Origin of the sequence: Rivularia sp. UHCC 0363, from assembly GCF_034931125.1 — a bacterium.
Classification (GTDB): Bacteria; Cyanobacteriota; Cyanobacteriia; order Cyanobacteriales; family Nostocaceae; genus Rivularia.
This window is the reverse complement of sequence record NZ_JAYGHM010000001.1, coordinates 218,801-271,268: the sequence shown is the minus strand read 5'-3', so window position 1 is coordinate 271,268 and position 52,468 is coordinate 218,801. Positions and strand designations below refer to the sequence as shown.

Below are 52,468 nucleotides of genomic sequence, written 5' to 3'. Positions count from 1 at the left end.
AACTCCTAACTCCTAACCGATCCGAATCAACTTTATACTTGATAGGGTTAAAAAGGGGCAAGTAAGATTACTAATACCTGCCCCAAGTTATTTAAACATATGAACTTTACTAAGCTAGATATCGCTCTTATATTGGCACTCAAACAAATTAAAGACCCATCAGAACCTTATTTAGTAATTTTTATTCATACTGAATCGGTTCTAGATTCTACCGCAACTGCTCTCTTAGAAAGTTTTGGTGTCAACGGGATCACAGTTGGAAGAGATGTGTATACGGCAACATTATCGCCAAACGCGATTTCTGTGCTTTCGGAGCAGCCTTGGGTGCAGTATCTAAAGCTTTCTCAAGAATTACGTTTAGTTAGCGGAGGTTAATTTTGAAGGTCAACATTAATTGATACCTGAAAATTTGCTTCTTAACTACAACCATAGTAAATGTAGTATCTTGATTAACTTGACTTAATCTTTAATTTTCCCTGTGCGAGCTGCCACACAGAGTCATAAACTGATTAGTGAGAGCAGATTGGCAGTTTGGAGAAATGTAAATGAAAAAAGTTTTAGGTATTATTCTTGGTGGTGGTGCGGGTACCCGTCTTTATCCGTTAACTAAGTTCCGTGCAAAACCAGCAGTACCATTGGCTGGGAAGTATCGCTTGATAGATATTCCGGTCAGCAACTGTATAAATTCCGAAATATTTAAAATTTATGTGTTGACGCAGTTCAACTCGGCTTCTCTAAACCGTCACCTGGCCCGTGCTTACAGTTTTGCTGGTTTTACCGAGGGATTTGTAGAAGTCCTTGCTCCCCAGAAAACCCAAAACAGTTCGAGCTGGTTCCAAGGTACTGCCGATGCGGTGCGTCAGTATCAGTGGCTTTTTGAAGAATGGGATATCGATGAGTATCTAATTCTCAGCGGCGATCACCTTTATCGTATGGACTACCGTCAGTTTGTCGAACGTCATCGAGAAACTGGGGCTGATGTGACTTTATCGGTGGTGCCGATGGAGGAACGTGGTGCTTCCGAGTTTGGCTTAATAAAAATTGACGATAATGGTAAGGTCTTAAGCTTCAGCGAAAAACCTAAAGGTGAAGCTCTGAAGAAAATGGCTGTTGATACAACCGTACTTGGGTTGGATGCAGATCAAGCCAAAGAAAAGCCGTACATTGCTTCGATGGGGATTTACGTCTTTAAGAAACACGTATTGCTCAACTTGCTCAAACAATCAAAAGACCAAACCGATTTCGGTAAGGAAATTCTTCCTAGTGCATTGGATAGTTACAACGTTCAAGCTTACTTGTTCGATGACTACTGGGAAGATATTGGGACAATTGAAGCCTTTTATAATTCAAACCTGGCATTAACTCAGCAGCCCAAACCACCCTTTAGCTTTTACGATGAAGAAGCGCCGATCTACACCCGCTCTCGTTATCTACCTCCTACCAAATTATTAAATTGTCAGGTATCACAATCGATGATTGGTGAGGGGTGTATACTCAAAGATTGCCGGATTATAAACTCGGTTTTAGGAGTGCGATCACGTATTGAATCTGGATGCCATATCGAAGATACCTTGATTATGGGGTCGGATTTTTACGAGCCTTATGCCGAACGTCAGTCCGACTGTAGCGACGGTCCTGTTAGTTTAGGTATCGGAGCGAATACCACAATCCGCCGTGCCATTATTGACAAAAATGCCCACATAGGATGCGACGTGCAAATTATCAACAAAGACAATGTAGAAGAAGCCGATCGCGAAGACCAAGGTTTTTACATCCGCAGCAAGATTGTAGTGGTACTGAAAAATGCGGTGATTGCCGACAACACAGTCATTTAATTAATCATCGAAAATAAGTAGTTAGTAAAAAATATCACAACTGACTGCTATCAAATAACCAGGACTTACCCATCTTGTAATTTTTTCAAGTATGTGTAAGTTCTGTTATTTAATTCTTGTTTTTTTCCTCTCCTGGTTGCGCGGATAAGTTAAATCATATTTAAATTTTTATTTTCAATTCTTCTTCGTTGTAGTACGGCAATTTCCCCGCTTCCCAGAGGAAGAACCACACTTGGCAATTATTTCATATTTGTTAATTTAAAGTCAGGTCATAATGTCCGCAATTATAGTTGGTGCGGTGTGTTGACTAAATTAATACATAGGCAAAATATTAAGTAAATACTATCTTAGGAGGCTTTTAATGGCTGCAACCGACTTCAAAGATTATTATCGAATTTTAGGAGTGAATAAAAGTGCTACTCAAGAAGAGATTAAAAAAGCTTTTCGTAAATCAGCCCGTAAATATCATCCTGATGTGAATCAAGGTAATAAGGATGCTGAGGAGCGTTTTAAAGAAGTAAATGAAGCATACGAAGTATTATCAGACCCCGAAAAGCGTCAAAAGTACGACCAGTTTGGTCAATATTGGAAGCAAGCTGGACAGGGCTTTCCTGGTGGTGGTGCCGGTGTCGATATGAATGGCTTTGATTTTGGTCAATATGGTAGCTTTGATGATTTTATTAACGAATTATTAGGACGTTTTGCTGGTGGGAACCGTGGAGGACAAAGCTATTCTTACCGGACTTCTCCTGGTGGATTTAATGACTTTGGTGGTTTTCCAGATGTAGGTAGTGGTTCGGCTCAAGACAGCGAAGCCACAATTACTTTAACTTATGCTGAAGCTTTCAATGGTGTACAAAAGCGGTTTAACTTGGGTGCTGAAACTATTGACGTTCGCATACCCCCTGGAGCAAAACCCGGTAGTCGCTTACGAGTACGAGGTAAAGGTCCGGTTAGTTTGAACCAAAGACGTGGCGATTTATATTTAGTAGTTGAGCTTAGAAATCATCCCTTTTTTAAATTTGATGGTGACAACTTGGTATGTGAAGTACCGATCGCTCCTGATGAAGCTGTATTAGGGGCAACAATCGAAGTCCCGACACCTGACGGTATGGTTGATGTCAAACTTCCACCTGGAGTGCGTGCGGGTCAATCCTTACGCTTACGCAATAAAGGTTGGCGCAATCGTAACGGCGATCGCAGCGACCAATTAGTCAAGATTGCGATCGCGACACCTAAAGATATCAGTCCGCAAGAACGGGAATATTATGAAAAAATCCGAGATATCCGTACTTTTAATCCCCGCAGCAATTTACAACAGTTCAAGTTATAGCTGTTATTTAACGGCAATGAGAGTGGATATTACTCACTCTCCAAATATTAAAAATAAGCAATCATATTAATTTTTACTGCTAATTTATTTGCGATCAAAAAAAAACGCCCGGTTACTTTGAAAAACCGGGCTTTTACACATTATTAATTATGAATTAAACTATAATCTGATAATTAATCTACATTTTATTGAATGCAAGAAAGCAATGTTTCGATACTGGCATTGTGATCTAAAAAGGAAAATAAATGTTTGTAAATTAGTTTTCCTTGTTTATCTAAAATAAATTGTCCGGGCAAAGGCGCACCTAACGCTTGTCCAACCTCATAATTACGAAATACTTTACAGCTAGGGTCGCTCAGCAACGGCATTTTCATATTCAAATCTTTGACAACTATTTGACTTTGCCGCTCGTCAGTACTGGTAATCATTAAAACTTCTATACCCCGATTTTTAAATTGCTCGTAATTCTCATTCAAAGCTTTGATATGAGGAAAACAAAAGGGACAATATTGTTTTTCCGTGAAAATTCGAGTCAACGCCAAAAGTACTGGTTGCTTGTCTCTATAATCGCATAATTTTACTAAAGTTCCATTAGTAATATCCGGAAGTTGAAATTGAGGGGTTAACTGTCCCAATTGCAGGCTATTGGCTGCGGGAACTGGTAAAAAGTTTTGCAAGAAGCGCTCGTTAAATAAGCCGCTAAAATCCGTTGAAGTTAGCATATTTAATACCTGTAGTAAAAAACACAGATAGACGCGGAAGCTAATTTTATTTAACTACTATCCGCATTCGTCTGTGTATATCTTTAGTTTAATTATTATTCATCTGAATTACTGATTTTTTGATCCCACTAATTAATTAAAGTGTGATTAATTGCAATCAATTTACTATCAAGCACACTTTAATTAAACGATGGAATTTAAACCGCCGAGAAATACACTTTGGACTTCACTGGGTCGGGGTTCATGGTTTGATCGCCAGGTTGCCAACCCGCAGGACAAACTTCATCCGGGTGAGACTGGACGTATTGAATTGCCTGCAATGTCCGCAATGTTTCATCTACGCTGCGACCAAAGGACAAGTTGTTGATAGTAGCGTGCTGAATTACACCATCTTTATCTACAATAAACAAACCGCGCAAAGCAACTCCTGCTTCTGGGTCTAGCACGTTGTAAGCAGCACTAACTTCTTTTTTGATATCCGATACCAATGGATAATTCAGGTCGCCCACTCCACCAGCCTTACGGTCGGTTTGAATCCATGCTAAGTGGGAAAATTCGCTATCGACTGAAACACCGAGTATCTCAGTGTTAAGCTGTTTAAATGCTTCGTAACGATCGCTAAATGCGGTTATCTCTGTGGGACAAACAAAGGTAAAGTCTAAAGGATAGAAAAATAAAACAATATACTTCCCGCGATAGTCGGAGAGTTTTACTGTTTTAAATTCTTGATCTACTACCGCTGTAGCTGTAAAATCCGGAGCCTGCTGACCTACACGGAGGCATCCTTCTGATGAATAAGTAAGGGGCATTATACTAATTCTCCTTGGAGCTATACTTTTTAAGCATGGTATTATCAGTGTTTTTCACTAATCCACGCTTTGATTATTTAATTACGAACTGTTACAAATAATATCATACTCATAACGATTTTGAGTAGGAAATGGGAGATTTGGATATTCGAGAATGGTTGTTAACTAATGGCTTGGGAAGCTTTGCAAGTGGCACAGTTTCCGATGTCCGCACTCGCGCTTACCACGGCTGGTTGTTTGCTGCAACAAGTCCACCTTCTGGGCGGACTTTACTCATGTCACATCTGGAAGCCAGCTTAGAACTACCTGATGGAGTGATGGCATTAGGAACTAATTTTTGGGCTAATGGTGAAATAGAGCCACAGGGCTACAAGTTGCTGCGCCATTTTGATATTAATTCAGTTCCCAGATGGATTTGGGGTGAAGAAAACTGGCAGTTGAGCAGACAAATCGTAATGCCCTACGGATTGAGCTTGAAATCCGAAGACGAGAATGTATTGGCAGCGGACCCGCTACAAGCAGCCGATCAAAGCCGATTTTCTCATCGTGTATTGATTCAATATTGCTATCAAGGTAAAGATGCCGCAGTTTTGAGATTGCGGTTGCTAATTGGCGATCGCGATTTTCATCATCAGCAAAAATATTGTTCTGAGTTACAGTTTTCGCAATTGCTGCAAAAAGAACAACTTTGTTTACAAGCGAAAAAAGCCTCTGAACTCGGTACACCTTGGTATATAAGATGGAGTAAAGGTACTTATCAATCGAGCGGAACTTGGTATTGGAATTATGGTTTACCAGAAGAAACTCGCCGGGGATTGGGAGATAAAGAAGACCTTTACAGTCCGGGTTATTTAAGCATTGTCCTGGAACCGGGAGATACGGTGACAGTAGAGGCTTGTTTAGGTGTTCCGGATGAATCAAATATTGTTCTAAACTGCGAAACTTTTAACCGAGAAGTATTAGCAGAGGAAAAAAGGTTATCAAAAATTTTTGGATGGAAAGAGGAAGAAGAAAAGAAAGACAAAGTACAAAATTCTACTTCCTCTCCCCCCATCTCCCTATCTCCCCATCCCCCCATTTCTTCTTCCCCCCTTCCTCCAAAATCTGTAATCTGGCAAAAATTACTACGAGCAAGCGACCAGTTCATCGTTTATCGAGCTTCAATTGCCGGTCCAACTGCGATCGCGGGGTACCACTGGTTCAACGACTGGGGACGGGATACTTTGATTGCTTTACCGGGTTTGGCAATAGTGCCGCAGCGCTTTGAAATAGCGAAAGGACTTTTACGAACTTTTGGAAGTTATTGTCATCAAGGCTTGATTCCTAATGCCTTTCCCGATGCAGATGGAGAACCATCTTACAACAGCATAGACGCAACATTGTGGTGGATTGAAACTTTAGGAATTTACTTAGAAGCTACACAAGACTGGCAATTCTTAGCGGAACAGTATCCTGTTGTCAGGCAAATTTATAAAGCCTTTATGGGTGGTAGTATTTACAATATTCATGTGGATTCCACTGATAATTTATTAAGTTGGGACGCTCCTGGAGTAGCTCTTACTTGGATGGATGCGGTGGTAGAAGGGGTACCAGTTACTCCGAGACGCGGTAAGCCGGTGGAAATAAATGCTTTATGGTATTCCGCTTTATGTTGGGCTTCACGATGGGCAGAAATTTTAAGCGAGCAACACCTTGCACAAGATGGAATGCGTTTAGCCAATCAAGCGCGGAGATATACCCAGCAAGCACAACAGGTAAAAAAGTCCCTGCAAAAATTCTGGAATCCTAAAGCTGGCTATTTGTATGACACCATTGAACCAGATGATCGTCGCAATTCTCAAATTAGACCAAATGCAGTTTTAGCGCTTTCACTGCGTCATTGTGGTTTTTCTGCCCAACAAGGATATCTTGTACTCGAACGAGCAACTTCAAGCTTACTAACTCCCTACGGTTTGCGTTCTCTCGAACCTTCAGATCCTGAATATATCGGCAAATATATGGGTAACTCAGTTATGCGCGATCGCGCTTATCATCAAGGAACAGTTTGGAGTTGGTTGATTGGTCCTTTTATTCGTGCAAGGAAGCGTTTTCACAAAAATGAAGCGTTACCCTTTGATTGGGAACCTCTAATGCAGCATTTTTTATCAGATGCTTGTCTGGGTTCAATTTCAGAAATTTTTGATGGCGATCAACCCCACGACCCCAAAGGAGCTATTGCTCAAGCTTGGTCAGTTGCCGAAGTAATTCGCCATTACAAAAATTAAGTTTAAATTAACAGATCAAATAAATTAGGACTTACGCAAAGCCTCCTAATAGGTTGAGGTATGTAACCTGTATCGATTTATCGATTGGGTTATGATTTTACCACAAGCCTTGGAAGCAGAATTTTGGGAAGAGTTTAAGGAGTTTGAACAGGAGCGTACTATGAGCTACATTACAACGGGCGAGCGCATTGGTTACGAGCGGGGGAAAGAAGAAGGAAGACAAGAAGGTGAGCAAACCCTCGTTCTAAAACTACTAAAAAGACGGGTTGGAGAATTGCCACAAGAGGTTAATGAAGAAATTCAAACTCTTTCGCTAGAGAGTTAGAAGCTCTTGGTGAAACTTTGTTAGATTTTACAACTATCCAAGAGTTAATTAACTGGTTGGAAAGTAATCAAACAGTGTAATTTCTATAATTTCGTCAATGCGGTATAGCTATGCTTACTGCATTAAGAGTTTATTTTTGCCATCTTTGAGCAGCTAGAGCAATCCTTTCACCATACCTTTGTGCGGTGAGGCGATCGCCACTTTCAATTTCTGCTGGTTTACCGCTCATATCGAGTGCAGATTGTCCCATTACTCCCATAAATCCACCCAAGCGGTTAACACCATCATCTTTACCCTGATAACTACTTGGTAAATCGCCAACATTTACCCAAATCATACTTTGCTGTGCTGCGTGAGTTGCTAAATAAAGCAAAGTTCCCTGCTTATCACCGCTAGGGGAACTTGAATGAGTGAAACCCCCCGCAATTTTATCTTTCCACTTCTGCTCAAACCAAACCCCCGCACCATCAATAAAACATTTAAACTGTCCTGCAACACCACCCATATAGGTAGGTGAACCAAACACAATAGCATCAGCTTGATTGAGATTTTCGATCATTGCATCGTCTTTCCAACGACCATCGGTAATTTGCTCACCAGTGATACGTAATAAATCCACTGTAGATGTTACCTTCTTGGCACCAGCAGCAACAGCTTCAGCCATCAAATGGGTATGTCCCATCCCAGAGAAATAAACAATCGCAATTTTAGACATCAGTATTTTTTATTATTGTTAGACAAGCGTTTACACTGAATGACTTTAATAAAATTGTTTACCAAAGTAAAGTAGTTACTTAAAAGTAAGTAAGAGGTAACAATAAAAATTAACTCCTAACTCCTAACCTACCACTTTTCCCCAAAAGGTCGTAAATCCAATTCAAACGTCCAAGCCGAATCCGGTTGTTGAGTCAAAAAGAATACCGATTGTGCAATATCATCGGACTTTATAAAATAATTTTCCGACTTTCCCGACATCATTTTACGAGTACGTTCCGAACCAATTACACCGTCCACAATAATATAAGAAACGTGAATCTTTTCTGGGTCTAAATATCTTGCCATCGATGAACAGGAATGGCCGCAATTGTCACAAAACCCCGGTTGGTGCGTGACACTAAAACCTTATTATTACGTTAATAATCAAACATAGTGTCACAGCACCCTACGAGCAGAATATGCCTTTTTGCTAAGTCCTAAAGAAGCATTGGAATTATTACGAAACCGGGAGATTAAAGAAGCATACAGACAAGCATCGAATGAAGTTGATTCTGCTTGGGATGTAGTGATTGCGGACGGTTTAACCGATGAAAAGTGGTAAAGATTTAATATTCCACATCTGCAAAAAACTGCACGTTCTTACACTTGCTGCATTTACGAGCGCGAAGTTTTTCACCATCTCCCCACATACCTCCCTCTGCACGAAAATATAGCCAGTCATACTCATTACTCACGCTACGTCCCCAGATAAACTCTTGCGAACCACAGATATGACAGGGGTTTTGTTTAAGATTGCTATTTTTCGGTTGTTCGTTCATTTGATTTCGGTTTAAGGTTATTTGATAACTATAGGAATCCTACTTGAATCTTGCTAAGTATACTTAGAATAAAAGCTTTATATAGCAGGCTTAGAGCTAAATTATTTGTTCAAAAATCAAATAGGAGTCCTATATTTATTCAATTTATTCATTAGATAAGACCTGTATTTCGCAGTTTTGTAACTGAATTTCAAAATGGAACGAGCAAGATTGTAAATTTATAGATATTCTAAGAAAATATTTATTTTTGTATTTTAAAATCCCATGAGTACAGACCAAACGATTCCTTTGCTCTATAGCGGTCAAACTGGAAATTACTTCGGTACAGACTATGAAAGCTTGCCAGAAGTGCATTCGAGCATTCAAGAAGTCGGACAACTGCTTGCGAATCAAGGTATGGTCTATCTAGGAAAACTCACTTGCTCGCAATTTCCCCAAATCGAAATTTATGCATATGTCAGTCCAGATCGACGTATCGCTATTTCTGTGATGTCGCAAGAATCTGGCTTACAGGGAATCGATTGCGTTTGTAGATTTGCCGATAATAGCTATTTAACAACCACTACAGTAAAAGTTATCCAAAATGCTTATGAAGAGCAGGGCTTATTTCGCGTTTCTTTACCAGGTTTGAATGTTGCAGATCTAATATCACAACATCTAGCTTATGTCAAAGATTTTGAACAACGTTGTGGTGAAGCGCAAGCGATGTTTGATGATTTATTGGCGATCGCACAAATGGTAGATGAATACTCAATCAGACAGGAATCTAATTTCGGACATGGCTTAGTGCAATTTACCAGTGGACTTGCTTCGCTTGGTATGACTCAGATGATGTCGGATGATGCTGAGGAAGATGACGATAACAAGGATGATACAGAAAAACTCGGTGATGCTGCGATGTACTGTAAGTTAGCTAAAGTTGAGCAATTACTTGCAGCAGGTGCAGACGCAAATGCAATTACCGAATGCGGTAAAAGTGCGCTGATGTTAGCCGCAATGTACGGTCACAAAAGCGTCATGGAAGCATTGCTGGATGCAGGAGCCGATCCAAATCTTGGTAGCGAGGAAGAGTTTGAAGAAGGTACAACTGCTTTGATGTGCATTGCTAGCAGCTTTTTTGCTTCTAATCGGGCTGAAGTAATTAAGTTGCTGGTTAACCGGGGAGCCGATGTGAATGCACGCAATGATAACGGTGAAACGGCAATGATTGTAGCTTGTAATAACGCTGATTCGGTAAAAGCATTAATCGAAGCGGGTGCGGATGTCAACTTGCAAGACAACGAAGGTAATACAGTGATGATGTTAGCAGATTGGTCAGTACAGCAGTTACTGCGTCAAGCTGGTGCTTCCTAAAGATAGAAATTATCCAGCAATTATCGAAATCAACAGCATTTGATAATTGATAATTGCTCAAATCCACGAACCAAACCACATCCGCAACTTATAACCATCAACAGAAAGAGGTAAACCCAAATATATCGGCATCCAAAAAACGAAAGCAATCACAATCAGAAAAATAACCGTAAGTCCAAAAACACGGAGTTCGATATGATAACTATGCAAGCATTTATCTATCAGCCAAGCTAAAGCCAGAAATGCGAAAACTACAGCAGTCATATAATGGTAGATAAAAACGCAACGATTTACTTTTACCCAAGGTAGTAAATTTGCTGCATAATTTAAAATTAAATATAAAGCAATTCCAGTATCAATAGAAAATGATGGATTAATAGATAACTGCTTTTGTCGAATCGAAGGAATTACTATTTTACTAATTAAAACGGTAACTATTAATAATACGATCGCCGCGAAACTAAACCACCACAAGAATGGATTGCCCAGCGCATGAACATCATATATTACCTTACCAGTATTTGCAGGTAAAGGTGGTCCCGCAATTGGTACGGGTTCGTTTACATTCAATGCTCTTTGATAAAAATAAGCAATTGGTCGAGTTAATAATGGCCATTTATACCAAGCTGCACAGTAAGGATGGACACTACTGGTATTACCACCAAGACGAGCGTGAAAAGCTAAAATTTGTCTGTGGACTTCTATTAATCCGTATTTGGGGTTTTGTAGAAGATGGGGTATCCAAATTAAGCTGTATGTGACCAGCGGGATGATTCCTAAATAGAATGCAACGGTAAAAATTTTCAGTTGACCGATTTTTTGCAGAGGTAATAATAAAGATTTGACTGTATTTTTCTGGGGTATAGCTAATGTAGCGGTATGTCTTAATTTATCTGTAGAAAGATAAGATAAACTATTATCTCCAATATTTACTCTACTAATTACTGTATCCGTCGCTGTAAAACGTTGCTTCAGCCAAGCAAACATCCAGTTTAAATATATGCCGATTAAAAAGAATAAACCATTCCACTTTGTTGCGATCGCAGCACCAAAACTAATCCCAGAAAGTATTAAATAAAGCTGACGTTGTTTTTTACTATGCGCTAAACCAATTAATAACAACCATTGTCCTAACAATCCAAAAATAACTATATATTGATTAATTAAAGCATAACGAGACTCAACTAAAAATATCCCGTCACAAGCTGCAAATAAACCAGCCAAAAAAGCAAAACTACGACGATAACTTAATTGATAGGCAATTCCAGCGATAATTAAAGGAATAAAACTACCAAACAGCGCATTTATCCACCGATAACTCCAAGCAGGACGTGCTACACCTGTTAAAATGTTTACCGTATCTTGCCCAAAAGGAAAATAGGAACTCAGCCACATTCCAATAGCAATGATATATTTTCCTAATGGTGGATGACCGTCAAAAAATGGGGTTTGAGTCAAATAGTTCTGAGCAAATTTCGCGTAGTAAACCTCATCAAACACTAAAGTGTTAAATCGTCCCAAGCCCCAAAATCTCAAGGCAAGTGACAGCAGAAACACGGCTATCATGCCAATCTTAAACCAAGAAAAAGATTGTTTTTGAGTCATCAGTGAATTAGTCTAGCGGGAACAAAATATGATATCGGGACGTGCAGTTACGTCCCTACATTATTGAAGCGCATTTTGGATTTATTTTCTTGCGAATCTAATTTGAATAACAAAAGATTCACACTATCGTAATACCGATTTGTAATTCCTGAAGCTTTCATCCCTAGTCGCTGAGTGACTTTAACTGAAGCCTGATTTTCCGGTTTCACCACTGCATAAATTACTGGTAAGTACTCACGCAAAATAAATTGTGCATTGTCATTGCGAGTGCAGCGAAGCGAAACGTTAGCTGAAAGCTTTCCCGTTCACCGCAAGGTGTCCCGTAGGGAAGGGTAGCAATCGCAGGGGTTTGGGATTGCTTCACTACCCTTCGGGAACATCTATGTCCTTCGGACACGCTGAGCCGCACTTCGTGAACGCTAACGATGAACGTTCGCAATGACACAAATAATTTTGCATACCCACTTAACTGCAAAACATTAAAGCCGTAATTAATTATTTCCCTTGCTGCTTCTGTAGCATAGCCTTTACCCGAAGAAGCTTTCAGATGCCAGCCAACTTCATAATCTTGCGTTCATACAGTTTTTGTGTTGGCTTTTGACGGTCGGCAGAGCCGACTGTCATCGGTTCCCAGGCTCAGCCTGGGAACCAGTTAAAATGCGGACATATTCATAAAAAGCTTGGAGGTTCTAAGCATTTTAAATGTCCTAAGTGTGGGTATGAAATCGACAGAGATTTCAATGGAGCCGTGGGGATTTTCCTCAAGGCAATGTGGGATACCACCTTTATCGATGGCGATAATGTTGTACTAGATGTCTTGAATGTTTGAGATGTCCCGGTTAAAAGTATCAGTCCTATAGTAAGTAGAAAGAGTAATGTTGGGTTACGACACGATAAATGGAACTTCTTATTACAATCAAAATTGGTTTTCGTGTCTAACCCAACCTACAATCTAATTACAAACTCTTCTCAACTTTGGCAATTTCTAACATCGTTTTCAACACCGAATCGGGATTCAAACTAATCGAATCGATTCCTTGCTCAACCAAAAATCGCGCAAATTCTGGATAATCGCTTGGTGCTTGTCCGCAAATACCAATTTTACGATTGTGCTTTTTCACAGCTTGAATAGCTAATTTCACCATTCTTTTCACACCTTCGCTACGTTCATCAAATAAATGGGCTATTAATGACGAATCTCGATCTATACCCAAAGTTAACTGAGTTAAATCGTTGGAACCAATAGAAAAACCATCGAAAATTTCCGCAAATTCCTCAGCCATGATGACGTTATTTGGTAACTCGCACATTACGTAAACCTGTAAACCATTAACACCCTGCTGCAAGCCATTTTTTGCCATTTCTTCTATTACCAAACGTCCTTCATTCGGAGTCCGACAAAAAGGAATCATAGGAATCAAATTAGTTAAACCCATTTCTTCCCGTACCCGCAGCATAGCTTGACACTCCAATGCAAAACCTTCGCGATAACGCTCGTCATAATAACGCGACGCACCCCGCCAACCCAACATCGGATTTTCTTCCTTGGGTTCAAATTGTCTTCCCCCTAACAAATTCGCATATTCATTACTTTTAAAATCCGACATTCTTACTATTACCGGCTTCGGATAAAATGCTGCTGTAATTCTGGCAATACCTTGAGCTAATTTATCGACAAAAAAAGCTGGTTTATATTCATATAATGCGGTTATTTTAGATATTTTTTCTTTGACAAACGCATCTTCCAACTTATCAAAATAAACCAAAGCCATTGGATGAATTTGAATTTGATTAGCAATAATAAATTCAGTCCGTGCTAACCCAACACCATCATTAGGAATTGTCGATAAACGAAATGCTTCTTGAGGATTTCCCACATTCATTAAAATTTGGGTGCGTGTACGGGGTAAATCTTCTAAATGTACCTCTTCCACTTCAAAAGGCAATAATCCTTGATAAACTTTACCCTCTTCTCCTTCCGCACAAGAAACCGTTACCTCTTGGGAAGTTTTCAAAACCTCTGTAGCATTATCGCATCCCACAATCGCAGGTAAACCCAACTCTCGCGCAATTATCGCGCTGTGACAAGTTCTACCCCCCGAATTCGTGACGATCGCACTGGCCTTTTTCATAATCGGTTCCCAATCGGGGTCGGTTCTATCTGTTACCAGTACTTCCCCAGCTTGGAACTGCTCCATGTGATGCACATCCACAATTACTCGCGCTTTTCCCTGGCTGATTGCTTCACCGACAGCACGTCCGGTAGTAAGAGGAGTGGGGGATGGGGGGAGGGGGAGATGGGGAGAGGAATTATCCCCTTGTCTACGGACACTTTCCTCAACGGGGGGAACCCCCGCACGGAAGTGTCCTCCCCTTGTCTCGACAAACTTATAGCTCCGCAGAACATTACCTACTTTCTGCGACTGTACCGTTTCTGGACGCGCTTGGACTATAAATAATTCGTTGGTAATCCCATCTTTAGCCCATTCGATATCCATCGGAGTATATCTACCGCTGCGTCGAGTATAATGCTCTTCTATTACACAAGCCCAACGCGCTAACTGCAAAATATCTGCGTCGTTTAAAGCAAAATTATCTCTTTCAGTGGAAGACACCGGCACATTTTTAACATTTTTTGAGCCGTCATCGTAAATCATTTTGAGTTCTTTACTACCCAATCTTTTATCAATAATTGGGCGAAATCCTGCCATCAATGTTGGTTTAAAAACATGATACTCATCGGGATTTACGGCTCCTTGAACTACGTTTTCCCCTAAACCATAGGCTGCTGTAATCAAAGCTGCATCTTTAAAACCGCTTTCAGTTTCAATAGAAAACATCACACCCGAAGTCGCTAAATCTGAACGCACCATTTTTTGCACTCCCACCGCAAGCGCAACTTCAAAATGGTCAAAACCTTTAGTATGTCGATAAGAAATAGCTCTATCTGTAAATAACGAAGCGAAACAGCGATGAGTAGCCCCTAAAACCTCTTCAACTGTAGTGACATTGAGATAAGTTTCTTGCTGTCCGGCAAAACTAGCATCAGGTAAATCCTCAGCAGTCGCACTAGAGCGCACAGCAACATCTGTATCAGCGTTATACTGCTCGCATAATTTTAAATATGCTGTTGCGATCGCGCTGTTCAATTCATCAGGAAATGGAGTATGTAACAACAATTTCCGCGCTTTTTTTCCCCGACTGCGTAAATTTTGTAAATTATCTACATCTAAATCAGCAAATAGCTTCCGCAGCTTTTGTTCTAACCAGGCTGACTCAATAAAATAGCGATAAGCATAAGCAGTGGTCGCAAAACCATTGGGAACGTTAACACCTTTAGAAGTCAACTGTCCAATCATTTCTCCCAAAGAAGCATTTTTCCCACCGACTATATGAATGTCATCAATACCGACTTGATTAAACCACAATACAAATGCTTGTTCTATCGAATCGCTATTAGTTTCGTGAGCTATTTTATTCATAACTATTCACCTGCTTCCTGTAGATGCTTTAATTAATCCAAGGGTTTTAGTTTCCAAAGATACCCTGTTGCAATACATAAGCTAAAAACCTTTTAATTTGTATATTTAAATTTTATGAAAGTCTTGTAGTGCGGTAGCGCAGCTTGTCCGTAAGGACATGCATCTTGCTCGCTAGAAAAATACAAATTAAATGCGCGACAGCTTAGCCACCTATACTAACACGAAGCAAGTTGCGATCGCCTTAACCACATATCAGAAACCCACACCATATATGATTTGATGTGGGCAGTTCACCTATTTCCGGATTTTCAATATTCCAAGTTTTAATTACTCAACGCTTGAGCGCCACCCACAACTTCTAAAATTTCCTGGGTAATAGCAGCTTGTCGGGCTTTGTTGTAAGACAATGACAGTGTTTTAATCAGGTCGGCTGCGTTGTCGCTAGCGCTACTCATTGCTGTCATCCGTGCTGCTAATTCGCTTGCCGCAGATTCTTGCAATGCTCGTAAAAGTTGGTTGCTTAAATACAGTGGTAGTAAAGAATCCAGAATTTGTACTGGATCTTGTTCAAAAATCATGTCGCGAGGGAAAGCTCGCATTTCGGTATTAATCTTCTCTCTCTCTACTTCAAACTCACCACCACGGCTTGTTAAACGGAAGAATTCGTCATCTGCTGCTAAACCTTTAGGGTCTAGGGGAAGCAGGGTTTGGACTACAGGACGAGAACTAATTAAGGAGACAAATTTGGTGTAAACCAATTCGATTCTGTCTACACCTTCCGATAAAAACAAAGAAAGCAATCCATCGGCGATATTAGAAGCTTCTGCTGCGGTCGGAATTTGTTCTAAGCCGATATATGAATTTTCAATGGGTTGGTCGCGACGTTGAAAATACTGGCTAGATTTACGTCCTACCAGAACAAATTTGTAATCTAAGCCTTCAGACTTTAGTTCCTTAGCGCGATTCTCGGCACGTTTAATGACGTTGGTGTTGTAACCACCGCACAAACCGCGATCGCCAGAAATTACTAATAACCCGACTGATTTGACTTCGCGCTTTTTCATCAGCGGTAAGTCTACATCTTCAAAGGTAAGACGGCTTTGCAAACCAAATAATACCTGTGCCAAGCGATCGGCAAATGGACGGGTAGAAGTTACCTGTTCCTGAGCGCGACGTACTCTTGCTGCTGCTACCAGCCGCATGGCTTCTGTAATTTTCTTGGTATTTTTAACTGAACTAATGCGATCGCGTATTGATTTTAGATTAGCCATAATTTTTAAAAAGTTAGGAGTTAGGAGTTAGGAGTTATGAGTTGTAAGTCATAAGTTATAAGTTAGAAGTTGGTACCACCGGAATTATTAGTCAGAAGTAAATTTTTTATTTCTACTATTTATTCCTTACTGTTAACTCTTCATTCTTTAACTCTTAACTCCTCACTCTTAACTCCTAACTATTTTAAACTGTTGCCATGAAGGTCTTTTTGTATTCGATAATTCCTTCTTTAAGCGCTTTCTCTTCGGCTTCACCAAGCGCTTTCTTTTCTTGAACTCCTTGCTTGAATTCGGTCTTATTATTCTTCAAGTAATCCTGGAATCCGTCTACAAAATCTGTAATTTTATTAACCGGAATATCGCTTAAATATCCGTTAATACCCGCATACAAAATTGCAACTTGCTCGTATACGGAACGTGGCTGATTTTGTGGCTGCTTCAACAGTTCCCGCAAGCGTACACCCTGCGCCAATTGGTCTTGGGTAGCTTTATCTAAGTCGGATGCAAACTGTGAGAATGCTTGTAATTCGTCAAATTGTGCTAATTCTAACTTCAACTTACCGGCAACTTTTTTCATTGCCTTGGTTTGAGCGGCAGAACCCACACGGGATACTGAAATACCTGGGTTAATTGCCGGACGGATACCAGAGTTGAATAAGTCGGAAGATAAGAATATCTGACCGTCGGTAATCGAAATTACGTTAGTAGGAATGTAAGCCGATACGTCACCAGCTTGGGTTTCAATGATTGGTAATGCGGTCATGCTACCCCCACCAAGGTCGTCGCTGAGTTTAGCAGCACGTTCCAATAAGCGGGAGTGGAGATAAAATACATCTCCAGGATATGCTTCGCGACCGGGTGGACGGCGTAGCAATAAGGACATTTGACGGTAAGCTTGGGCTTGCTTGGTCAAATCGTCGTAAATAATTAAGGTAGCTTTACCCTTATACATAAAGTACTCAGCGATCGCAGCACCAGCATAAGGAGCCAACCACTGGAGTGGTGCGGGGTCGGAAGCGTTTGCAGCAACTACGATAGTGTAATCCATCGCACCTGTATCTTGCAGAGTTTGGATTACGTTGGCAACGGTAGAAGCTTTTTGACCGATCGCAACATAAACGCAAATTACGTCTTCTGATTTCTGGTTAATAATCGTGTCGATCGCGATCGCAGTTTTACCAGTTTGTCTGTCACCAATAATCAATTCCCGCTGTCCGCGTCCTACAGGAATCATTGCGTCGATCGCGGTGATTCCGGTTTGCATCGGTTCGTGTACGGAACGACGAGAGATGATACCGGGAGCCATCGATTCAATCAAGCGATATTCTGAAGTCTTGATTTCACCTTTACCATCGATTGGTTGACCCAAAGCGTCAATAACCCGACCGATCATAGCATCGCCGACGGGTATCTGAGCAATTTTACCAGTAGCTGTAACGGTACTACCTTCTTGAATTTGGCGACCGTCACCCATCAATACTGCACCAACGTTGTCTTCTTCTAAGTTAAGAGCAACACCAGCAGTACCATCTTCAAATTCCAACAACTCGCCAGCCATAGCTTTTTCCAAGCCATAGATACGAGCAATACCATCACCTACTGACAACACGGTACCAACATTCTGCACTTTGACCTGCTGGTCGTATTGCTCGATTTGCTGTTGGATAATGTTACTAATTTCGTCCGGTCTAATGCTAATTGCCATTTTTTTATCTTCTTTCTTACGATAGGAAAAGAGGTGATGAGTTATGAGTTATGAGTTATGAGTTATGAGTTATTTTTTTACTTCTAATTAATTCAATTCCTCACTCCTCACTCTTAACTCCTAATTTTATTTAGCCCTTATTCAAGTTTAAAGTTAAGCGGCGTAACTGACCCCGTAAACTAGAGTCAATTACCTGAGAACCAACTTTAATAATTACGCCACCAATAATGTCGCTATCAATCTTAGAATCTAACTCGACTTCGCGAGCATTTGGTTCAATTGATTTGACTTTTTCCTTGATTGTCTGCTTTTGTTCGTCGGTGAGGGGAACGGCAGAAATCACTTCCGCTAATACTATTTGGTTGAATTCTCGCAACTGGGTTAAATATTCCTGGGCTATGTCCTCCAGTAATATTATTCGCCGTCTATCTACTAACAGCATCAAAAAGTTACGGAACATTGAGTTGGTGTCGTCGCTAAGTATCTTGCGAATAACACCCTTTTTATCTTCGGCAGCGATAAACGGATTTGCAAAAAAGTTTCGCAAAGCTTCGCTTTCTTTTAGTAAGTTCAATAAAGAACGTACATCAGAGTCAAACTTATCTGCAACGTTGTTTGACTGTGCTAGAGACATCAGTGCCTCAGCGTAAGGACGGGATATTTCAGCGTTTGCGATATTATTCATGGTTAACTCCCCAGTTGCGCGATACTGCGGTCAACTAATGTATGCTGAGCATCGTCGGCAATTCCACCACGGAGCTGCGACTCTACTTTTTCTAAAGCCTGAGCGACTACGCGCTGTCGCAGTTGGTTAATGGCTTTATCTCTTTCTGTATTTAAGTCTGCTGCTGCTGTTTGCTTCATTCTTTCTACATCAACTGCTGCCTGTGCGAGTATCGCTTCTTTGGCTTTAACAGCATTCTCTTGTGCTGCTTTTTTAATTCTTTCGGCTTCGGCTTGAGCTTGAGCCAACTTTTGCTGTTGATCTGCTAAAGCGCTCGCTGCATCTTGGGTGCGTTTTTCAGCGTTTTTGATCGCAGCTTCAATCTTTTCGCGGCGTTCTTTGAGAGTACTACCTAGAACTTTCCGTCCGAAAACGAATAACACTACAATAATAATCGCTAAGTTAATCAAATTGGTATCAAAGATATTGGTATTAAAACCAAAACCTTCATGACCTGCTTCTTCGATTAACTCACTTCCGACGGCGCTGGCTTCTGCCACTAATATTGAAAAAGTCCCCATTTTATTTCATCCACTATTGCGCTGCCTTCAGCTGAAAAAAATACAATGCCTTATCATTCAAGCATCTATAAATGTAATCTCAATAACCAAATAATTAGCGGTAACTTACAAGTTTTTATAATTCGTAATTAATCAATTTTTATTTTAAGCAAGGCATCGGGTATAATCTAAAATTGCTTCTACTTCTTTCAAGGAAAAACAATCCAAAATTCATTGACGCGGAAGCATCTTCCCCCAGGGTAATCCAAAATTGAACTGACCCTTTACTTGCATATGGGTTAACAATTACGAATTACAAAGTAGCAATCACCTTTCTTATAGCAAGACAAATTTACAAACTTTCTCCGATATCCAGTTACAGTTTGTTAGCGTTGTGCTGCTAAATCCGCTCCTAAAAGCTTCTCTAATATTTGGCGAGAGAGACCATCGACTTCTTTCTCTAAAGAAGCAAAAGCTTGTTGTTTTTGCTGTTCAATTTCTTGAGCCGCTTCTTCTCTTTGTCCTTGCGCTTCTTTTTGGGCTGCTGCTACTTTTTCAGAAGCTGTTTTCTCTGCTTCCTTTTGAGCGTCAGCAATCACTTTTTGTGCTTGTCTTCTTGCACCTGCTAATTCTTCTTCGTACTGAGAAGCTAACTTTTCTGCTTTTGTCAGACGTTCTTTTGCTTCCAATTGATTATTACGGATATAGTCGTTCCGCTCATCAATTGCTTTGCCTAACGGCTTATAAAAAATCGCGTTCAGAATTAAAGCTAAAAGTAGAAACTGAATTGCCATCAAAGGTAGAGTTGCGTCTATATCAAAAAGACCACCTTCTTTGGCAACTTTTTCTACAGCTAATAAAGTCGTCCAGTGAATCATATTGCTTGCTCCAATTATTATTAGTTCTGAGTCTGAAAAAATATTTTAGCTATGAGTTGTGAGTTACGAATTACTACTCCTAACCTTTAACTGTACAGACGTAGCATTGCTACGTCTCTACAACTCTTTTCAGTACTCAGTACTTAAACTATGCGAAGGGGTTAGCAAACAATAGCACCAAGGATACAACTAAACCATAGATGGTTAGCGCTTCCATGAATGCCAAGCTCAACAGCAAGGTACCGCGAATTTTACCTTCTGCTTCTGGCTGACGAGCAATACCTTCTACAGCTTGTCCAGCAGCGTTACCTTGACCGATTCCAGGTCCGATCGCAGCTAAACCAACAGCTAGAGCAGCAGCTAATACGGAAGCAGCAGAAACTAATGGGTCCATGATAATTTTCCTTGGTTTACTTAAATAGAATTGGTTTTCAATTTGAAATTTGTTAGTTATAAGTTTGTTAAAAAGCTAGTTGTGAATCATTCAAACAACTGACTATTAACTACTAAAAACTAACCGATCTGATGAGGTTTAATGTCCCCCATGTTCTTCGCCACCGTGGTGGTCTTCTAATGCTTCACCGATGTAAGCAGCCGCCAAGGTGGCAAAAATTAATGCCTGAATAGCACTGGTAAATAAACCCAAAGCCATTACAGGTAGTGGCACAAATAAAGGTACCAGTAAGACTAATACTCCCACTACCAGTTCATCAGCCAAAATATTACCAAACAAACGGAAGCTCAGGGAAAGAGGCTTTGTGAAGTCTTCAATTATCTTGAAAGGCAACATAAACGAAACCGGCTGGACGTAGTTGCCAAAATACCCTAAACCCTTCTTGCTGAACCCAGCGTAAAAATACGCTAATGATGTCAACAATGCTAAAGCAATAGTTGTGTTGATGTCACTAGTAGGAGCAGTTAACTCACCTTCAGGTAACTCTATTAACTTGAAAGGAATAAGTGCCCCAGACCAATTTGACACAAAAATGAACAAAAACAAAGTGCCTACGAATGGCACCCAAGGGCGATATTCTTTCTCGCCAATCTGGTTTTTAGCCAAATCCCGAATGAATTCGAGGGCATACTCCATCAAGTTCTGTATACCGCTCGGAATCCGCTTAATATTACTGCTTGCTAAGATGGAAACTATCACCAACAAGGCAATTACGAACCAGGAAGTAAGAAAAACCTGTCCGTGTAATTTTAAGTTACCAATTTGCCAATACAGATGTTTTCCTACTTCCAATTCTGCAAGAGTTACAAAATTAAAAGCGTTCAGAAAATCTACCATTTACTTGACCATTACATACGTTTCGACCATATTAACTGGAGAGATCGCTTTTTAAGTTACCCAGTTTCATGCTAGTCAGGATTGAATGCCACGCGAATTACGTAAATTATCAGCGTTGCTTTATAGGTTAAAAAGCCCAAAAATATAGGCAAGATTTGCAATTGATTCCACTTTCCTGCTAGCAAAATCAACAGCACTATTAAAGCCAACCGAGTCTTACTCAGCTGTTGCTTTTCTCTACCTAAGCCTTCAACATCTTTCGCCAACATTCTGAGATAAACTAAACCAGCACATCCTCCAATTAAATAATTTAAAGCAATGTTTAAGGAATAAAATATCCAGACGGACACAAAAACAATTCCCGTCAAAGCAAGAGTTATAACTAACAACTCCTGATAGAGATTGTAGAAATCCTGCATGGGATTTCCTGGTGTGTCCTCAAAACCAGGTTGAGAATTTTCTATTGTCGAAGGCGCGGATTCAATCGTTTTATCTGACAAGCTCACGGGACTTGAAACCAGTACAGAAGTTTGATGTTGACTGCAAATCCAGTCAGTTGAATCATATCATGGTTGGGTAACATTACTTTAGAAAAAAACAATTAACTTCTTGTTACCGGAATAGCATCATTCAACTAAACTGCTACCTTAATTTTTCGACACATTTACAAACATAAACAACATTTACGCAGTAAATTTGCTACTTAAACCGTACTAAATTACGGATGACAAACATAGATAGATGTGTTTCTCAAAGGCTATCTATATTCGACCTTGGAGAGAAGAAGATAGCGGCAGAAAAACTCTTATCCAGGATTTTACCCCTGACTTTACGGGGTTGTCATCAGCGATATTAGCATTTAGTAAAGGTTGAACTGTTATCGGCTAACAGTTGGGAATTGGTAATTGGGCATTGGGAATTGGGAATTAGGAATTGGGAATTAGGAATTGGTAATTAGGAATTGGTAATTAGGAATTGGGAATTGGGAATTGGGAATTGGGTATGGGCATTGGGAATTGGGAATTGGGTATGGGCATTGGGAATTGGGAATTGGGAATTGGGAATTGGGTATGGGCATTGGGTATGGGAATTGGGCATGGGAAGATTGATAGCGAGCGAGACGCTCGCACTCCTAACTCCTAACTAAGCATTATTAGTTGCTGTTTCTGAAGCTCTTTGATTTTTTCTAGGTCTAATTGGACGTTATGCAAGATTTCTCCCACTGTTAAGCTTCCGTCACAAGCTTTCATAAACTCAATCTCACTTTCTGAGAGTCTAATTAGTTGGTAGTCGTAGTTAAATATAGTTGATGCTGGAAATCCATCTATACAGGGATTTAGCTCTGGAGTTGCTCCCAGAAGCTGACGCTCATCTGACCAATCAGCTTTGTTTAATGGTGGACGACTCAGGAAGAATTCGTAATGGCTGACATCTGGGTCTAATAATTCTATTAATCGATAAAGCTCCCGTTCTCCCAAATTTTCGGCTCGTTCGATTAGTTCTGGGGCTTTCGCTAAAAGTCTTGCTAAATTCCAGTAACCGGGATTCGAGAAACCAACAAAATCCAAACCGGAAGCATCAATCAATTCAAACAAAGTTTCAATGTTGTAATCAATTTCTTGAGGATGGACGTACATATCGGCAAAATTTTCATCGCGCTGATTTTCTAAAGCCCAACGCTCTTTTTCTCGCTTGACTATACGGTTATGTTCTGGTAAAGAGTCAAAAAGCTTTCTACCAACACTAACACCATCGCGATAATCGCCGCGTTTGTCACCTTGGAGAAGTGCGATCGCCTTTTGCATTAAGCTGATTTCCCAGCGTCCCAATTCAGCATATACAAAAATGTGCATCAAGCCACCGGAGGCTAATTTTTTCGCTAAAGCTTGAATACCCCTAATCGGTTCTGGTGTATGATGTAAAACGCCGACGCAGTTAATTAAATCAAATTCGCCGGATAGTTCGTCTACATCAAATAAGCTCAGATTATGGAATTCAACACGATTAGCACCAGAGCGTTGACAGCGTTCTTTGGCAACATTCAGCGCTCCTTCGCTTAAATCAATTCCAACTACGGTCGCTTGGGGGTTGAGATGGACTAAATATTCGGTTCCTACACCCGTACCACAACCAGCATCAAGAATGCGAATATCTTGTTTTTGTGGTTTTTGTCCCGTACAAAAATTGTAAGCAGCTAACCAATTCCAGCGCCAGTTGTAACCTGGTGGTGGTTCGTCGAGCAAGGGTTCTGGGGGAAAGGGATAAGTATTGTAAAGGTTGGCTACAGCGTTGCTTATCTGTTGAATGTCAGACATGGGATTTTAGATTTTGGATTGTGGATTAAATTTGTTTTTTATTTAGTGTAGAGACGTAGCAGTGCTACGTCTTCATCTATTTCGATTTGTATCGAGAATTTGGTGAAATAGTATATCAATGTTTCCTATCACGTTTTGCAGGTCTTTGGGAAATGTTGACTTGGATACTTTTGCATTAGTAGGTAATTATAAATCAAACTTGAAGTGCAATTGATTAACTTAGTCTTCTTTTTCGCATCTATCTAAAGATATAATATTATGATTGTGAAATAGTTTGACGGTAGGAACTTCAGTTAAATTTATCAGGTCTTACTTAATTACTAAACTATCTCTCAATTTGTATTTTTATACATTAAATCGACTAATTTATAATTTATGTTGAAATTAAAATCTGTTTCTCGCTACCTATTAGGAATTATCGGATTTGGTCTACCAATTTCTTTCTTATTAACTTTATCTCCCGTGCAGCCAGCTTATGCTTGTAAACCAGCACCAGGAAGTGAAGCCGCAACAATTGCTCAAAGAGTAAATAGAACTCCGATTGTATTTCAAGGAATTGTGAAACAAATTAAAGGAGACACGCTGACAATTAAAGTTAAGCGATATTTAAAAAGTAGCGGTCCGGAAATGGTAACTCTCAAAGGATTTAATCAGACTTCCTGCGATAATTTTATTCAGAAACCGGGTGGTAATTTTATATTTTTTGCAGAGAATCAAGGAACTCAACCTTGGAATGCGGTCTATGATGGTGCTTTTGGTTCGGTACGTCCTTGGAATCAAGAAACTCAGAAACAGTTAAGAGAATTAGGATTAATTGGTAAGAAGCAAGAAAATACTTCTAAATGCGCTTTTGATAATAGAAAAACTGTTGAAACAGTAAAAAATAAAGTCGGTACAATTAAGCGTCTTAATGAGACACTTTACATAATTGTTACTGAAGATGGTAACGGTAGATTCGCGCCTTGTAATTTCCCTAACAAATTTAAACAAGATGGATTGAAGATTCGTTTTAGTGGGGAAGTTAAAGAAAGTTACCCTAACGAACGTTGGGCAGCTACACTTTTTAAATTGACTGACTATAAAGTTGTAAATACTGATAAAAAATAAAATATTTACTTAATAAGAATGAATCTGTTAATCGTTTGATGTAGTGGGAGCAAGATGCGAACACTACATATGATTTTTTATATTTTTAACATCAACACCAGGAAATATATATCATCTTGTTCCCGTTGAAATTTTTGAACTTCCCAAAATCCAGCTTTTTGACATATTCTTAATGCTTGCTGATTAAACTCAACAACTGTAACGCGAAATAAATTAGTTGAAAAATGGTTTTGAGCGAAATTAAATACAGCATTAATTATCCGAAAAGTAATTCCTCGTCTGCTCAAATTAGGATGCATTCCAAATCCAATATCTAGTGCTTCAACATCGTAATTACCACCTTTGACTCGCGCATCCGCACCGAAGCAACAATAAGCCACGAGTTCATTATGATTGTTTAAAATACTGTAATAAGCGTTTTCAGGATTTAAAAACTCTTGTACTGTTTCCTCAATTTCAGAAAGATTAGGATTGTAAAAGTCTAATTCCTTAATATAACGCCATCTTAAAATTATTTTTGCGTTTTTTTCGTTCATTGGTGAGAACAAGTAAGACATCTTTTAACCAATTATCAATTATTAAATATATAGAATAATGCAACAATATTTTGAGAATAGTGCGTTTTAACTTACATCTTGCACCAGTTGCGATAACCGCCTTGGAATAAATTCCCAGGCTTATAACCAAAGTCTGATAAATCAGACTATAAAAGCTTTTATTACGCTTATAATGTACTTTGTACGTCAGCCTTGAAATTGATTTTAAGATGGGTTTGGGAGCTTGTTAAGAATGGTGCAATAAGTCAGTTAAAATAAAGTTTGTAACGCACCCTACAATATTACAATACTATTTTAAATGCCCAATTCCCAATCCCCTATTCCCTTCTTTCTTTTAGTTTCAAAACAATTTCCTCATGCTTAGAGCGAGTAATTGGATAGAAATAAGCTATAACTAAACCAATAATTAAAATTAAAGTTGGTAGAGGACCAATTATCAACCGAATTGCCCACAATGCGGAATCTGGTTGTATGGGTGGTGCTTGAGTTGCAACTGTGGGAATTAATCCCGACCAATCTAATGTTTTACCGACTAAAAATAAGGCTCCTGCAATACCAAATTTTTGCAGTTGTACTACGAATCCGTAAAATATTCCTTGCACCAATCAAAAACTACAACTAAATAGCTGGCTAAGGATTTGTCGTTATTGGTATAACAAGCAGCTAGGAGATAGGTTTGATTGGTATCAGCATAACCGTATTAATATCAACTCCTGTCCATTAAACTGTTCAGTGCCAAAGTTGCGAGACAACCCCAACTTTTATTCTCAGAAAAAGCAACTTCCTGTTATCAAGCAAGACTTAATAAAAGTTGGCTATTCTGGCGAGTTGTTAGACTTTACTGGCGTTCCATCTCAGACTTTACAAGATGTATCAAAGCGTGTAGACCTAGCCTTTACTCGTTTTCTTGCAGGTGACAGTAATGTCCGTCGTAGTGGTAAGCCTCGCTTTAAAAACGCTGCACGTTACCGCACTCTAAAGATTGAGGGGCAGGCTATTACTATTAAGCGCCGACAGAAAGACTGGCTGTTCTTGTCTTTTTCAAAGTTAAAAGGTTGGTTGAAAGTACGCTTGCATCGTCCGCTACCTGATGGTTTTGTATTGAAAAATGCGTTACTAACCAACAAGGCTGATGGCTGGTACATTGCTATTTGTCTGGAAGATCCGAATGTACCGACTTTTACACCTGAAAATGTAGTTCCCACTTGGGATAATACCCTTGGACTGGATGCGGTATTACATGAAAACGATTATCTAGCAACTTCAGAAAATAGCAAGCTGCCATCAATAAAATCTTTTAGAAAGTCTCAAAAACGTCTAGCTAAAATCTCAAACCGCAAGTCTTCAAAAAAGAAAGGTGGCAAGCAGCGACGTAAGTTAGCAAAACGTGAAGGACGCGAACATCAACGCATTGCCAGGACTAGAAAAGACCACGCATTTAAGACTGCTCATGCGTTGGTGCGTATTGGTAAAAAGGTGATTGTTCACGAGGATTTAAACTTAAAAGCTTTATCTAAACGGAATAAAGTCAAAATTGATGAAGACGGCGAATATTTGCCAAATGGTCAATCGGCTAAGTCTGGATTAAACAAGTCTTGGTGCGATGCAGCTTTTGGGCAATTCTTCACAATCCTAGAATACATAGCTGGAAAAGCTGGGACTAGGATAATAGCAGTAAGACCTGCATATACGTCTCAATTGCTCGCGTATCGCGATGATTTCATCTTCACTGATTGCGATATCCGCGAGTATTGGGACGAAAAAGAGTCGCTTTGGGTTGACCGCGATATCAATGCGTCTATCAACGTAAAGCGCGTGGGGCTGGGACTGTTCCCCACGATAAAACGCCGTAAAGGGAATCCAGTAGTAGGTGACTCTACTACTAATAGTACCTCGAAGGAAGTTCTGGAAGTATTAAGAATGCACCAGAAGCCTACTTTCAGTCGGTACTCCGACGAATGTAGGTAGTTCACTTTGTAGTAAAGTTAATAAAAAACGGGATTGTGCTTTATCCGATCAATAAAAACAGCGTTGGCTTATTACTCGATAAAGAAGAGTGTAGGAGTATGAAAAAATATTATTGCTAGTATGTTTGGAAAAGACCCACAAGCGATAAATTTTATTTTCTGGTAAATCGGGAAGATTTTTTAAAGTTAATATTGCGGCTTCTGAGTTGAGTGCAATTACCAAACTACCCGAAGAAGAAAGGGAGTAATACTTTTAAATGCTAGCAAATGGATGAAAAAAAATGCGAAGACCAGCAGGAAGCCTTTACAAGAAGAATTATAACATTATGAGTAAATAAACTTTTGACATTCCCCTGTCATCTTTAAGCGTCAAAATGAAAACATTAATTTCAACCTTTAACCTTTGACCTAAAAATGTCATATTTATCAAAGCGACTTTTATCTGGTGCGGCGATCGCCTTTATCGTTGCTGGATGTTCCTCAGCACAAAACCCCCTAAATAGTTCATCAGCAATAGGTTCGGAGTCAAACTATGGAATCCCACCTTCGGGTGATGTTCCTAAAGCTAATAATTTTAAGAAAACAAAAGTAGTAGAAGGTTTAGAAAATCCGTGGAGTATGGCATGGCTCCCGGATGGGACAATGTTAATTACCGAGCGTCCCGGTAGATTGCGAATTGTCCGCAATGGTGTACTCGATCCAACACCCATAACCGGAGTTCCGGAAGTATTCGCAGTTAGTCAAGGTGGCTTGATGGAGGTTTCGCTTCATCCCAAATTTGCCCAAAATCGCTTGGTTTATTTAACTTATTCCCACGGTACAGAAGAAGCGAACCGTACCCGAATCGCAAGAGCCAAATTTGATGGTAAAGCATTACAGGATGTACAAGTAATCTTTGAAGTATCGCCAACCAAACCCGGTGGACAGCATTTTGGCTCGCGCATTGTTTGGCTACCCGATAATACAATGTTGCTGGCGATCGGTGATGGTGGAAATCCACCACTTAAAATTAATGGCGAATTGCCTCGTCAACAGGCTCAAAAGCTTGACAGTCAACTAGGTAAAATTGTCCGACTCAATGATGATGGTTCCATACCAAAAGATAATCCCTTCGTATCAACTGCAAATGCAAATCCAGCCGTTTGGAGTTACGGGCATCGTAATATACAAGGATTAACTTTTGATGCTGAGAATAAAAGAGTTTGGTCAACCGAACACGGTTCAAAGGGTGGCGATGAAGTCAACCTAGAAGAAGCAGGTAAAAATTATGGCTGGCCCGTTGTTACTTACAGCCGCGAATATAGTGGAGGAGAAATTTCTCAAGAACGCTCTCGTCCTGGAATGGTAGACCCCAAGCTCGTTTGGACACCATCGATCGCACCTTCAGGACTGGCATTTTATAAGGGTGATTTATTTGCGGGGGGGTTGGTTTCCCAAGATGTGCGTCATATTGATTTAAATGAAAAAGGTAATGTTGTTAGCGAAAAATCCATCGAAATCGGTCAGCGCGTGCGTGATGTTAAGGTGGCTCCTGATGGCAAATTATACGTGATTACAGATGAGGATAATGGGCAGTTGATTCGATTGGAAGCTGTGGGAAATTAGGACGTGTTTTTCAACTAAATCGCCCTCACCCTCGAAGGGTGGGGCTACAATTGCAAAGCCCACCTGCGTGGGCTAGAAAAACTCAGATTTTTAGTCCGTGCAGGCGGGCTTCGTATGTATAGCCGCACTCATAAGCGGGTGTCAGTGATTCTGTGGGTGAATGGCGATCGCATAAAGGTAAGCTTGCCCAAAACCAAGAATTTTCCCCCACCAAAATAAATACATTAATTATGTGATTTCTACATACTTCTTAATAAATACCCCGATTAAACTCAAAACATTCTAATCTAAAAGCTAGTGGATTAAATTTTTGGCAGTCTTGAAGGCAACACGGTTCAAGTAAAAACACACCGCTCCTTGAAGCCTAAAGACAACCCAATATACGCACACGCGAGATATTAGATGGGAGTTTTAAAAATAAAATGAGTGTTAAGGCAAGTGGTGGAAGCTCGGTTGCACGTCCGCAACTATATCAAACTCTAGCTTTATCGACTATTACCCAAGCGGAACAGCAAGACCGCTTTTTGGGAAATGGTGAATTAAATGAATTAGAAAGCTATTTTGCTTCTGGTCAGAAGCGTTTGGATATCGCTCAAACTTTAACTGACAATGCCGAAATTATTGTGAGTCGCGCTGCGAACCGGATTTTCGTTGGTGGTTCGCCGATGTCTTTCTTGGAAAAGCCCAGAAAAGAAGAACTACAAATGGCTTCTGTTGGCGCAAGTGAAGGCGCTATGGATGTAAGAAGATCGATGGAATTAGGAACCGTCACTTACGTAGAATCGAAAGGCGGATTCCTGGAAAATTTACGTTCCATTTTTAATTCTTCTCCTAGCGGTCCGATACCTCCAGGTTTTAGACCAATTAACGTTGCTCGCTATGGTCCGAGCAATATGTCTAAAAGTTTGCGGGATTTGTCGTGGTTTTTACGTTATGCCACTTACGCGATCGTAGCTGGAGACCCGAATATTATTTCCGTAAACGTGCGGGGACTGCGAGAAATTATTGAAAGAGCTTGTTCTGGTGAAGCAACAATTGTCGCTTTGCAAGAAATCAAAACTGCTTCGCTTTCCTATTTCCGCAAAAATCCGGAAGCCACAGATATTGTGTCTCAGTACATGGATGTTTTGATTAACGAATTCAAAGCAGCCACTCCTTCTACTAAAAAGCGTCAGCGTCCTTCCGGCGACCAGCAAGGTTTACAATTACCGCAAATTTACTTTAATGCGGCGGAAAGACGACCCAAGTTTGTCATGAAAACTGGGTTATCGGGAATGGAAAAAGATATGGTCGTGAAAGCGGCTTATCGACAAATCTTCGAGCGCGATATTACCCGTGCTTATTCTCAGTCGATATCTTACCTAGAATCTCAGGTCAAAAATGGCGATATCTCGATGAAAGAATTTACCCGTCGTTTGGGTAAATCTCCCCTTTATCGGAAACAATTTTATGAACCATTTATTAATAGCCGCGCTCTAGAACTGGCTTTCCGTCACTTTTTAGGACGAGGACCGAGCAGCCGGGAAGAAGTACAAAGATACTTTGATATTATCTCCAGAGGTGGTCTACCTGCTTTAATTGATGCTCTGGTAGATTCCAACGAATACGCCGACTACTTTGGAGAAGAAACGGTTCCTTACCTTAGAGGTTTGGGTCAAGAAGCTCAAGAATGTCGCAACTGGGGACCGCAGCAAGATTTGTTGAAATACAGTGCGCCTTTCCGTAAGGTTCCGCAGTTTATCACAACTTTCGCCGCCTATACCCAACCTTTACCAGACCAGCATCCTTATGGTTCCGGTAACGACCCCTTGGAAATTCAATTCGGCGCAATCTTCGCCAAAGAAACCAAGAGTCCTAGCAGCCGTCCGGCACCTTTCAATAAGGATACCAAGCGCATCCTGATTCACCAAGGACCTGGAATTAACAACCAAAACAGCAATCCCAAAGCTCGTGGTGCTTTCCCCGGTTCTTTAGGTCCAAAAATCTTCCGCTTAGACCAAGTTCCCAGTACTTTAAGTAAAGGAACAGGTAGAGGCGCAAGTGTTAAATATTCCGAAAGCTCTACTCAAGCGGTAATTAAAGCTGCTTATCTACAGGTATTTGGTCGGGATGTTTACGAAGGTCAGCGGCTGAAAGTTGCGGAAATTAAGCTCGAAAACGGCGAAATTACCATTCGCGACTTTATCCGAATGCTGGCGAAATCGGATTTATTCCGCAAAATGTATTGGACATCGCTCTATGTTTGTAAAGCTGTAGAATACATCCACCGTCGTTTGCTGGGTCGTCCTACCTACGGTCGTCAGGAAAATAATAAGTACTTCGACATCTGTGCTAAGAAAGGCTTTTACGCCTTAGTAGACGCTTTTATTGATAGCCAAGAATACGTTGAAGCCTTCGGTGAAGATACCGTTCCTTACGAGCGTTATTTGACTCCTCAAGGTGTGGCATTACGACAATTGCGTACAGGTAGCATCCGCGAAGATGTTGGCACTCAAGTTGAAAAACAAGAAACACCAATGTTTGTCGAACTTGGTAATGTTGCCCAAAACCGTACCGAACCAGATATCCAGTATCGGATTAACCAAGGTGTTAGCAAACAGCGCGAACAGCGGAAAATCTTTAAGTTGGTAGCAAATACCAATAATAAAGTTGCCGTACAAACCGTTATCAGAGCAGCTTACCGCCAGATTTTCGAGCGCGATATTGAGCCTTACATTGCCAATGCTAGCGAATTTAAGAACCTAGAAAGCAGATTGGGCAATAATGAAATCAATGTAAAAGAGTTCATTGAAGGTTTAGGCTGTTCAAATCTATACCTGAAAGAATTCTATACTCCTTATCCAAATACCAAAGTAATCGAGCTAGGAACCAAGCATTTCTTGGGACGCGCACCTTTAGACCAGCAAGAAATACGGAAGTATAACCAAATACTGGCAACTCAAGGTATCCGTGCTTTCATCAATGCGATGGTAAACAGCAACGATTATACAGAAGCATTTGGTGAAGATACAGTACCTTACAACCTCTATCAAACCTTACCGGCGGCTAACTTCCCCAACAGCCAAACGCTGTACAACCGACTGACCAAGCAAAGCAAGGACATTGTTGTTCCCAGCTTTGAGCCGGTTAAATCTAAGATGCAAGCTGCTCAAATGCCGATGATGGGTAAAGCGATCGCAGATATGGCAGCCCAAGCCCGTCAAATAGATAAGAGCAAGCCGCTGTTTATCCAGTTGGGACGTTCTTACAACGATGGTAGAGGACAATCGGTAGAAGTAGGAGTTGGAACAAGCCGTCGCAAGCCAGCACGGATATTCCGCATGACTTCTATGGACAATCAAGCTGAGAAGCAACAGGTAATTGATGCAATTTACATCCAGGTAATGGATGTATTTAGCGGTCAAGTTCCTTCATACTTCCGCCGTTCCGACTTAGATAGTAAATTGCGAAACGGTGAAATCTCCGTGCGCGAATTTGTTCGCACTCTCGCAGGTTCGGATATCTACCTTAAGCGCTTCTATACGCCTTATCCCAACACCAAAGTGATTGAATTCTTATTCCGTCACATATTGGGACGCGCACCAGCGACACAAGCCGAAATTCGTCAGTACAACAAACTGTTAGCCGACGATGGTTTAAAAGCTGCTGTAGAAACAATGGTAGGTAGCGAAGAGTATTCTAGATTCTTCGGTGAAGACGTAGTACCTTATCCACGCTTCCCATCCTTACCTGCGGGTAACTACATCGGTAGCGTTAAAGCTGCTGCGGACTTAGTTAAGCAGTCATGGTCTAGCTTATCTCCTTCCGTACTTACCGGACGTTATAACGAACGGTAAAAGAAGTTAGGAGTTAGGAGTTAGGAGTTATTTCTACCCCTCCCTACTCCCTACTCCCTACTCCCAAAAACCGGCGAACATGAAAATTAATGTTACAAAGTGTTAAAAAGAGTCATAAATACTCAACAAAATGCCGGAGAATAATTTTTGAAGGTAATTGAGTTTTCTTCTTGCGTATTGGTGTTTACTCAAGCAGGCTCGGAATTTATTTATAAGTTCCGCAGTAACGAAGCTCAGCTAACCGTTTTTCCATAACACCACTAAATCAACTCAGGCTTCATTCGCATTGGAGGAATCCTTATAATGAGTATCGTCACGAAGTCCATCGTGAATGCTGACGCAGAGGCTCGCTACCTCAGCCCCGGCGAATTAGACAGAATTAAAAGCTTTGCTACAGGTGGCGAACGCCGTTTGCGTGTTGCTCAAATGCTGACCGAAAACCGCGAGCGTATCGTTAAGCAAGCTGGCGACCAGCTTTTCCAAAAGCGTCCCGATGTTGTATCTCCTGGTGGTAACGCTTACGGTCAAGAAATGACCGCTACCTGCCTGCGTGATATGGATTATTATCTACGCTTGGTTACTTATGGAATCGTTGCTGGTGACGTTACACCCATCGAAGAAATTGGGATTGTAGGCGTTCGTGAAATGTACAAGTCTTTGGGAACTCCTATTGACGCAGTTGCTGAAGGCGTTCGTGCCATGAAGAACGTTGCTACTGGCATGATGTCTGCTGAAGACTCTGGTGAAGCTGGTGCTTACTTCGACTACTTGGTAGGTGCGATGCAGTAGGGTGAATCTATTCTCCCCGCTTCACATCCCCCAGGTGTTGTAAAACAGTTGGAAATTAGGAAATAACAATCATGCAAGACGCAATCACTTCTGTTATCAATTCTTCGGACGTTCAAGGTAAGTACCTCGATACCGGCGCAATGGAAAAGCTTAAGGGCTACTTCCAGACCGGCGAATTGAGAGTACGTGCTGCTACTGCGATCGCGGCTAATGCTGCTGCTATCGTTAAAGAAGCTGTAGCTAAATCCTTGTTGTACTCTGATATCACCCGTCCCGGTGGTAATATGTACACCACTCGCCGTTACGCTGCTTGTATCCGCGACTTGGACTACTATTTACGTTATTCCACCTACGCTATGTTAGCTGGCGACCCTTCCATCTTGGATGAGCGCGTACTAAATGGTTTGAAAGAAACCTACAACTCCTTGGGTGTACCCGTTGGAGCTACCGTACAAGCTATTCAGTCGATGAAAGAAGTTACCGCTAGCTTGGTTGGTCCCGATGCTGGTAAGGAAATGGGCGTATACTTCGACTACATTTGCTCTGGCTTAAGCTAGTAGCATTTTTATGATTGAGGTCTGGGAATCACTTATGAGTGCTAGAAAGTCCGATCGCTTATCTTTTGAGAATTTGAACTGATATGTGTTGGCTGTCTAGTATTGATGATTGATTTCCAGCCTTGCAATAACGATCTAAAGATTTGCTCTTTTTGAAATAAATAAAAAGGAATTCAGAATTTAGGTGTAGGAGTTTTAATATTAAGGAATTTAGTCCGAAATTAACTCCACAATCGTAAATTTATGAAATTATCCTTGTTAACAGATTTTTAATCGCTACTATTAGGAGATTTAATCCCATGCGGATGTTTAAAGTTACTGCTTGCGTTCCCAGCCAAAGTAGAATTCGCACTCAACGCGAACTACAAAATACCTACTTTACCAAACTAGTTCCTTACGAAAATTGGTTTCGCGAACAGCAACGCATTCAAAAAATGGGTGGCACAATTATGAAAGTAGAATTAGCTACCGGAAAGCAAGGTATGAACACTGGTTTAAAGTAGATATTAAATTAAAATAAATCAAAAATAAACCATATATCATTTTAGGAAGTTGCGAAGAGGTCAGAGAAGACCTCTTTTTTATTTTGGATTTTGGATTTTAGATTTTAGTTAGATTTTGATTTGCCCCCAGCCTAGGCTGTTGACTTTGATAGAATTTACTCGTTTTTGGCTCATGCATTTAACTGGTTTTAACTGGTTCCCAGGCTGAGCCTGGGAACCCATGAAAGTCGGCTCCGCCGACCTTCAAAAGCCAACACAAAAACTGCATGAACTTTTAGCCCAAAAAAACTACAGAGTCAACAGCCTAGATTTAGGGGGCTTGTACATATAAAAAAATAAATTCATATTTCAATTGTGCAACGCCGTTATTTGAGAGGGGAAGATGAACGTTATTCATCCCTCACTTCCGCAGGTGGTAAGTGAAGAATGAATAACAGTTTTGTTAAAATACTGATATTGCGGGAGGTGAAAACCCATGAGCCAAAGCATTGAAGACCGAGTACGTTGGACAACGGCGGATATTGAATTGCTGCCTGATAACGGCAATCGCTACGAAATTATTGATGGGGAATTGTTCGTGACTAAGGCACCACACTGGAGACACCAAAAAGTTATTGGATCTGTTTTCACTGTTCTTGACGACTGGTCGGAGCAGAAGCAGTCGGGACAAGCGATTCCCACTCCCGGAGTTATTTTTACTGATGCGGATAACGTAATTCCCGATGTGGTTTGGGTAAGTAAAGAACGTCTTTCTGCTTTGATTGATGACGCTGGACACCTAACCGGAGCGCCAGATTTAGCTGTTGAAGTACTTTCTGAGGGAGTTATAAACCAACGCCGCGATCGAGAAGCGAAATTAAAATTATACGCTTCTAGAGGAGTAAAAGAATATTGGATTTTAGATTGGCGATCGCAGCAAGTTGAAGTTTATAGACGTGACAAAGCTCAACTCAAACTGGCTGAAACTTTATTCAGTTCTGACGAGCTAACTTCACCATTGCTTCCAAATTTTACCTGTGCTGTTGCGAGGTTGTTCCGTTAGTTTTCAAGGTAAGAATAAGTTTTCTTACATTTTTTAACGGGTGAATGGTTACTTCCGCGTCGTTTCTGGTACTGATGCGTAGATCTGTTCCTGCTCAAGATCGCCTGAATTCCGCAGCCGAATTAATTTAGGGCTTTCTAAAGGATATTTATGTAAAGCAGGTAAGAGTTGGCGCGTGAAGCGTAGCAACCTTGATGATTTCGTTGAAAATCTATTTTAAATTACAGCCCCACACAAACGTAAAAACAACGCTATATCGCCAGTTTCCGCTCAATTCCTATAGAAGTAGCACAATGGGCTAATAATCACATATTCTCACGTCGTAGCCTGAGTAATATCCAGTCCTACTGAATGATCTAGGGTGTTCCCAATAATCGGAAATATTAGATTGAGGAGAATCTAAACTCAAGTATTTACCTATAACATCAGTAAAGTCGGCATTTGTTAAAATAGCATTTCTAAGGTTAGCACCGCTGAGGTTTGCTTCTCTTAAAATAGCTTTGCTGAGATTAGCATCGACCAACTTAGCTTCACTAAGATTGACACGACTAAAATTAGCTCCACTCAAATTAGCTGCACAGAGATTAGCTTCAGTCAGATCAGCGTCACTAAAGTCAGCACCCTTAATATCTGCAAAAATGAATTTACAGTATTGCAAGCTAGCTTTACTAAAATTACATCCAATGAGAACTATTTCTCCGAAGTCAAAGCCGTCAAAATTTGTCTCCCTAAAGTCTAGGTCGTATTTTTTTCCTCTTTGCCTCAACTTGATTTGTTTTTTAAAGTGTATTTTACACAAAAATCTTTTTGCTTCTTCTATTAAATTTTGACGCTCGGATAAAGTAAAATCAGAATAGGTAGTGAATTGAAGTGCTAATCTTTTCCACTCCACGCGAAAAGATAGCTTCATATCATCTGGAACATTATTAAGTTCGATACTCAAAAAATCACTAAATTGATATTGCTTACCTATTAAGTTGATAAAGCCTTTCTTCGCTTCTACGTTTAGAGCTTTAATAAGCCTGCCAGTATCAACTTGAAACACGCTTTTCCTTTCTCCTGCTTGCTGTTGTTGCCTTTGCTGCTCAAGATTCCGGCCTTGTTTCGGAGTAGGTTTTGAGCTATGCACCTGAGTTAATCTGCTTCCCAAATAGACGTATCCTTCATTACTTTCATCATTTCGATAAAAATCCCATTCACTATCCTGCAAATCTAACTTACCGAAATAGTCTGCCTCTGCTTCCCACGGCATCTCGTATTCTATTGACATATGATAAACGTATCTTTTATCTGTTTTTTTGTTATATTTTTCATCTTAATTACCCCATTAATCATTTGACAACTGTGTTCCCACTGATACATTCCCTAACTACGCCGTGTCTTGTAAGGCATCTGATGGTTAAGAAAATCCTAGATATTCTGCCCCTCCCCCACAACCCTTTTCTCAAACCCTAAATCATAAAGCTTTGATGAAGAATCAGTATTAATTATAGTTATATAAATCAATCAAATGAATATTTGGGCGTGTATGTAGTTAGATAAACAAAGACAATTAGTTTCTGTATACTTCCTTTTGCAATTTACTTTTTATTTTTTTTCCTAAAAAGGAACATCAGGAAGGAGAGGGAAGACGTAGAAACAAACTTTGCTGTTTATATGCAGTTTCAAAATAATGAATATCCTCAGCAAGCAACTACATTTCACGCCTCTACTACGTAAATCAAGTTTCTTTGTACTGCTGGTATTTACAGCAGCAATAATTTTAGTTGGGAGCAACTTTAGCATGATATCTACTCAAGCTAAAACTGAGCAATCCTTTAAATGGAGTAACGTAAATATTCAGGGTATGGGTTACGTTACAGGAATGGCGATCGCACCCGTAGAACCTTACGATGTTTACATCCGTACCGATGTGGGTGGTGCTTATCGCTTCGACCGTCGAAATAATAAATGGCTCCCTTTGATGGATATGTTTAATACAAACTTTTCTAAGGGTGGTATAGGACTTGAAAGTATTGCGATCGACCCGCAAAAGCCCAGTCATGTATATGCTGCGGTAAATCATGGAAGCTCAATTATTACAGAAGGTGGGAGAAAGAAGTATAAATATTCTGGTGAAATAATGGTTTCCCAAGATAGAGGAAATACGTGGAAACCAACAGGATTGGGTAAAAAAGATGTCTTTGTAGGAGCAGATAAACAATACCGTTCCGATACAGGGGAACGTTTAGCGGTAGACCCCAACAACAGTAATATCGTTTACTTCGCTTCTCGTCGCGATGGATTGTGGAGAAGTGACGCTAAGCAAGAATGGACGCAAGTTAACGGTGGATTACCATCTGCTAACAGCTTACCCGAATATAAAAAATCTAACGGAAAAGAGAATAAAGATATACCCGGTTTTACCTTTGTCGCTTTCGATCGCAATTCCGGTAAAGCCAATCAAGCAACTAAAACAATATATGTGGGAATTCACGGAAAAGGGGTGTGGAGTAGCAGCGATACTGGTGAATCGTGGCGTAATATTGCCGGAGAAAAAGATCCCTTACGCGGAACAGTTGCTAAGGACGGTACGCTTTACGTAAGTTTCGGAACCAAACCGGAAAGCGGGGGAAAAAAATCTGGTGGGGTTCGTAAATATAAGAATAATAAATGGACTGATATTACACCAGATGGCATAGAAAAAGTTTATTCAGCCGTAGCCGTACAACCAGATAATCCTAATATGGTATTAGCAATTTCTGATAAGTATCTTTACCGTTCCGATAACGGTGGTAACACTTGGAAAAAGCAAACGATGTACATGGGTGCTTATGATGCAAATTATCCCAAAGACAAGGTAAATCCATCTGCCCCTAAATACTATCAATCTTATTCAGGGACTGGTGCATCAGTAGTTGTGATCGATCCGGCAAATCCTCAACGAGTATGGTGGACAAACGGTTTTGGTGTTGCTTGTACCGATAATATAAATGCTGAAAACCCCAACTTTAGATGGTTGATGAACAACCTCGAAGAACTTGACCCCAATATTGTGCGAGTTCCACCCGTTCCCAAATCCCAGGGAGGAGCAGATTTAATTAGTGCGGTACAGGACATGATTGGTTTTCGTCACCTCAACCGTTACCAAGTACCGTTAGAAAAAATCAACCCAGCAAATATTGATATCAATCCTGCTTTTAAATGGGCTAATCCTGACTGGAAAAAATATCCCGTACCCTTTCCTCATGTAGCAGGAGCAACAGGTATGGATTATGCCTATAAAAAACCCAACTATGCTGCCTTTGTGGGTTTTCACCAGTGGCAAGGGTTTTATCCGATACATGGACTGACAAAAGATAACGGTAAAACTTGGCAGGCTTTCGAGTCCATACCCGCAGAGAATATGTGGAAAGCAGAGAAATCCAAGCGGGAGAAAATGATCGCAATGGGTGGTCAAATTGCTATGTCACCGACGAACCCAAATAACATGGTTTGGTCGCCGACTTGGGGCCCTTATACTCACTATACTATGGACGCTGGGAAAACCTGGCAGCTAGCACGTAACTTAGACCACGACCCCAAACCCAAACCCTTCGACCCCAACAACGATAAACATACGCACTACGATGCGTTACCAAAATCCTGGGCAAACAGCATTAATCCCTGGTTGAGTTCGTATATTTTGGCAGCCGACCGTCAAGACCCTACGGGTAAAACTTTTTACTATTACAACGGTTGGACGTTTTATTACAGTCAAGATGGTGGAGCAAACTGGAAAAAAGGAGCATCCAACAAATTACCTACGTGGATGGTGCGTCCAGCAATAGTTTCCAATCCTACAAAGCAGGGTGACGTGTGGATGAGTTTTGCTCGCAACCCGGAAGAATTAGAAGGAAACAAACTATATCGTTCTACTGACGGGGGTAAAACCTTCAATACAATTGCATCGGTAGATACGTGCGAATTCGTTACCTTTGGTAAAGGTGCTTCAGATAAAAACCCCAATGTCTATATATTTGGGCGTGTAGGCGGTGCAAAAAAAGATACTATGTATGTTTCACAAAACATGGGGAATACCTGGAAACAAATTAGCAACCCCGAAGTACAGCAGTTTCCCGGAATTACCTGGTTGGAAGGAGATATGCGATCGCCAAATTTAGTTTATGCAGCTTTATGGGGTCGTGGCATCATGGTTGGGGAAATAGATAATCCTCCAAGCACATAATTTTCGTTGTTTTCCAAAAAAAATGTAGAGATCTCCGCACTGCTACTTCTCAAAGATTAGGTTGGTACCGATAGCATTTAACCGTATTGATCTATATAAATCGCTCGATACTAATCCAAATAAACAAAGACGTTGCAGTGCAACGTCTCTACATAATTGATTGGTGTTGATTAGAAAACTAGGTCTATTTAATCACCAACTGGCATTACAACCTTTTTAGCCAATCCCAAAGTTTGCAACACTTTAATTGCCCACCAAGTCATATCTATTTCCCACCAACGCAATCCAGCTTTCGCGACATTTGGATGAGCGTGATGATTATTGTGCCAACCTTCGCCATAAGTTAAAATAGCTGCCCACCAAAGGTTACGGGAATTATCATCAGAGTCAAAAGTGCGGTATCCTCTAATATGACTGGCAGAATTAATCAACCAAGTTGAATGCCATAATAATACTGCTCTGAGAAATAGACCGTAGATTACAAAAGACCATCCACCCAAAACATATAGCAAAATACCTACGGGAATTTGCAGTAATAAGAAGTAGCGATTTAGCCAACGGTAAAATGGGTCGCGTACCAAATCGGGAGCAAATTTCTTGAACTTTTCATATTCAAAAAACTCGGGACGTGGGTAAAAAATCCACAGCATATGACTCCACCAAAAACCACGCTTGGCAGAATATGGGTCTTTCTCTTCATCCTCAGTATGAGCATGATGCAATCGATGTCCGGCTACCCAAAAAATTGGACCCCCCTGCATAGCAAGCGCTCCGATAATGGCAATGATATATTCCAACCACTTAGGAACTACTAAACTACGATGGCTCAAAATTCGGTGATAACCCAAACAAATACCGATGCTGCCGAATAACCAGTGCAAAAATATCATTACTCCCAAAGCAGACCAAGAGAAAAACCAGGGAGCCGATAAAGCTAAAACATGAAACGCACCGAAAAATGCCACGTTAGTCCAACTCAGAGCAAGCGGTTGCTTACCCTCAGTTACAGATGAGCCTGTAGTCATAATTATTTCCTTTGATGTTAGTAATGTCAATAAAACCGCTCTATATATAAGAGCGAGCCGGAATTCTCTTGCCCGTGACACCCAGATTGAGATAAGGCAGCAGGCAAGAAATACAGCTAGAATTAAAATAGAATATGCAAGTGCTGCTTACATTCATAGTCTAACAAAAATAAAATAATAATGCAAGTGCCACTTGCATTATTTTTCTCTTGATAGAGGATTTAGACCATTTCAGTCAATTAGATATAGCGCTTTTCGGTTGAGTGAAGTAAAAAATATTACCTCACCTTACTAAGGAGAGGGGAAGGGGGTGAGGTTCGGGATGTATTACACCTAAGTGAAAACCGCTATATATTGCAATACAACGTCTTTACAAGATTTACTGTTAAAAAAATCTTTAACCTTTGACCTACAATGTCCAATTCCCAAATAATTTCAACTCGACAAAGAATAATCAATGCAGCAGCAGAATTATTTTCCGCTCAAGGAATAACAGAAACTACAACCAAAGCAGTAGCGCAATTAGCGAAAGTTAATGAAGTCACCTTGTTTCGGCATTTTGGAAATAAACATGGATTGCTTTTAGCAGTAATTTCCGAATCGCCGGTGTTTCAAGAATTGGGTGAATATTTAAAAACCCAAGCTACTCAAACTACTAGTGTCTATCAAGCGCTAAAAAACTATTGCGAAGACCGTTTAGAAGCATTTGAACAAGCACCAAACTTAGTGCGTTCCGTGGTAGGAGAGGCTGGTAATTATCCATTAGAAAATCGTCAAGCACTCGGACGAAGTTTGAAAGAAGCAAATCATTATGTGGCGGAATTTTTAGCAACAGTGATGGAACGCGAGCAACTATACGCGCACTTACCACCGCAAAAACTAGCAAGTTTACTTAACATTATGCTGTTAGGGTATGCCGTAATCGAATTTACCAGTGAATTTCATGAACTTTGGCATGATAAAGATGAATTTTTAGAGAATTTGGTCACGTTATTTTTGATGGGAGCTACTAATTCTACAAGTTTAGTTAGTTCGGAGTTGGTCAAGATAGAAAAAATAATCGATTTACCGAGCAATACAGTCCACTTGATTTTACAACGCGCTAAAAAATCGGGATTACGAGATTATGCTTTAATATATATTTTATTTGCAGCCGGTTTATCAACAGCAGAAATTACTAATTTACAAAGAACCCATCAAATATGTAATGCAAACCAACACTTATTACAAATAGTAGTCGGTTCTATTCGCCAAGTTCCCGTAAATCAATGGATTATGGGTAAACGTTATGGTTCCTATACTAACAATCCATTAACCAAATATTTGAATAATCGTAAAGATGAGCATTCGGCATTATTCCTGAATAACGATGGAATGCCAATATCACAAACACAAATACAAGAGTATTGGCAAAAATTAACCCAAGGATTATTAACACCAGAAGGACAACAACCGACAACCAAACAAGCTCAACATACCTGGTGCGTAGAAATGTTAATCAAAGGAATGAACTTAGAAGATATGAGTTTAATTACAGGTTTTGATTTGCATGAATTACAACCATATGCACGTAGAGCCAAAGAGAAGTCGGCTTTAGAACAAGCTAGAAAATTAGATAATAAGTCTTGAGTAGGGAATAGGGTAAAAAAATATCTTATTTTATTTTAGGAACTTCCAATCAAAAAAAATACCTAATTAAACTGAGTTCGACGGATTAAAACGATTTCTCAAACACCTTTCAAGACGGATTCGTCCAATTAAGAAGTCGGGTTTTTAAATGGGAGTATCTGTAATACCCTTGCAAATTTTATAAAAACCTGACTTCTGACTATTGAAGCGCGTTCCATCAAACTCACCTCTAATTCAGATTAAGTAGTGCGAGCATCTTGCTCGCTAGAGATATACTACAGCAAACAAAATGCTTGTCCTTTGAATTCACCGGAATGCACAATTCTCGACAAGACAAAAAAACCGACTTTTTAAACCAAACACTTAGGTTTTATCCCATAGTAGAATGATTCTTAATATCGGTTTTTCAAGCACTCAGCAAAATGTCTCCAAATCTAGATCTAATTACGACCCAAGTTTAATAACTCTTTAGGAGATGCGAGCATATCGATCGCAACAAAGAAAATTTTGCCTTCGGGATTTACCAAAAATCGCCATGCAATATTCATTCCTACATTGGCACCAAACCAAGGTGTTTCTACTACACCAGTGATTTTCAACTGTTTGGAACCAAAAGGACCAGCTTCAGATAGACCCTTTTTAGGCATCATATTCAACCCTTGGGCTTCCTCACGCATATACTTGGCGATCGCCTGTTTCCCAACGATTGGTTTGTGGAATGGTGGCTGCAACGCACCATCTTCGGCAAACAATGCGACAGCTGCATCAAAGTTATCCGCGTTCATTGCTTCGATATATTTAATTACCGCTGGCTCAGTAATACCATCAATACTTACCTCTGTGGTAGGAGCATTATCATCGCGGGGGAACATCGGCTCTGCTTTAGGCTTGGAGCTACTGGGAGCCATGTCGGAAGCGTCAAATCCCATATCTACCACGGTGTTACGCAGCACCGTAATTTGCTGACCTGCATCGAGTTTTTTAGTAGCTTCTAGTACTACTTTCACACCTTCAGACATCTGGTAGTTAGCTGGAATCGGAGCAACTACTCCCTGTTTCATCAACTCTCCTAACTCAAACCAAAAAGCTAATTTAGTGTTGACGCTAAAGAAACCATAAGAACGGCTTATAGGTGTGTCGGCACGGTTAGCCAAATCCCGCATTACCTTGGTTTGTTCCTCAGCAGTCATTTTCTTAATTTGGCTGAGCAAACTTTCTGCTAGCTGTAATCTTGCTGCTCCAGGGGCTGCGGGGGTAATTGTCTTACCCATTTCGGTGTATGCATACCACAAGTAACTTAATTTGTCATCTACCCCAAGTTGATCGAACAGCGCAATGGTAGCGGGAATTGGACTGGGAACTTGAGTTCCAGCGAAAATATTTTGAGCAGAATCGAGAGTTAAAGGCATGATTCAAATCTCCAGTAAGTTTATTTGTTATTTGGCTACCGTCTTATTGCTGAAGCAGATACACCCTGACCAATAAAATCCATTTAAAACAATATGCTTGAATTCACAATCGGCATAGTTAAATCAATAGACGGGTATATCTTGCAAATACATTTTCGGCTTAATCACAAAGGTTTTAATTAACCTTTCAGACTCAACAACATAACTGCATTCAGTTACGAAGCATCTTTACTTATTTTACCTTTCTGTAATTTAGCCTACCATTTTATTTAAATTTTTGTAAATTCATTTTGCGATATATGTAGCATAAGCAATCGTGATGATAGTCAAAAAGCCAGTCTGAACGTAATTTCAGCAACTTAACAATTGATGTTTTCTAGCTTAGAACAGTCATCATAGCCAGATAAAACCAGGATTCGGGAAAAACTTCTAAATATTAAACACATTGATTTTATTGAGTTAAACAATACATATGTATCAAAATACCCTAAATAATTGTCTACCTGTTCTTAAAAGTAATTTATAAAATAAGCAAAGACTAGCTTAACTTATGTTTATATTTTGATACAAAAATATAACGAGATAAATCATTAATTTATATACAATTAAACCAAAGTTTTTTGTAGGTAAAAACCATGATGAAAAACATCAGAACTAATTTTTTGACTGTGGCATTATCAAACTTATCTATTCGTAATCGATCCAAAATTAATCTAGAATCGGAATTAGAAAATTATCAATCAGAGGAATATCAAGCAGATACAAACTCACAACAATATTTACATCCTTATTTAGTAAATAGAGTAGAGCCATCAGTTCACCATATTATATTTTCTTCATATATCAGGTTTTAGAGTCATTAAATTTGCATTCCTTACGGCAAAATCTAAATTAATCCTGAATCAATTTTTTATCTATCCAGAGCTTTGATTTTCTGATAGCTTCAGTCGGATTTACAGCATAAGGTACGGCGATCGCACAACCTCGATCATAATTTACCCAAGCAGCATAAATATCTTTCTTGTCAAACTTATCGCGTTCAATCTGAATTTTGCATTCGCGATAAGTAAAGGACATGATAATTTTTGGGTAATGAGGTTCTATCATTAATTTTGTGCTGCTATTACTTCTGGTTTAAGTATAAATTAGGGGAAATATTTATGTAGAGATTTGATCTCTATATCTTTATCTAGTCCACATTTAGCAATATGAAAAAGCTAAAAGTTGGGTGAGTTTCTACCCACCCAAAGTCAATTAAAAACTATGCCGCTGCCATATTTTGAGCAACAAAATCCCAATTAACTAACTTACCCAAAAAATCATCGATGTAAGCGGGACGTTTGTTTTGATAATCTAAATAATAAGCGTGTTCCCATACATCCATTGTTAATAAGGGAGTTTGTCCGCTAGTTAAAGGATTATCGGCATTCAGGGTTTTTGTAACTTTTAAAGTACCGTTATCTAATACCAACCAAGCCCAACCACTACCAAACTGAGTTGCTCCAGCAGACTTGAAAGCTTCCACAAACTTATCGTAACCGCCCAAATCAGCATCAATCTTTTTAGCTAAATCTCCCCCTGGAGTACCACCACCATTCGGCTTCATACATTGCCAATAAAAAGTATGATTCCAAGCTTGGGCTGCGTTGTTAAAAAGTCCTTGTTTATCTGGATTTCCAGCTATATCTTTAATTACTTCTTCAATTGATTTTTTATCTAATTCTGTTCCTTTGACTGCATCATTGTACTTACTAACATAAGCTGCATGATGCTTATCGTGATGAAATTCTAAAGTACTTTTAGAAATAGCAGGTTCTAAAGCCGTGTAGTCATAGGGAAGAGACGGTAACTCGTATGCCATTTTATTGTCCTCTCTTTATATCTCTCTGGGAACGCTTTGAAGTTAAGGTTTCTTAAAGCCGCAAAACTGGTCAAAATTAAAACTACTTTAACTTGCTTGCGCTTAGATATTATCGCAATCTTAGGAAATATAAAATCCTCTTCCAGGGGATAGGGAATTAGTAGAAATATAACCAGATTTACAAGTAAATGTATCTTAGGAGTGAGGTAATTTTTTTTTATCAATTAACCATTGATATAGCAAATAAACAAAAAACATAGAGTCAGAAGCGAAAAACGTTATTAGCCATACCCCAGTTGTAGCGATGAAACGTATTAACCAATGACTTCCTCTGTAACGTATTTGTTGGGCAAATATAAACGCAATATTAGTAGATAGTGAAACAGCCAAAAGTCGAGATGACAATATCCAAACATTATCACCCACCCCAGAAAGTCAAGGTACTAATGTACCAGCATTTGTGCCAAGGGGCTGAAAACTTGGATCTCGTAGTGGTGAAACTTGGTATACAAGAATAACCCAAGCTAAAACTAGAAACAGAGAAAACCCAAGACTTATAAATTGATAACGTTGAAATCTTGAAGACATAATACAAATATCCTGAAGTCTTTTCATTCAATAAGCTGTTACGCACTTAATTTGTATAATACTAGCGAGCAAGATGCATGTCCTTACGGACACGCTGCGCTACCGCACTACAATGCTTTCATTTTTTCGCATTATATAATTTAGCTGCACATCAGCTTATCAGGACTTATCTAACTTATTATGAGTTTCCAATATTTTGTAATTACCTTAAAAACTCCGCGTACCTCTGTGCTTACCTCCGCGTTCCTCTGCGTTAAAATATATTATCTACCTGGGATAATTCCTCTTCAAAAACTCCTCCGCACTACTCTTATCCCTAACCTCTCCATCCAAAATAGCCACTAATAAATCATCCAAAATTTGCTTATACTGCGGTCCCGGTTTATAACCCATTTTTTTCAAATCATTACCATTTAACGGTGCTTCCACATTCGATAACACCGTCAAATAATGCCAAATTTGTTTTCTAATAACTCGTTGACTTTGCAATGCGATAAAAATCAACATTGGTAAGTCGTATTTCCGCAATAATTTAACTACTTCCGAAGCTTTTTCGCATTTATCTAAATTTTCTACAACATTACTTTTCGCTGCGGCTAAATTCTCTAATCTCTTAATACTGTCATCTGGGAATTGCAGATTTTTCGCTACTTTTCCCCGATATTCTACTGCTAGATGAGCAATTATGGCTTCCAAACGTATTTGCCAATGAGTAAATCTTTGCTCCTCAGCATCAAACTTTTGCAAACAACGTTCCATTAAATGCAACTGTCGTAATAAATCATCATCTAATTTCAAAGTCGGATGAATGCACTGCAAAGCATCTAATTCACCTAACATTTGTAAAGCTGGTTTCCAATAAGAAGTTTGCAAAATGTATTTTAATTCGGATTTTAATCGAGTTTGTAAAGCCGGTGTTTTAGAATTTTCTTTTGCTGTACGGTCATAAACACCGCTTTCTATCGCGTAGCGAATATACTCTTCAGTTTGCTTTTCTAAGTGAAAACCCAAGCGTACCGCAAAACGCACAGCACGGTAAATCCTTGTGGGGTCTTCAATAAAGCTGTTAGCGTGTAAAACTCGAATTTGTTTAGCTTGTAAATCTAATAACCCACCAAAGAAATCTAATAGTTTCCCTGGTTGAGGAGGAGTTAACCGCAAAGCCAAAGCATTGATACTAAAATCGCGTCGATATAAATCTTGACGAATCGAACTTGCTTCAACCACTGGATTCGCTGCTGGGTAAGGATAAAATTCCGTTCTTGCCGTAGCAATATCCACGCACAAAGAATCTAACTTTGCATCATTGTGCCATAACAAAGCAGCAGTTTGAAAATCACCGTGGACATCCAAACGCGCACCGGGGTAAATTTGCAGAATCGCTGAAGCCAACTCCACACCAGCACCAACATCCGCAGCATTGTGAAAACCATCAACCACCATATCAATATCTGGAATCAGCAAAGGTTCATCCGGATTCGCTAGCAGTAAATCCCGCACCGCACCACCAACCAAATATAAATGCCAACCCCTTTTCTTCGCTTGTAAAGATACTTTCGTGAGAAACTCCCATAAAGCTGGTGCAAGTCGGTTTTGCAATTCATTCAAAGTCGGATCTAAATTATTTTCTTCCTGTTTTTCTTCATCTTCCGTTTGTTGATGCAATTCCCGTAAAACATCGGTACGGGTGACAATTCCCACCAACTTGCCATTTTCTAAAACTGGTAAACGTCCGATATCATAAGTCACCATCAACGATTTAATTTCCGGTAATTCCGTATCTGGTGCGATCGTCTTGAGATTCTTTGACATATAGCCTTTCACCGGCGCATGAGCAAAACCGTGGTGCAAAGCAATATCTAAATCGCGCCGCGAAATTATCCCAACCAAATCCCCCGAAGCATCAACCACAGATAAACCAGAATGTCCGTAACGCAACAAAATCCGATGCGCTTCTTCAATCGTGGTATCCGGTAGGATAGTACGTACCGGAGAAGACATTAAATCTCGTGCAGTTGGTGGGTGAGGAATCGAGTGTTTTAACTCCTCAACAACTTGGCTGATTATTTCCTGGGAATTTACATCCTTTAAACTGACAGACGCAGCTTTTGCATGACCACCACCACCCAAAGGTGCAAAAATCTTGCTGAGATTAGTTTCGGGAATTTGAGAACGACCAATTACCGACAAACCATTACTACCTTTTTTCTGGTATTCGTGAGCCAGGAATAAAGTATCAATTTCCATCAAATCAACCAACTCAGACGCTAAACTTGATAACCCAGACACAAATTCTTCAGTTTTGAGAATTACCCAAGCAACTTTATAACCGCGTACTTTCTCACTTTCAATATTCTCCAAAGCAATTTTCAATAACTCTTGCAAATGAGGAGACAAACCCGGTTCAATATAGTCACTCACCACGGATAAACTAGCACCCTGCTGCATCAACCAAGCCAAAGCCAAAGCGTCTTCCGGTGTCGTGTGGCTGTAAGTTAGAGAACCAGTGTCAGCATGGATACCCAAAGCCATCACCGTAGCTTCCGTAGGAGTTAGAGAAACTTCCCTGAGTTGCAACTCCTGCACCACCAAAGTAGTAGCCGCACCCACCGCATGAATATGAGACTCAGTAGCCGGAATATCAAGGGTTTGCTCTAAATGATGGTCGTAAACAATAACCTTTTCTAAATGCGGTAAATCGAACCATTCAGCAGCTTTTCCCAAACGTTCTCGCTGCTGAGTATCAACCACAGCCAAACAGCGTATATTTTCAGTAATTACCGAGCGTCGTTCGATTAGCGGATATTCATCCCGATGAAGCGCTAGAAAATCCTTAACCGTAGGATGACAACCGCCAGGTAAAACAATTTTGCTGCCCTCAAGCAACCGCGTCAACCCCACCGCAGCCCCCAGCGTATCAAAATCTGCTGTTGTGTGGCATAGAATTAAATTCATACAGATGTTGGTGAATGAAGGGTTTTATTTATTTTAGAGCTTAATTAATGCCCTCACCCTCGAAGGGTGGGGCTACAGAAACAAAGCCCACCTGCGTGGGCTGATAATATGTAAATTATTTGTTGGTGCAAAATATAAAGAATTATGGATAGCAACGAGTTGCAAGAAAGATTATTCCTTATATCTCGGATTGGGCTGTTAGAGTTGTCTTACCTGATGGAGAGATTTATACTACCCCTAGATTGGAAGGGGAAAATTTGTGATGGTGTTAAATAAAGTTTGTAGGTTGGGTTGAGGAACGTTCACCGTCAGGTGTACCTGAGCCGCAGTTGCGCTGAACCGCACAACCCAACATCATGATGTAGAGTAAATTATAGAATTCAATACAAAAACAAATACTACACTTGATTTATAAATTTATTTAAGATTTCATCAAAATCAAAACGTAAATTTTAGGTTACTACAATTAACCCACGTAGGTGGGTTTTGCCTGTGTAGCCGCGTTCGCGTTCACGAAGTGCGGCTCAGCGTGCCGAAGGCATATTCAATCGCCAGGTGCTAAAGCTTCATTTATAAATTTATTTAAGATTTCATCAAAATCAAAATCTAAATGTTGGGTTACGGCGCGTTTATATTATTCGTAATTCATCTAAATTATTAGTGCGCCTTTAACCCAACCTACAATTAAATAATAATATAGTTATGCAGTTTGAGGAGAAAAACATGACAAACGAACTTCAAAAACAAGGAAGTTGTCTATGTGGTGCGGTAAAGGTTTCAGTCAAAACGAAAAGCAATAATGTAGACGCTTGTCACTGCAATATGTGTAGAAAATGGACGGGTGGTCCTTTGCTCGCGATTCAATGCGGTGAAGATGTGAATTTTGAAGGTAATGAAAATATATCTGTCTTCAATTCTTCCGAATGGGCTGAGCGTGGCTTTTGTAGTAAGTGTGGAACCCATCTTTTCTACCGTTTAAAAGAAGGAAATTATTATGCACTTCCTGTTGGTTTGCTCGATGATGAGGAAACTTTTGTTCTCGAACAACAAATTTTTATTGATGAGAAGCCGTCTTTTTACAGCTTTGCAAATAAAACTAAAAATATGACGGGTGAGGAAGTTTTTGCTGAGTATTCGACTTCCTTAGAAGGATAACAAAGTAAATGTTGGGTTACGACGCATCAAACTTCTTCGTAAAGAATAAATCATTCGTGCGTCTAATCCAACCTACAATTATAGTTAACCCACGAAGGTGGGTTTTGCCTGTGTAGCCGTGATTTTAATCGCCAGGTATTCTGGTTTGCTATCTGCCAGTGTTAATTCATAGAGCGAAAGTATTGTTGCTAAAACCAGCTTAATCTCAAACATTGCAAAGGCTTCTCCAATAGTTAAACCTGATATTTTTATCTTTTATTTAGTATTGTTTCAGTATAATTACATAGGCATACTTAAAAATCTATATTCCCTTAGAATAATTGACATATACACGGCAAGTGTGAGTAATCCCAAAATGTTACACCTCAGAGATAAATTATTAAAGTACCCCGCTCTAAATTCAAGCCAGTATATCCGGTGGAAATCAAGAGCGTACAAAATCTAAACCAGCGGAGTGTCTGGAATCTAACATCAATAAGGTACATTGGTTTTAGAGAATATTGATTTTAAAAACTATCCGTCTAAGAGAAAAGAAAAATGACCATCATATTCCAAATAGCTCTACTCGCTCTAGTTGCTTTGTCTTTCGTCATGGTAGTTGGCGTACCTGTTGCTTATGCGACTCCTCAAACCTGGGTTGAATCTAAGAAATTTCTGTGGATTGGCTCCGGAGCATGGTTTGCTTTGGTAATATTAGTCGGAGCTTTAAACTTTTTCGTAGTTTAAGCCACCGCTTTAACCATAGGTTGACAAATAGCATAGGAGCAGAGGAATACCCCACGGGTCGGAAAGCACACAAAGGGATATCTAGAGCAATAATATTTTGACAAATATTTCATTAGCTCTTTTATCTTCTTTGTCTTTCTGACACCAGCAGGTAATCTTCTGCTCCTATTGTTTTTGATCGGGACTAAACTGGTTACTGGTTAAAGAAGCATATTTATAAAAAGAGGCAATTATGGCAGTTTTCGAGGGAAGTTTTACTCAATCAGAACCTTTACGCTTTGCATTAGTAATTGGTAGATTTAACGATTTAGTAACCACCAAGCTGGTAGAAGGGTGTCAAGATTGTTTGAAACGCCACGGTGTTGATACTAATCCCCACGGCTCTCAAGTAGATTATGTTTGGGTACCTGGAAGTTTTGAAGTTCCATTAGTAGCTCGACAACTAGCAATGTCAGGCAGTTACGACGCGATCATCTGCTTAGGTGCAGTTATCCGGGGACAAACGCCACATTTTGACTACGTATCATCAGAAGTAGCTAAAGGCATTTCCGCAGCCGCATTTCAAACGGGTGTACCAGTAATTTTCGGTGTGTTAACAGCCGACACTATGCAGCAAGCTTTAGAAAGAGCAGGCATAAAAAGCAATCACGGCTGGGATTATGCAATGAACGCCTTAGAAATGGCTAGCCTCATGCGTCAACTGCGTCCCAGCCTCAAGCAGCAATACAATAACTCCGGCACCTTAGCAGGTTCCCTCAAAAGTGCAAGTTTGAGCAACATACCCGCATCGGAAGAAGTGTAAAAAGGGCATTGGGAATGGGGCATTGGGCATTGGTAATTGGTAATTGGTAATTGTCTCCCCATCTCCCTATCTCCCCATCTCCCCATCTCCCCATCTCCCCATCTCCCCATCTCCCTATCTCCCTATCTCCCCATCTCCCTATCTCCCCATCTCCCCATCCCCCCATCTCCCCATCCCCCCATCTCCCCATCTCCCCATCTC

46 protein-coding genes and 3 pseudogenes are annotated in these 52,468 nt (G+C 40.1%); 22 read left to right on the top strand and 27 right to left on the bottom strand.

The window, feature by feature from the left end; all coding sequences use genetic code 11:
- Positions 1-99 precede the first annotated feature (99 nt).
- The 3 genes from VB797_RS01160 to VB797_RS01150 all read left to right on the top strand — a co-directional run bounded on the left by VB797_RS01160 (position 100) and on the right by VB797_RS01150 (position 3,168).
- A complete protein-coding gene (locus VB797_RS01160) occupies positions 100-375 on the top strand; it encodes a hypothetical protein (RefSeq protein WP_323235782.1) in 276 nt (91 codons plus the stop codon).
- A gap of 170 nt (positions 376-545) precedes the next feature.
- Positions 546-1,835 (top strand): glucose-1-phosphate adenylyltransferase, encoded by a 1,290-nt coding sequence (locus VB797_RS01155; protein WP_323235780.1) that lies wholly within the window; start codon positions 546-548, stop codon positions 1,833-1,835.
- A gap of 361 nt (positions 1,836-2,196) precedes the next feature.
- The gene (locus VB797_RS01150) at positions 2,197-3,168 is read left to right on the top strand and encodes a DnaJ C-terminal domain-containing protein (RefSeq protein WP_323235779.1); all 972 of its coding nucleotides are present in this window, start codon (positions 2,197-2,199) and stop codon (positions 3,166-3,168) included.
- A gap of 185 nt (positions 3,169-3,353) precedes the next feature.
- On the opposite strand, the gene VB797_RS01145 is transcribed toward VB797_RS01150, so the two are convergent.
- Complete coding sequence (locus VB797_RS01145; RefSeq protein WP_323235778.1) at positions 3,354-3,890, bottom strand: peroxiredoxin family protein; 537 nt, start codon at positions 3,888-3,890, stop codon at positions 3,354-3,356.
- A 197-nt stretch (positions 3,891-4,087) separates the two neighbouring features.
- Positions 4,088-4,699, bottom strand: coding sequence for a peroxiredoxin (locus VB797_RS01140; protein ID WP_323235777.1), 612 nt, complete (start codon positions 4,697-4,699; stop codon positions 4,088-4,090).
- 131 nt (positions 4,700-4,830) lie between these two features.
- On the opposite strand from VB797_RS01140, the gene VB797_RS01135 reads away from it, so the two are divergent.
- Together VB797_RS01135 and VB797_RS01130 are read left to right on the top strand one after the other, a co-directional pair.
- The gene (locus VB797_RS01135; RefSeq protein ID WP_323235776.1) at positions 4,831-6,963 is read left to right on the top strand and encodes an amylo-alpha-1,6-glucosidase; all 2,133 of its coding nucleotides are present in this window, start codon (positions 4,831-4,833) and stop codon (positions 6,961-6,963) included.
- Between the two features lie 55 nt (positions 6,964-7,018).
- Positions 7,019-7,368, top strand: a pseudogene (locus tag VB797_RS01130) (DUF4351 domain-containing protein); the annotation flags it as partial.
- 50 nt (positions 7,369-7,418) lie between these two features.
- Here VB797_RS01130 and VB797_RS01125 read toward each other — a convergent pair.
- Both VB797_RS01125 and VB797_RS01120 read right to left on the bottom strand, forming a co-directional pair.
- Positions 7,419-8,003 (bottom strand): flavodoxin family protein, encoded by a 585-nt coding sequence (locus VB797_RS01125; protein ID WP_323235775.1) that lies wholly within the window; start codon positions 8,001-8,003, stop codon positions 7,419-7,421.
- A 128-nt stretch (positions 8,004-8,131) separates the two neighbouring features.
- Entirely contained in the window at positions 8,132-8,350 is a 219-nt protein-coding gene (locus VB797_RS01120) for a hypothetical protein (protein ID WP_323235774.1), read from the bottom strand.
- A 121-nt stretch (positions 8,351-8,471) separates the two neighbouring features.
- On the opposite strand from VB797_RS01120, the gene VB797_RS01115 reads away from it, so the two are divergent.
- The gene (locus tag VB797_RS01115; protein ID WP_323235773.1) at positions 8,472-8,606 is read left to right on the top strand and encodes a hypothetical protein; all 135 of its coding nucleotides are present in this window, start codon (positions 8,472-8,474) and stop codon (positions 8,604-8,606) included.
- Between the two features lie 4 nt (positions 8,607-8,610).
- Here the strand turns inward: VB797_RS01115 and VB797_RS01110 are convergent, their stop codons facing one another.
- Positions 8,611-8,823, bottom strand: a complete 213-nt coding sequence (locus VB797_RS01110) for a hypothetical protein (RefSeq protein ID WP_323235772.1) — start codon at positions 8,821-8,823, stop codon at positions 8,611-8,613.
- Positions 8,824-9,087: 264 nt separating this feature from the next.
- Between VB797_RS01110 and VB797_RS01105 the strand changes: the two genes are divergently transcribed.
- Entirely contained in the window at positions 9,088-10,176 is a 1,089-nt protein-coding gene (locus VB797_RS01105; protein ID WP_323235771.1) for an ankyrin repeat domain-containing protein, read from the top strand.
- Between the two features lie 57 nt (positions 10,177-10,233).
- On the opposite strand, the gene VB797_RS01100 is transcribed toward VB797_RS01105, so the two are convergent.
- Both VB797_RS01100 and VB797_RS01095 read right to left on the bottom strand, forming a co-directional pair.
- On the bottom strand, positions 10,234-11,781 hold the full coding sequence (locus VB797_RS01100) for a dolichyl-phosphate-mannose--protein mannosyltransferase (protein ID WP_323235770.1): 1,548 nt from the start codon (positions 11,779-11,781) through the stop codon (positions 10,234-10,236).
- 220 nt (positions 11,782-12,001) lie between these two features.
- A pseudogene (locus tag VB797_RS01095) lies at positions 12,002-12,334 on the bottom strand (GNAT family N-acetyltransferase); the annotation flags it as partial.
- A 69-nt stretch (positions 12,335-12,403) separates the two neighbouring features.
- Between VB797_RS01095 and VB797_RS01090 the strand changes: the two are divergent.
- Entirely contained in the window at positions 12,404-12,610 is a 207-nt protein-coding gene (locus VB797_RS01090) for a zinc ribbon domain-containing protein (protein ID WP_323235805.1), read from the top strand.
- Between the two features lie 127 nt (positions 12,611-12,737).
- Here VB797_RS01090 and ppsA read toward each other — a convergent pair whose 3' ends face one another.
- From ppsA to VB797_RS01045, 9 genes are all read right to left on the bottom strand, one after another.
- On the bottom strand, positions 12,738-15,263 hold the full coding sequence (gene ppsA, locus VB797_RS01085; protein WP_323235769.1) for a phosphoenolpyruvate synthase: 2,526 nt from the start codon (positions 15,261-15,263) through the stop codon (positions 12,738-12,740).
- 323 nt (positions 15,264-15,586) lie between these two features.
- A complete protein-coding gene (locus VB797_RS01080; protein WP_323235768.1) occupies positions 15,587-16,534 on the bottom strand; it encodes a F0F1 ATP synthase subunit gamma in 948 nt (315 codons plus the stop codon).
- A gap of 184 nt (positions 16,535-16,718) precedes the next feature.
- Positions 16,719-18,239: a F0F1 ATP synthase subunit alpha gene (gene atpA, locus VB797_RS01075; protein WP_323235767.1), complete on the bottom strand. Its 1,521-nt coding sequence runs from the start codon at positions 18,237-18,239 to the stop codon at positions 16,719-16,721.
- Between the two features lie 130 nt (positions 18,240-18,369).
- Entirely contained in the window at positions 18,370-18,924 is a 555-nt protein-coding gene (atpH, locus tag VB797_RS01070) for an ATP synthase F1 subunit delta (protein WP_323235765.1), read from the bottom strand.
- A 2-nt stretch (positions 18,925-18,926) separates the two neighbouring features.
- Positions 18,927-19,484, bottom strand: coding sequence for a F0F1 ATP synthase subunit B (locus tag VB797_RS01065; protein WP_323235763.1), 558 nt, complete (start codon positions 19,482-19,484; stop codon positions 18,927-18,929).
- Between the two features lie 365 nt (positions 19,485-19,849).
- Positions 19,850-20,341: a F0F1 ATP synthase subunit B' gene (locus tag VB797_RS01060; RefSeq protein ID WP_323235761.1), complete on the bottom strand. Its 492-nt coding sequence runs from the start codon at positions 20,339-20,341 to the stop codon at positions 19,850-19,852.
- Positions 20,342-20,489: 148 nt separating this feature from the next.
- Positions 20,490-20,735 (bottom strand): ATP synthase F0 subunit C, encoded by a 246-nt coding sequence (atpE, locus tag VB797_RS01055; protein WP_323235760.1) that lies wholly within the window; start codon positions 20,733-20,735, stop codon positions 20,490-20,492.
- Between the two features lie 138 nt (positions 20,736-20,873).
- Entirely contained in the window at positions 20,874-21,632 is a 759-nt protein-coding gene (gene atpB, locus VB797_RS01050; protein WP_323235759.1) for a F0F1 ATP synthase subunit A, read from the bottom strand.
- A gap of 71 nt (positions 21,633-21,703) precedes the next feature.
- Complete coding sequence (locus VB797_RS01045) at positions 21,704-22,138, bottom strand: ATP synthase subunit I (protein ID WP_323235758.1); 435 nt, start codon at positions 22,136-22,138, stop codon at positions 21,704-21,706.
- Positions 22,139-22,634: 496 nt separating this feature from the next.
- Between VB797_RS01045 and VB797_RS01040 the strand changes: the two genes are divergently transcribed.
- Positions 22,635-22,775 (top strand): hypothetical protein, encoded by a 141-nt coding sequence (locus VB797_RS01040; protein WP_323235757.1) that lies wholly within the window; start codon positions 22,635-22,637, stop codon positions 22,773-22,775.
- A gap of 553 nt (positions 22,776-23,328) precedes the next feature.
- Here the strand turns inward: VB797_RS01040 and VB797_RS34915 are convergent.
- Complete coding sequence (locus VB797_RS34915; protein WP_416350825.1) at positions 23,329-23,409, bottom strand: hypothetical protein; 81 nt, start codon at positions 23,407-23,409, stop codon at positions 23,329-23,331.
- Between the two features lie 25 nt (positions 23,410-23,434).
- Positions 23,435-23,947 (bottom strand): annotated as a pseudogene (locus VB797_RS34910) (class I SAM-dependent methyltransferase); the annotation flags it as partial.
- A 375-nt stretch (positions 23,948-24,322) separates the two neighbouring features.
- On the opposite strand from VB797_RS34910, the gene VB797_RS01030 reads away from it, so the two are divergent.
- Positions 24,323-25,054: a hypothetical protein gene (locus VB797_RS01030; RefSeq protein ID WP_323235754.1), complete on the top strand. Its 732-nt coding sequence runs from the start codon at positions 24,323-24,325 to the stop codon at positions 25,052-25,054.
- A gap of 77 nt (positions 25,055-25,131) precedes the next feature.
- Here the strand turns inward: VB797_RS01030 and VB797_RS01025 are convergent, their stop codons facing one another.
- The gene (locus VB797_RS01025) at positions 25,132-25,590 is read right to left on the bottom strand and encodes a GNAT family N-acetyltransferase (protein WP_323235753.1); all 459 of its coding nucleotides are present in this window, start codon (positions 25,588-25,590) and stop codon (positions 25,132-25,134) included.
- A gap of 338 nt (positions 25,591-25,928) precedes the next feature.
- A complete protein-coding gene (locus tag VB797_RS01020; RefSeq protein WP_416350824.1) occupies positions 25,929-26,213 on the bottom strand; it encodes an MFS transporter in 285 nt (94 codons plus the stop codon).
- Between VB797_RS01020 and VB797_RS01015 the strand changes: the two genes are divergently transcribed.
- The 7 genes from VB797_RS01015 to VB797_RS00985 all read left to right on the top strand — a co-directional run bounded on the left by VB797_RS01015 (position 26,203) and on the right by VB797_RS00985 (position 35,910).
- Positions 26,203-27,579, top strand: a complete 1,377-nt coding sequence (locus tag VB797_RS01015; RefSeq protein ID WP_323235804.1) for a transposase — start codon at positions 26,203-26,205, stop codon at positions 27,577-27,579. The two genes, VB797_RS01020 and VB797_RS01015, sit on opposite strands and share 11 nt — an antisense overlap.
- 413 nt (positions 27,580-27,992) lie before the next feature.
- Positions 27,993-29,183: a PQQ-dependent sugar dehydrogenase gene (locus VB797_RS01010; protein ID WP_323235751.1), complete on the top strand. Its 1,191-nt coding sequence runs from the start codon at positions 27,993-27,995 to the stop codon at positions 29,181-29,183.
- A 422-nt stretch (positions 29,184-29,605) separates the two neighbouring features.
- Positions 29,606-33,019 (top strand): phycobilisome rod-core linker polypeptide, encoded by a 3,414-nt coding sequence (locus VB797_RS01005; RefSeq protein WP_323235750.1) that lies wholly within the window; start codon positions 29,606-29,608, stop codon positions 33,017-33,019.
- 303 nt (positions 33,020-33,322) lie between these two features.
- Entirely contained in the window at positions 33,323-33,808 is a 486-nt protein-coding gene (gene apcA / locus VB797_RS01000; protein WP_193916312.1) for an allophycocyanin subunit alpha, read from the top strand.
- 71 nt (positions 33,809-33,879) lie between these two features.
- On the top strand, positions 33,880-34,365 hold the full coding sequence (apcB, locus tag VB797_RS00995; RefSeq protein ID WP_323235749.1) for an allophycocyanin subunit beta: 486 nt from the start codon (positions 33,880-33,882) through the stop codon (positions 34,363-34,365).
- A 299-nt stretch (positions 34,366-34,664) separates the two neighbouring features.
- The gene (locus VB797_RS00990) at positions 34,665-34,868 is read left to right on the top strand and encodes a phycobilisome linker polypeptide (protein ID WP_323235747.1); all 204 of its coding nucleotides are present in this window, start codon (positions 34,665-34,667) and stop codon (positions 34,866-34,868) included.
- Between the two features lie 475 nt (positions 34,869-35,343).
- Positions 35,344-35,910 (top strand): Uma2 family endonuclease, encoded by a 567-nt coding sequence (locus tag VB797_RS00985; protein ID WP_323235746.1) that lies wholly within the window; start codon positions 35,344-35,346, stop codon positions 35,908-35,910.
- A 298-nt stretch (positions 35,911-36,208) separates the two neighbouring features.
- Here the strand turns inward: VB797_RS00985 and VB797_RS00980 are convergent, their stop codons facing one another.
- Positions 36,209-37,162 (bottom strand): pentapeptide repeat-containing protein, encoded by a 954-nt coding sequence (locus VB797_RS00980; protein ID WP_323235745.1) that lies wholly within the window; start codon positions 37,160-37,162, stop codon positions 36,209-36,211.
- 420 nt (positions 37,163-37,582) lie between these two features.
- Here VB797_RS00980 and VB797_RS00975 point away from each other — a divergent pair, with 420 nt between their 5' ends.
- Positions 37,583-40,117, top strand: a complete 2,535-nt coding sequence (locus VB797_RS00975) for a sialidase family protein (protein ID WP_323235744.1) — start codon at positions 37,583-37,585, stop codon at positions 40,115-40,117.
- A gap of 188 nt (positions 40,118-40,305) precedes the next feature.
- On the opposite strand, the gene VB797_RS00970 is transcribed toward VB797_RS00975, so the two are convergent.
- Positions 40,306-41,142, bottom strand: coding sequence for an acyl-CoA desaturase (locus VB797_RS00970; protein WP_323235743.1), 837 nt, complete (start codon positions 41,140-41,142; stop codon positions 40,306-40,308).
- 414 nt (positions 41,143-41,556) lie between these two features.
- On the opposite strand from VB797_RS00970, the gene VB797_RS00965 reads away from it, so the two are divergent.
- Positions 41,557-42,771, top strand: coding sequence for a TetR family transcriptional regulator (locus tag VB797_RS00965; protein ID WP_323235742.1), 1,215 nt, complete (start codon positions 41,557-41,559; stop codon positions 42,769-42,771).
- A 440-nt stretch (positions 42,772-43,211) separates the two neighbouring features.
- Here VB797_RS00965 and VB797_RS00960 read toward each other — a convergent pair whose 3' ends face one another.
- The 4 genes from VB797_RS00960 to VB797_RS00945 form a co-directional block, all read right to left on the bottom strand.
- On the bottom strand, positions 43,212-44,180 hold the full coding sequence (locus VB797_RS00960; protein WP_323235741.1) for an orange carotenoid protein N-terminal domain-containing protein: 969 nt from the start codon (positions 44,178-44,180) through the stop codon (positions 43,212-43,214).
- Between the two features lie 891 nt (positions 44,181-45,071).
- Positions 45,072-45,257 carry a hypothetical protein gene (locus tag VB797_RS00955; protein WP_323235739.1) on the bottom strand — a complete coding sequence of 62 codons (186 nt, stop codon included), beginning with the start codon at positions 45,255-45,257 and terminating at the stop codon, positions 45,072-45,074.
- Between the two features lie 184 nt (positions 45,258-45,441).
- On the bottom strand, positions 45,442-46,041 hold the full coding sequence (locus VB797_RS00950) for a superoxide dismutase (protein ID WP_323235737.1): 600 nt from the start codon (positions 46,039-46,041) through the stop codon (positions 45,442-45,444).
- 855 nt (positions 46,042-46,896) lie between these two features.
- Positions 46,897-49,584 carry a CBS domain-containing protein gene (locus tag VB797_RS00945; RefSeq protein WP_323235736.1) on the bottom strand — a complete coding sequence of 896 codons (2,688 nt, stop codon included), beginning with the start codon at positions 49,582-49,584 and terminating at the stop codon, positions 46,897-46,899.
- A gap of 723 nt (positions 49,585-50,307) precedes the next feature.
- On the opposite strand from VB797_RS00945, the gene VB797_RS00940 reads away from it, so the two are divergent.
- The 3 genes from VB797_RS00940 to ribH all read left to right on the top strand — a co-directional run bounded on the left by VB797_RS00940 (position 50,308) and on the right by ribH (position 52,267).
- A complete protein-coding gene (locus VB797_RS00940) occupies positions 50,308-50,739 on the top strand; it encodes a GFA family protein (protein ID WP_323235735.1) in 432 nt (143 codons plus the stop codon).
- 537 nt (positions 50,740-51,276) lie between these two features.
- Entirely contained in the window at positions 51,277-51,465 is a 189-nt protein-coding gene (gene psbZ / locus VB797_RS00935; RefSeq protein WP_323235734.1) for a photosystem II reaction center protein PsbZ, read from the top strand.
- Between the two features lie 232 nt (positions 51,466-51,697).
- Positions 51,698-52,267, top strand: coding sequence for a 6,7-dimethyl-8-ribityllumazine synthase (gene ribH / locus VB797_RS00930; RefSeq protein ID WP_323235732.1), 570 nt, complete (start codon positions 51,698-51,700; stop codon positions 52,265-52,267).
- On the opposite strand, the gene VB797_RS00925 is transcribed toward ribH, so the two are convergent.
- The coding region (locus tag VB797_RS00925) for a hypothetical protein (RefSeq protein WP_323235731.1) at positions 52,221-52,468 on the bottom strand (248 nt) is incomplete at its 5' end. The genes ribH and VB797_RS00925 overlap by 47 nt on opposite strands.

Coding starts and splice junctions, on each gene's coding strand:
- VB797_RS01160 (WP_323235782.1), top strand. CDS start 100: ATGAACTTTACTAAGCTAGATATCGCTCTTATATTGGCACTCAAACAA.
- VB797_RS01155 (WP_323235780.1), top strand. CDS start 546: ATGAAAAAAGTTTTAGGTATTATTCTTGGTGGTGGTGCGGGTACCCGT.
- VB797_RS01150 (WP_323235779.1), top strand. CDS start 2,197: ATGGCTGCAACCGACTTCAAAGATTATTATCGAATTTTAGGAGTGAAT.
- VB797_RS01145 (WP_323235778.1), bottom strand. CDS start 3,890: ATGCTAACTTCAACGGATTTTAGCGGCTTATTTAACGAGCGCTTCTTG.
- VB797_RS01140 (WP_323235777.1), bottom strand. CDS start 4,699: ATGCCCCTTACTTATTCATCAGAAGGATGCCTCCGTGTAGGTCAGCAG.
- VB797_RS01135 (WP_323235776.1), top strand. CDS start 4,831: ATGGGAGATTTGGATATTCGAGAATGGTTGTTAACTAATGGCTTGGGA.
- VB797_RS01125 (WP_323235775.1), bottom strand. CDS start 8,003: ATGTCTAAAATTGCGATTGTTTATTTCTCTGGGATGGGACATACCCAT.
- VB797_RS01120 (WP_323235774.1), bottom strand. CDS start 8,350: ATGGCAAGATATTTAGACCCAGAAAAGATTCACGTTTCTTATATTATT.
- VB797_RS01110 (WP_323235772.1), bottom strand. CDS start 8,823: ATGAACGAACAACCGAAAAATAGCAATCTTAAACAAAACCCCTGTCAT.
- VB797_RS01105 (WP_323235771.1), top strand. CDS start 9,088: ATGAGTACAGACCAAACGATTCCTTTGCTCTATAGCGGTCAAACTGGA.
- VB797_RS01100 (WP_323235770.1), bottom strand. CDS start 11,781: ATGACTCAAAAACAATCTTTTTCTTGGTTTAAGATTGGCATGATAGCC.
- ppsA (WP_323235769.1), bottom strand. CDS start 15,263: ATGAATAAAATAGCTCACGAAACTAATAGCGATTCGATAGAACAAGCA.
- VB797_RS01080 (WP_323235768.1), bottom strand. CDS start 16,534: ATGGCTAATCTAAAATCAATACGCGATCGCATTAGTTCAGTTAAAAAT.
- atpA (WP_323235767.1), bottom strand. CDS start 18,239: ATGGCAATTAGCATTAGACCGGACGAAATTAGTAACATTATCCAACAG.
- atpH (WP_323235765.1), bottom strand. CDS start 18,924: ATGAATAATATCGCAAACGCTGAAATATCCCGTCCTTACGCTGAGGCA.
- VB797_RS01065 (WP_323235763.1), bottom strand. CDS start 19,484: ATGGGGACTTTTTCAATATTAGTGGCAGAAGCCAGCGCCGTCGGAAGT.
- VB797_RS01060 (WP_323235761.1), bottom strand. CDS start 20,341: ATGATTCACTGGACGACTTTATTAGCTGTAGAAAAAGTTGCCAAAGAA.
- atpE (WP_323235760.1), bottom strand. CDS start 20,735: ATGGACCCATTAGTTTCTGCTGCTTCCGTATTAGCTGCTGCTCTAGCT.
- atpB (WP_323235759.1), bottom strand. CDS start 21,632: ATGGTAGATTTTCTGAACGCTTTTAATTTTGTAACTCTTGCAGAATTG.
- VB797_RS01040 (WP_323235757.1), top strand. CDS start 22,635: ATGGGCATTGGGAATTGGGAATTGGGTATGGGCATTGGGAATTGGGAA.
- VB797_RS01030 (WP_323235754.1), top strand. CDS start 24,323: ATGTTGAAATTAAAATCTGTTTCTCGCTACCTATTAGGAATTATCGGA.
- VB797_RS01025 (WP_323235753.1), bottom strand. CDS start 25,590: ATGAACGAAAAAAACGCAAAAATAATTTTAAGATGGCGTTATATTAAG.
- VB797_RS01010 (WP_323235751.1), top strand. CDS start 27,993: ATGTCATATTTATCAAAGCGACTTTTATCTGGTGCGGCGATCGCCTTT.
- VB797_RS01005 (WP_323235750.1), top strand. CDS start 29,606: ATGAGTGTTAAGGCAAGTGGTGGAAGCTCGGTTGCACGTCCGCAACTA.
- apcA (WP_193916312.1), top strand. CDS start 33,323: ATGAGTATCGTCACGAAGTCCATCGTGAATGCTGACGCAGAGGCTCGC.
- apcB (WP_323235749.1), top strand. CDS start 33,880: ATGCAAGACGCAATCACTTCTGTTATCAATTCTTCGGACGTTCAAGGT.
- VB797_RS00990 (WP_323235747.1), top strand. CDS start 34,665: ATGCGGATGTTTAAAGTTACTGCTTGCGTTCCCAGCCAAAGTAGAATT.
- VB797_RS00985 (WP_323235746.1), top strand. CDS start 35,344: ATGAGCCAAAGCATTGAAGACCGAGTACGTTGGACAACGGCGGATATT.
- VB797_RS00980 (WP_323235745.1), bottom strand. CDS start 37,162: ATGCCGTGGGAAGCAGAGGCAGACTATTTCGGTAAGTTAGATTTGCAG.
- VB797_RS00975 (WP_323235744.1), top strand. CDS start 37,583: ATGAATATCCTCAGCAAGCAACTACATTTCACGCCTCTACTACGTAAA.
- VB797_RS00970 (WP_323235743.1), bottom strand. CDS start 41,142: ATGACTACAGGCTCATCTGTAACTGAGGGTAAGCAACCGCTTGCTCTG.
- VB797_RS00965 (WP_323235742.1), top strand. CDS start 41,557: ATGTCCAATTCCCAAATAATTTCAACTCGACAAAGAATAATCAATGCA.
- VB797_RS00960 (WP_323235741.1), bottom strand. CDS start 44,180: ATGCCTTTAACTCTCGATTCTGCTCAAAATATTTTCGCTGGAACTCAA.
- VB797_RS00955 (WP_323235739.1), bottom strand. CDS start 45,257: ATGTCCTTTACTTATCGCGAATGCAAAATTCAGATTGAACGCGATAAG.
- VB797_RS00950 (WP_323235737.1), bottom strand. CDS start 46,041: ATGGCATACGAGTTACCGTCTCTTCCCTATGACTACACGGCTTTAGAA.
- VB797_RS00945 (WP_323235736.1), bottom strand. CDS start 49,584: ATGAATTTAATTCTATGCCACACAACAGCAGATTTTGATACGCTGGGG.
- VB797_RS00940 (WP_323235735.1), top strand. CDS start 50,308: ATGACAAACGAACTTCAAAAACAAGGAAGTTGTCTATGTGGTGCGGTA.
- psbZ (WP_323235734.1), top strand. CDS start 51,277: ATGACCATCATATTCCAAATAGCTCTACTCGCTCTAGTTGCTTTGTCT.
- ribH (WP_323235732.1), top strand. CDS start 51,698: ATGGCAGTTTTCGAGGGAAGTTTTACTCAATCAGAACCTTTACGCTTT.